The sequence below is a fragment of the Kitasatospora sp. NPDC058170 genome, from assembly GCF_042883905.1.
In the GTDB taxonomy this organism is placed as follows: Bacteria; Actinomycetota; Actinomycetes; order Streptomycetales; family Streptomycetaceae; genus Kitasatospora.
Genome location: NZ_JBHVUV010000015.1, coordinates 1 through 57671, shown reverse-complemented (window position 1 = coordinate 57671; position 57671 = coordinate 1). Strand labels below are relative to the sequence as shown.

General features: G+C 74.0%; 27 protein-coding genes and 1 pseudogene. 14 read left to right on the top strand and 14 right to left on the bottom strand.

Annotated elements, in window-relative coordinates:
• Positions 1-112: 112 nt before the first annotated feature.
• A complete protein-coding gene (locus ACFVVX_RS18290) occupies positions 113-820 on the top strand; it encodes a class I SAM-dependent DNA methyltransferase (RefSeq protein WP_387946633.1) in 708 nt (235 codons plus the stop codon).
• 80 nt (positions 821-900) lie between these two features.
• Entirely contained in the window at positions 901-1650 is a 750-nt protein-coding gene (locus ACFVVX_RS18285) for a Clp protease N-terminal domain-containing protein (protein ID WP_387946631.1), read from the top strand.
• A 63-nt stretch (positions 1651-1713) separates the two neighbouring features.
• Here the strand turns inward: ACFVVX_RS18285 and ACFVVX_RS18280 are convergent, their stop codons facing one another.
• Positions 1714-2205 (bottom strand): NUDIX domain-containing protein, encoded by a 492-nt coding sequence (locus ACFVVX_RS18280; protein ID WP_387946629.1) that lies wholly within the window; start codon positions 2203-2205, stop codon positions 1714-1716.
• Positions 2206-2424: 219 nt separating this feature from the next.
• Here ACFVVX_RS18280 and ACFVVX_RS18275 point away from each other — a divergent pair, with 219 nt between their 5' ends.
• The gene (locus ACFVVX_RS18275) at positions 2425-2730 is read left to right on the top strand and encodes an STAS domain-containing protein (RefSeq protein WP_387946627.1); all 306 of its coding nucleotides are present in this window, start codon (positions 2425-2427) and stop codon (positions 2728-2730) included.
• Here the strand turns inward: ACFVVX_RS18275 and ACFVVX_RS18270 are convergent.
• The 4 genes from ACFVVX_RS18270 to ACFVVX_RS18255 form a co-directional block, all read right to left on the bottom strand.
• Positions 2641-3615, bottom strand: a complete 975-nt coding sequence (locus ACFVVX_RS18270; protein ID WP_387946625.1) for a sigma-70 family RNA polymerase sigma factor — start codon at positions 3613-3615, stop codon at positions 2641-2643. The two genes, ACFVVX_RS18275 and ACFVVX_RS18270, sit on opposite strands and share 90 nt — an antisense overlap.
• 122 nt (positions 3616-3737) lie before the next feature.
• Positions 3738-4979, bottom strand: a complete 1242-nt coding sequence (locus ACFVVX_RS18265; protein ID WP_387946623.1) for a serine hydrolase domain-containing protein — start codon at positions 4977-4979, stop codon at positions 3738-3740.
• Between the two features lie 209 nt (positions 4980-5188).
• On the bottom strand, positions 5189-5461 hold the full coding sequence (locus ACFVVX_RS18260; protein WP_387946621.1) for a hypothetical protein: 273 nt from the start codon (positions 5459-5461) through the stop codon (positions 5189-5191).
• A 180-nt stretch (positions 5462-5641) separates the two neighbouring features.
• Positions 5642-5908, bottom strand: a complete 267-nt coding sequence (locus ACFVVX_RS18255; RefSeq protein WP_387946619.1) for a UBP-type zinc finger domain-containing protein — start codon at positions 5906-5908, stop codon at positions 5642-5644.
• A 373-nt stretch (positions 5909-6281) separates the two neighbouring features.
• Between ACFVVX_RS18255 and ACFVVX_RS18250 the strand changes: the two genes are divergently transcribed.
• Both ACFVVX_RS18250 and ACFVVX_RS18245 read left to right on the top strand, forming a co-directional pair.
• Positions 6282-7043, top strand: coding sequence for an SDR family oxidoreductase (locus ACFVVX_RS18250; RefSeq protein WP_387946617.1), 762 nt, complete (start codon positions 6282-6284; stop codon positions 7041-7043).
• Positions 7044-7086: 43 nt separating this feature from the next.
• On the top strand, positions 7087-9771 hold the full coding sequence (locus ACFVVX_RS18245) for a lysylphosphatidylglycerol synthase domain-containing protein (protein WP_387946615.1): 2685 nt from the start codon (positions 7087-7089) through the stop codon (positions 9769-9771).
• Between the two features lie 29 nt (positions 9772-9800).
• Here ACFVVX_RS18245 and ACFVVX_RS18240 read toward each other — a convergent pair whose 3' ends face one another.
• Positions 9801-9995, bottom strand: a complete 195-nt coding sequence (locus ACFVVX_RS18240; protein ID WP_387946613.1) for a hypothetical protein — start codon at positions 9993-9995, stop codon at positions 9801-9803.
• A 246-nt stretch (positions 9996-10241) separates the two neighbouring features.
• Here ACFVVX_RS18240 and ACFVVX_RS18235 point away from each other — a divergent pair, with 246 nt between their 5' ends.
• Both ACFVVX_RS18235 and ACFVVX_RS18230 read left to right on the top strand, forming a co-directional pair.
• Positions 10242-10883 carry a class I SAM-dependent methyltransferase gene (locus tag ACFVVX_RS18235; RefSeq protein WP_387946611.1) on the top strand — a complete coding sequence of 214 codons (642 nt, stop codon included), beginning with the start codon at positions 10242-10244 and terminating at the stop codon, positions 10881-10883.
• On the top strand, positions 10880-11464 hold the full coding sequence (locus tag ACFVVX_RS18230; protein ID WP_387946609.1) for a TrmH family RNA methyltransferase: 585 nt from the start codon (positions 10880-10882) through the stop codon (positions 11462-11464). The genes ACFVVX_RS18235 and ACFVVX_RS18230 overlap by 4 nt, the downstream gene beginning before the upstream one ends.
• 63 nt (positions 11465-11527) lie before the next feature.
• Here ACFVVX_RS18230 and ACFVVX_RS18225 read toward each other — a convergent pair whose 3' ends face one another.
• From ACFVVX_RS18225 to ACFVVX_RS18190, 8 genes are all read right to left on the bottom strand, one after another.
• Positions 11528-12586, bottom strand: coding sequence for an MDR family NADP-dependent oxidoreductase (locus ACFVVX_RS18225; protein ID WP_387946607.1), 1059 nt, complete (start codon positions 12584-12586; stop codon positions 11528-11530).
• Positions 12583-14328 carry a phytoene desaturase family protein gene (locus ACFVVX_RS18220; RefSeq protein ID WP_387946886.1) on the bottom strand — a complete coding sequence of 582 codons (1746 nt, stop codon included), beginning with the start codon at positions 14326-14328 and terminating at the stop codon, positions 12583-12585. The genes ACFVVX_RS18225 and ACFVVX_RS18220 overlap by 4 nt, the downstream gene beginning before the upstream one ends.
• An 86-nt stretch (positions 14329-14414) precedes the next feature.
• The gene (locus ACFVVX_RS18215; RefSeq protein ID WP_387946605.1) at positions 14415-15605 is read right to left on the bottom strand and encodes a cytochrome P450; all 1191 of its coding nucleotides are present in this window, start codon (positions 15603-15605) and stop codon (positions 14415-14417) included.
• 108 nt (positions 15606-15713) lie between these two features.
• On the bottom strand, positions 15714-25187 hold the full coding sequence (locus ACFVVX_RS18210; RefSeq protein WP_387946603.1) for an amino acid adenylation domain-containing protein: 9474 nt from the start codon (positions 25185-25187) through the stop codon (positions 15714-15716).
• 235 nt (positions 25188-25422) lie between these two features.
• Positions 25423-26292: a sterol desaturase family protein gene (locus ACFVVX_RS18205; RefSeq protein ID WP_387946601.1), complete on the bottom strand. Its 870-nt coding sequence runs from the start codon at positions 26290-26292 to the stop codon at positions 25423-25425.
• Between the two features lie 371 nt (positions 26293-26663).
• The gene (locus tag ACFVVX_RS18200; RefSeq protein WP_387946884.1) at positions 26664-27215 is read right to left on the bottom strand and encodes a TetR/AcrR family transcriptional regulator; all 552 of its coding nucleotides are present in this window, start codon (positions 27213-27215) and stop codon (positions 26664-26666) included.
• A gap of 89 nt (positions 27216-27304) precedes the next feature.
• Complete coding sequence (locus tag ACFVVX_RS18195; RefSeq protein WP_387946599.1) at positions 27305-28882, bottom strand: DHA2 family efflux MFS transporter permease subunit; 1578 nt, start codon at positions 28880-28882, stop codon at positions 27305-27307.
• Positions 28883-29125: 243 nt separating this feature from the next.
• Positions 29126-29908 carry a thioesterase II family protein gene (locus ACFVVX_RS18190; RefSeq protein WP_387946597.1) on the bottom strand — a complete coding sequence of 261 codons (783 nt, stop codon included), beginning with the start codon at positions 29906-29908 and terminating at the stop codon, positions 29126-29128.
• Between the two features lie 362 nt (positions 29909-30270).
• On the opposite strand from ACFVVX_RS18190, the pseudogene ACFVVX_RS18185 reads away from it, so the two are divergent.
• The 7 genes and pseudogenes from ACFVVX_RS18185 to ACFVVX_RS18155 all read left to right on the top strand — a co-directional run.
• Positions 30271-33495 (top strand): annotated as a pseudogene (locus ACFVVX_RS18185) (type I polyketide synthase); the annotation flags it as partial.
• A gap of 15 nt (positions 33496-33510) precedes the next feature.
• The gene (locus tag ACFVVX_RS18180) at positions 33511-41985 is read left to right on the top strand and encodes a type I polyketide synthase (RefSeq protein WP_387946595.1); all 8475 of its coding nucleotides are present in this window, start codon (positions 33511-33513) and stop codon (positions 41983-41985) included.
• A gap of 156 nt (positions 41986-42141) precedes the next feature.
• Positions 42142-43299: an acyl-CoA dehydrogenase family protein gene (locus ACFVVX_RS18175; protein ID WP_387946593.1), complete on the top strand. Its 1158-nt coding sequence runs from the start codon at positions 42142-42144 to the stop codon at positions 43297-43299.
• Positions 43300-43477: 178 nt separating this feature from the next.
• Complete coding sequence (locus ACFVVX_RS18170) at positions 43478-44308, top strand: hypothetical protein (RefSeq protein ID WP_387946591.1); 831 nt, start codon at positions 43478-43480, stop codon at positions 44306-44308.
• A gap of 29 nt (positions 44309-44337) precedes the next feature.
• Entirely contained in the window at positions 44338-47547 is a 3210-nt protein-coding gene (locus ACFVVX_RS18165; protein ID WP_387946589.1) for an amino acid adenylation domain-containing protein, read from the top strand.
• Between the two features lie 203 nt (positions 47548-47750).
• Complete coding sequence (locus ACFVVX_RS18160; RefSeq protein WP_387946587.1) at positions 47751-53162, top strand: SDR family NAD(P)-dependent oxidoreductase; 5412 nt, start codon at positions 47751-47753, stop codon at positions 53160-53162.
• Between the two features lie 36 nt (positions 53163-53198).
• On the top strand, positions 53199-57671 hold a 4473-nt coding region (locus tag ACFVVX_RS18155), incomplete at its 3' end, for an SDR family NAD(P)-dependent oxidoreductase (protein ID WP_387946585.1).

Sequence of the window (57671 nt, the reverse complement as noted above, 5' to 3'; positions counted from 1 at the left end):
GCCACCCCCGGCGCGCGGCCCGCGGCCCGCGGCCCGCGGCCCGCGGCCGAGACAGTCCGCACGCGAGGTAATTGACTCGCCCGCCGCGCAGCACCGTGGCAATACTTCAGCCATGGTGCACTTCTCCGACTTCGATTCCCGCAACTACCCCACCGTCGACGTCCGTTCCGGCTACGCGCAATGGGTCGACAGCTATGAGCAGACCGTCGAGGACACGATGGACCTCGCCGTCCTCGACCGCCTCGCCACTCCCGACTGGACCGAGGTCCGCCGGGCCGCCGACCTCGGCTGCGGCACCGGCCGCACGGGCGCCTGGCTGCGCGGACGGGCCGCCCCGGACCTGGTGCTGGACGGGGTCGACCTGACTCCGGAGATGCTGGCGGCGGCCAAGGCGAAGGGCGCGCACGACAGCCTCACCGAGGCGGACGTCGCGGACACCGGCCTGCCGGAGGGCCGCTACGACCTGGCCGTCTCCTCGCTGATCGACGAGCACCTGGCCGACCTCGGCCCGCTCTACCGCGAGGCCTGGCGGCTGGTCCGGCCGGGCGGGCGGTTCGTCCTGGTCGGCCTGCACCCGTACTTCATCATGGCGGCCGGCATGCCCACCCACTTCACCAGCGCCGCCGGGGAGGACGTCGCCATCACCACCCACATCCACCTGGTCAGCGACCACCTGGGCGCCGGACTGGCGGCCGGCTGGACGCTGACGGAGATGGCCGAGGCGGTCGTGGACGACACGTGGATCGCGCTGAAGCCCAAGTGGGAGAAGTACCGCAGCCACCCGGTCTCGGCGGCGTACGTCTGGCGCAAGCAGGTCTGAGCGGGCCCGCGAACGACTCAACTCACATAATCGTCAACCAGCAGTTGACGATCCGGGATCGACAACCTACGGTTGACGGCATGGAGAATCCTGTCGTTCCCACGACCAGTCCGCTGCGCCTCGACGACCTGATCGACGCGATCAAGAAGGTCCACAGCGACGCGCTCGACCAGCTCTCCGGCGCGGTCATCGCCGCCGACTACCTCGACGACCTGGCCGACCACCTGATCGGCCACTTCGTCGACCAGGCCCGCCGTTCCGGCGCCTCCTGGACGGACATCGGCCGCAGCATGGGCGTCAGCAAGCAGGCCGCCCAGAAGCGCTTCGTCCCCAAGGATCCGGGCGCCCCCTCGGACCTCGACCCCAGCCAGGGCTTCAGCCGGTTCACCGACCGGGCCCGGCACGTGGTGATGGCCTCGCAGGAGGAGGCCCGCCAGGCCGGCAACGCCGAGATCGGGCCCGAGCACATCCTGCTCGGCCTGCTCGTCGAGCCCGAGGGCCTCGGCGTGAAGGCGCTCGCAGCCCAGGGCGTCGCCCCGGACGCGGTCCGCACGGCCGCGACCGCGGCGCTCCCGGCCCCCGCGGCCGAGGTGCCCGGACTGATCCCGTACGACGCCCAGGGCAAGAAGGCGCTGGAGCTGACCTTCCGGGAGGCCCTGAAGCTGGGGCACAACTACGTCGGCACCGAGCACATCCTGCTGGCGCTGCTGGAGCTGGAGAACGGCGAGGGCGTGCTCAACGACCTCGGTGTGGACCAGACCGAGGCCGAAACCTTCACCAGCGAGGCCGTCGCGGCCTTCATCGCGGCCCGGGCCACCGAGCAGGGGTGACCCGCACGCTCCGGCTTCGGTCGGCGCGCTTCCGAGCGGGCTCCGGCTCCGGCCGGAGCCCGCTCAGAAGCCCGACACGTGCGTGGTGATGATCCGCACCCGGCCGTCGGCGGCCGCCTCGATCGCCGCGCGCAGCCGCAACGACCGGGCCGGGCCGAGCAGTTCGAGCGCCTCCTGGTCGGTCACCCAGCGGTGGTCGTCCAGTTCGCCGGCCGGGACGGTCACGGGGGTGCCGTCCGGGACGGTGCCGAAGTCGAAGAGGAAGTGCTCGGCGGGGTGGTCGAGTTCGTCCGAGGCGTGGGTCCACGAGATCGCCAGCAGATCACCGGTCGGCCGGACGATGCCGGTCTCCTCCAGCAGCTCCCGCGCGGCGCACTCGGCCGGCCCCTCCCCCAGGTCGATCGTCCCGCCCGGGAACTGCCAGTGCTCCCGGTACCCGGCCTTCACGATCAGCAGCCGCCCCGAGGCGTCCCGCAGCACACCTCCCGCGGCCGCGTAGACCCGCGGCAGCGAGGCCAGCCACTCTTCCCGGGACTTCAACGGCTCGGTCGCCATGGTGCTGCTCCTGGACTCGGGGAACCACAGGGGGGCTCGGGCAAACGCGGGGACCCTGCGCGGGGACACCGCGCGGCCTACTCTGCCAGGTCGGCGGGCGGTCGGCACGGGTGGTGACGGCGCGTACCGCGTCCGGGAAGCACCGCCTCCGGGGGAGGATTTTTCGGGAACTGCGCCCCGGGCCGATGAGCCGGGGCCGCCGGACCGGTCCACCCCTGTGTGAACACCGACCGGAAGACCCCGACCGAACCCGTACTGACCTGCGATGTCGGCGCCCTCACCCGCCCCGACCTGGCCGTTCTCGACGCCCTCGCCCGGCTGCAACTGGCCGCCGGACGCCAGGGCGTCCGGCTCGTCCTGACGAACGCGGGCGGGCCCCTGCGGGAGCTGCTCGCGCTGACCGGGCTGTCCGCCGCCCTTCCGGTGGAGGGGCGGCTACCCGCCCAGCCGGGCCGGGAGGCCGAACAGCGGGAAGAGGCTGTCGGTGTCGAGGAAGTTGGTGAGGCCCGAGATCCGGCCCGCTGACACCTCCAGCACGATCAGCGCCCAGGGCTCGAACCCGCCCGCCGGGCTCGGCCGGTACTGGCCGAAGGCCGGGCTGCCGTTGGCCTCCACCGGGACGAGCCGCGAACCCCGGCAGCCGTGGCCCGGGCCGAGCATCCACGCGCGGATGTCGCCGTGGCCGCACAGCCACAGCTCGTACGGCGGCATGTTCAGCGTGACGTCCTCGTGCAGCAGCACGGCCAGCCCGTCCATGTCGTACGCCTCGAAGGCGCTGACGTAGCGGGCGAGCAGCGCACGGTGGTCCTCGTCCAGCACGGGCGCCGGGCGGGCCGCCGCGGGGTCCGTCGCGAGCACCGAACGGGCGCGCTGGAGGGCGCTGTTGACGGAGGCCACGGTGACGCCGAGCAGCTCGGCGACCTCGGCGGCCCGCCAGCCCAGCACCTCGCGCAGGATCAGCACCGCCCGCTGCCGGGGCGCCAGCCGCTGCAGCACGGCGACGAAGGCCAGCCGCACCGACTCGCGCTGGGCGGCCACCTCGGCCGGGTCGCCCGTCTCCGGGACGACCCGGCCGTCCGGGGCGGGCCCGATCCACGTCACCTCGGGCAGCTGCGCCTCCGTCGCGGTGGCCACGGTGGACGGGCCGGCCAGGTCCATCGGCCGGGCGCGGTTCTTGCGGCCGTTCAGCGCGTCCAGGCAGACGTTGGTGGCGATCCGGTAGAGCCAGGAGCGCAGCGCGGCCCGGCCCTCGAAGCCGTGGTGGCCGCGCCAGGCGCGGACCATCGTCTCCTGCACCGCGTCCTCGGCCTCGAAGACCGAGCCGAGCATGCGGTAGCAGTAGCCGGTCAGCTCCGTACGGAACCGCTCCAGCTGGAGCTCGACCGGCTCCTCCGTCATCTGCCCCGTCATCGCCCTGCCCCTTGCCTGCCGTCGGTCACCGCGCACGGCCGGTCACCGCGCCCCGCTGGTCACCGCGGACGCCCGACCCGTCGCCGAACGGCCCGAACGTACCGCAGGCCACTGACAACCGGTCAGCCCGCCTGCCCGTACACCTGGCCGGAGCCGAAGGAGGTGGTCACGATCTGCCACAGCTTGGGGAACTCGCCGCCGGAGATGTCCGTCGGGTTGAGCGAGAGCACCACCCTGCGGCTGAGGTCCCGGGTGGCGAAGACGGCGCTGGAGTAGCCGGGCCGGGAGCCGGTCTTGCCCCAGACCACGGTGCCGTTGGGCAGGGTGGCGCTCATCAGGCCCTTGCTGAAGCAGGCGTGGCCGGCCGTCGGGCCGATCTCGCAGTTCTTGTTGTGCAGGTTGGGCACGTCCGGGACGTCGAACAGCTCGGCCTGCTGCGCGGGCGGCAGCAGCCGGCCCCGGAACAGCGCGGTCACGAAGCGGTCCAGGTCGGCGGCGGAGGAGATCATGCCGCCCTCGGCCCACGGCCAGGGGCTCTGCTCGGTCACGTCGACCAGCTGCCGGACGCCGTCCGGGCCGGTGACGTCCACCCGGCCCGACGTGTGCGGGCCGGGCAGCGCGAGGTCGTCGCGGTCGGGGACGAAGGTGTCGCGCAGGCCCAGCGGGCGGGCGATCCTGGACTGCACCTCCTGGGCGAAGGTGCGGCCGGTGACCTTCTCGACCACCAGGCCGGCCACGAAGGTGTTGATGCCGTTGTACTGCTGGGCCGTCCCGGGCGCGAAGCCCATCGGCCGGGCGACCGACGCGGCGACCACCTGGGCGGGCGTCCAGGAGTCGGCCCTGTGCTCGGCGAACCACCGCTCGCTTCCGTCGCCGGAGGTCAGGCCCCCGCCGCCCGGCAGGCCGCTGGTGTGGTCGAGCAGCTGGCCGACGGTGACCGGCGGGTAGTCCGCCGGCAGCAGGCCGGGCAGGTAGTGCTGGACGGTGCCGTCCAGGTCGAGCCGCCGCTCGGCGGCGAGCTGCAGGACGACGGTGGCGGTGAACACCTTGGAGATGCTGCCGATCCGGAACCGCGCGTCCGCCGGGACGCCCTCCCCCGCCGTGCCGGACCAGCCGCCGCCCCGGCCGTCGACCCGGACCAGCGCCCCGGTGATCCGCTCGCTCGGCAGGTCGGCCAGCGTCCTCGCCAGCGCCGCGCGGTCCACCGGCCCGGCCAGCCGGAGGGCGGCCGCGGCGGCACCCGCCCCGCCCGGCGTCCGGTCGGCCGCGAGTGCCGGGGTGGCGACACCGGCGGCGACGGCGGCCAGCAGCGCTCCGGAGACGGCGACGGTGCTCCAACGGCGTTCGCGCTTGGGCGTGTTCATGGACTGCGTCTCCAACAGGGGCTCGACCGGCGGCATCCGGTCGCTCCGGTGCCGGGTTCGAGTCTGTCGGCGCGCGGTGCGCGGGCCATCCGGGGCGGACCCCGATCATGCCCCGAGAGTCCCCCGAGAGGCCCCGGGGACCGCCCCTGAGGACACGTCAGGGGCGGGGGCCTCCGATGACGGGCCCCCGCCCCTGCCGGACCGGCCGTTCAGTGCGCGGAGTGCTTCTCCGCGCCACGGTGGCGGTGGCCCTTGAGCTCGGCGTGCATCGCGGGGGCGGAGTGCATGGCCGCCGCTCCCACCTCGCGCCCGCCGTGCCGGAAGGCATCGCCTCCGGGGGACATGCCGCCGCCGGCGGGTGGCGCATCGGCGTGCAGCTGCGGGGCGAGCGGTCTGGGGCTCGTCGCCATGCCGCGGCGCTCCAGCAGTTCCTGGGTGCCCCGGCGGAGCTTGTTCGTACTGCTCGGCGTTCGCTTGGTCATCGTCGGCTCCCTTCGGCGGTCACCGGCCGCGCGGACGCGGGCCGGGAGGGCCGCACGGGCGTTATGTCCGGATTTTAGCCGATGTACACCTGCCCGCCCCCGGAGAGGGCGACAGCGGGCGGCGAGCAGGGCGGCGAGGACGGCAGCAGGCGGACGGCAGCGGGCGGACGGCGCCGGGCCTCAGCCCATGACCTCGTGGACGAAGCACCAGCGCCAGTCCTCCCCCGGCTCGTAGGAGCGGATCACCGGATGGGAGCTGTTGTGGAAGTGCGCGGTGGCGTGCCGCTGCGGCGAGAAGTCGCAGCAGCCGATGTGCCCGCAGTCCAGGCAGAGCCGCAGGTGCACCCAGTCCCGACGGCCCTCGGCGAGGCAGTCGGCGCACCCGTCCGCGGGCGGGATCGGCGCGATGTCCCGGGGGGTCGCCGTGAGGTCTTCGCAGGCGCTCATGGACGCAGGGTAGTGACGACCGGCCCGGGCCGCGCCCCAAGACACGCCCCGCCGCCCACTCCACCGCGGTCCGCGCCGCGGAGGCCGACCGGCCCGCGCGCCGGGCGAGCCGCCGAGCGGCGGCCGGTCCGCCCCGGAGTCGGCGGAACTCCTCGCCGGGCAGGGGGAGTTCACGGACCGCGGCATCCCCGGCGGCGTTCTCCGTCCGCCGCAGGGCCCCGGGGCCCCCGGGCCTGGGTGGTCCTGCCGCACCCAGGATGCGCGGACCGGGGGAGGGGCCGTCCCAGGTGCACCAGGGCCCTGGGTACCACCGCCCGCCGCCCGCAGAGTGGTCCCGTCAGCCCGCCCCGAAGGACCACGAAGGTTGGACCCCATGAGCTACCCCGCCCTCGCCGCCCGTACCGCCGTCGTCACCGGAGCCGCCAGCGGCATGGGGGCGGCCACCGCCCGGCTGCTCGCCGCGAACGGCGCCCGGGTCGCCCTGCTGGCCCGCCGGACCGAGCGGCTGGACGCACTGGCCGCCGAGATCGCCGCCGCGGGTGGCCGGGCCCTCGCCGTCACCTCCGACATCACCGACCAGGCCTCGGTGGACGCCGCCGCCAAGGCCGTCCGGGACGCCTACGGCCGGGTCGACCTGGTGGTCAACAACGCCGGTGTGATGCTGCCCAACCCGCTCACGGAGGGCCGCCTCGACGAGTGGACCCGGATGATCGACACCAACCTCACCGGCGCCCTGCGGATCATCCGCGCCTTCGCCGACGACCTCACCGCGGCCGCCGCCGACGGCGGCACCGCCGACCTGGTCAACGTCTCCTCGATCGCCTCGCACGTCTCCTTCCCCGACTACGCCGTGTACGGCGCCACCAAGGCCGCCCTCACCCAGCTCTCCACCGCGCTGCGCACCGAGTTCGGCCCGCGCGACGTCCGGATCAGCGCCGTCGAGCCCGGCCTGACCGACACCGAGCTGGCCGGGCACGTCGACAACCCGGTGCTGCGCGAGCAGCTCGACGGGATGTTCACCGCGATCCCGGCCCTCACCTCCGAGGACATCGCCGACCTGGTCGGCTACACCGTCAGCCGCCCCCGGCACGTCAACCTGCGCCGGATCGTCGCCCTGCCCACCCGCCAGGCCTGACGTTCCCGGGCGACCGCGGCGACCGCCGTGGGAGCATGCCCCCGTGGCCATCGTGACGCGGAGATCGGACAGCGGTACCGGCGGTACCAGTGAGGCCGGCATACCCGGCGGACCTCCCGCCGACCCGGCCGGACCGGGGAGCGGGCGGATCCGGCAGCCGGTGGCACTGATCCGGCTGTTCGTCGGGGTCGCCGCGATCGCCCTGACCCTGCTGCTCGCCGACTACGCCCGGGCCACCACCGGCGGCATCGCCGCCGACGTCGCCCAACTGGCCCGGCTGGTACCGCGCCCGCTGGCCAAGGCCGTCGGGGTGCTGTCCACCGCGGCCCTGCTGCTGGTACCGGCCTGCTCGGCGGTCCGGCGCCTGCTCGCCGCCGACCGGCGGCGCGGGCTCCAGCAGGTCGCCGACGGCCTGCTGGCCGCCGTCCTCGGCTACGGCGTCTCACTGGCCTTCGGCCTGTGGGCCGACGGCCTCGCCCCCGTCTCGGTGCTCGCCGCACTCACCCAGTCGCTGCCCGACGGCGGGCTCGGCCACACCGAGCCGGTGTACGGCTACCTCGCCCCGGTGCTCGCCTTCATGACGGCCTCCGGTGCCCGGGAGCGCCGGGTGCCGCGGGCGGTCCTCGGGGTGTCCTGCCTGGCCGGGCTGGCCGGCGGGTACGCCACCCCGACCGCCCTGCTGCTCGGGCTGCTGATCGGCTGGACCACCGCCCACGGCACCCTCTACGCCGTCGGCACCCCGGACCCCCGGCCGCAGCCCGAGCAGCTGCTGCAGAGCCTGCGCGAGGCGGGCCTGCGCCCGAGCTCCGCCCACCCGGCCGGCCCGGACCGCTACCGCGTCCGGCAGCAGGGCGGGCGCCCCGACCTCGACGTCCAGCTGCTCGACCGGCAGGCGGTGACGGCCGCCCTCGTCCAGCGCGCCTGGCGCCGGCTGCGGCTGCGCACCGCCCCGCACCCCCGGGCGCTGCGCTCGCTGCGCACCGGGCTGGAGCACGAGGCCCTGGTCTCCTACGCCGCCGTCGCGGCCGGCGTCCGCACCCGCCGGATCGCCGCCACCGCCGAGCTCGGCCCGGACACCGCCCTGGTCGCGTACGAGTACCTGCCCGGCCGCACCCTGGACCGGCTCGCCGACGAGGAGCTGACCGACGCGCTGCTCGCCGACGCCTGGACCCAGCTCTCGCTGCTCCAGCGGCGGGAGATCTCGCACCGGGCGCTGGTGCCCTCCTCGGTGCTGGTCGACGAGGCCGGCGCGGTGCACCTGGTGGACCTCGCGGACGGCGACATCGCGGCCGGCGAGCTGGTGCTGTGCAGCGACATCGCCCAACTGCTCGCCACCCTGGCACTGCGGGTCGGCGCCGAGCGCGCGGTGCGCAGCGCGGTGGCGGTGCTGGGCCCGGACGCGGTCGGCGCGGCGCTGCCGCTGCTGCAGCCGATCGCCCTGGCCCGCGGCACCCGCGCCGCCCTGAAACAGGCCGCCGCCGCCCAGCGGGCCGCCCTGCGCCAGGCCACCGAGCGCCAGGCCACCGGAAGCCCGGCCACCGAGCGCCCCGGCCCGGAGAAGCCTGCCGTGCAGACCCTGACCGCGGAGGGCCGGACCGCGACCGACCCGGCCGGCGCCCCGCGGGTACCCCCGCAGCGCACCGCCACCGGTGGTCCCGACGCTTCCGGCGACCCTGCGCCCGCCGACACCGCTGCGCCCGCCGCCCCCGGCCAGCCGGTGGAGCTGCTGGACGCGATCCGCGCCGAGGTGCTGCGCACCCAGCCGCAGGCGCCGGTGCGGCCGGTGAAACTGGAGCGGCTCCGGCCGCGCACCCTGCTCGCCGTGGCCGGCGGGGTGGTGGCCGGCTGGCTGCTGCTGCCGCAGCTGTTCGCGAGCGAGCAGAACCCCGTCGCCACCATCGCCGACGCCGACCCGACCTGGCTGGCGCTGGCCCTGCTGGCGGCGGCCGCCAGCCACGTCACGGCGGCGATGGGGTTCGTCGGCTTCGTGCCGGAACGGCTCGACTTCCGCAACGCCGTGTTCGCCCAGGTCGCCGGGGCCTTCGTGAAGCTGGTCTCGCCCGGCGGCGTCGGCGGGGTCGCGCTGAACACCCGCTTCCTCCAGCGGGCCGGGATCCCGACCGCCCAGGCGCTCTCCAGCGTCGGCGTCGGGCAGCTCTTCGGCCTGGTGCTGCACCTGCTGCAGCTGGGCGCCTTCGTCTACCTGCTGGGCCTGGAACCGGGCGGCTCCGAGCTGGACGCGCTGCCGGCCGTGGTCGGCGGGGTCGCGGGCGCCGCCGTGCTGCTGGGGCTGGTCTCCGCCGTGCCGCCGGCCCGCCGCTGGCTGGCCGCCCGGTTGCGGCCGCTCACCTCCGAGGTGCTGCCCCGGCTGCTGGAGCTGCTGCGCAACCCCGGACGGCTGGCGGTCGGCCTCACCGGCCAGCTGCTGGTCTCGATCTGCCTGGTCGCCTGCCTGTACTGCTGTGCCCGGGCGGTCGGGCGGGAGCCGGCCTTCGCCTCGGTCGCGGTGGTGTTCCTGATCGGCAACGCCGTCGGCAACGCGGCGCCGACCCCGGGTGGGGCCGGCGCCGTGGACAGCGCGCTGGTGACGCTGCTGGAGCACACCGCCTCGATGGAGGAGGGCGGTGCGCTGGCCGCGGTGGCGCTCTACCGCCTGCTGACGCTGGTGCTGCCGGTGCTGCCGGGCTGGGCGGCGTTCACCTGGCTCCAGCGGCGCGGGGCGCTCTAGCGGGGCGCTCCAGGGGTCCTGTCCCGGAGCTACTCCCGGTACTCGTCCTCGTCGAGCTGGACGATCCGGCTCTGCTCCGCGACGTCCGCGACCTCGGTGGCCGGGTCGGCGCCGAGGGCGCGGCGCTCGGCCAGCTCGTCGTACTCGTCGCCCTCCTCCGCCTCCCCGTCCGGCTCCACGGCCTCGGCGACCTCGTCCAGATAGTCCTCGGGATCTTGCGGCATGGCGTCCGTCCTCGCTGCTCGGAGCCTCCCACGGGCCCTGGTGGGGGTACTGGAAGTATCCGCCGCCGAGGGCCCGGACGCGATGTGCCACCCGGCGACCGGCGTGTTGCCGGGCCCGGCCGCACCGCTTCCCACCTGCGCGGATGCCGGGGCCGAGGCCACCGGGGGTACCATCAGTGCCGTACCAGCAGGGCTTACCCGCACCCATCCGGTGGCCCCGAGGCCCAGACGAACGACGGGGAAAGCATGTCCGGCTCGCACTACTTCACCGGTGCACCCGAGGTCGCCAGCGAGCGCCGGCCGATCACGGTCTCCCTGCCGGACCTCACCCTGGAACTGACCACCGACACCGGTGTGTTCTCCCGCACCCGGCTGGACCCGGGCACCCGGGTCCTGCTGGAGCACGCCCCGCTGCCCCGGGTCCGCGGCCCGATCCTGGACGTCGGCTGCGGCTACGGCCCGATCGCGCTGACCTGGGCGAGCCGGCGCAAGCGGCTACCGGTGTGGGCCGTGGACGTCAACACCCGCGCCCTGGAACTGGTGGAGCTCAACGCGCAGGCCCTCGGCCTGGGCAACGTGCACGCGGCACTGCCGGAGGACGTCCCCGAGGACCTGCGGTTCGCGGCGATCTACTCCAACCCGCCGATCCGCGTCGGCAAGGCCGCCCTGCGCGCGCTGCTGCACCAGTGGCTCGGCCGGCTCACCCCGGACGGCTCGGCCTTCCTGGTCGTCCAGCGCAACCTCGGTTCGGACTCGCTGCAGAAGTGGCTGAACGAGCAGGGCTACCCGACCACCCGCGCCACGTCGGTCAACGGGTTCCGGATTCTGGAAGCGCGGCCCCGCCCGGAGGGCGCGGGCCCCGAGAGTGGACGAGGTACGACGTCGTGAAGCAGCTCCGCGGGACCGAACTGAAGCGCCTGCACCGCCAGTGGCGGCGCAGCAACGAGTTCCGGCTCGCGATGATCCTGGAGAACCTGCAGTCGCCGTTCAACGTCGGCTCGGTCGTCCGGACGGCGGCCGCGATGGGCGCCGAGAAGCTGTACCTGACGGGTGACACCCCGTCGGTGCGCTCGTCGGGTGCGCAGAAGGCCGCGATGGGCACCGACAAGTACCTGAAGGTCGAGCACTTCCCCACCGTCGCCGAGGCGGTGGCCTCCGCCAAGGCCGACGGCTTCAAGGTGGTCGGCCTGGAGCTGGCCGACGAGGCGGCGCCGCTGTTCGGCACCGAGCTGACCCCGGCGGTCGCCTTCGTGCTCGGCCACGAGGACCGGGGGATCACCCCCGACGCGCTGGCGCTCTGCGACGCGGTGGCGTTCGTCCCGCAGCTGGGCCGGGTCGGCTCGCTGAACGTCTCGGCGGCCGCGACGGTGGCCTGCTACGAGGCGCGCCGCCAGGGGTACGCGATCAGCGGCACCCCGGACGGCAGCGACCCGGGCGGCCTGGACGGTCTGGACGGCGACGACGACTGACCGTCGGAAGTTGACGGCGAGAACGGGAGGGGGGCGGGCCGACGGCCCGCCCCCCTCCCGTTCTCACACCTCGACCAGCACCTTGCCGCGGTTGGCGTCCCGGTCCAGGAAGAGGCTGCGGTAGGCCTGCGGGATCTCGTCGAAGCCCTTGTGGACGGTCTGGTGGTAGCGGATCGCACCGCTGCGGACCAGCCCGCCGAGGTCCTCGTGCATCTCGGCCAACTTCGGCTCGGTGAACCACTCCTGGGCGAAGATGCCGCGGATGGTGGTGCGCGGGAACATGATGTAGGGCAGCAGCCTGGGCCCGGTCAGCTCGCCGTTGACCGTGGTCGCCCACTGCCAGCAGACGGCGACCCGGCTGTCCACGTTGAGCATGGTGAACACGGCGTCGGTGACGCTCCCGCCGAGGTTGTCGAAGTAGCGGTCGACGCCGTCGGGGGCGGCCGCGAGCAGCGCCTCGCGGACCTTCTCGGCGTCGTCCGCCTGGTCGTACAGGACCACCTCGTCGAAGCCGAGCTCCCGCAGGTACGCGGCCTTGCCGGGCGAGGCGGTGGTGCCGACCACCCGGCCGGCGCCGGCCCGCCGGGCCAACTGGCCCACCAGGGTGCCGATCGAGCCGGAGGCTCCGCTGATCACCACGGTGTCGCCGGGGCGGACGGCCAGGAAGGTGGTGAGGGTGCCCCAGGCCGTCATCCCGGGGGCGCCCATGACGCCGAGCGCGGTGGAGAGCGGCAGCCGCTCGTCGTAGTGGGCCGGGTCGAGCCGGCGGTAGGCCGGGAAGACCATCGGGAAGGTGCCGGTCCTCCACAGCTCCTCGGCGCCGTTGTGGACGACGTGGCTGCGCCAGCCGCCGAAGCCCTGCACCAGGTCCCCGACCCGGAAGGCGGCCTCGGGCCCGGCCTCCAGCACCTCCATGACGGAGTCGGCGCCCATGTGGTCGCCGATCGGCGTCTCCAGCGCGAGGCCGTTCTGGTACGGGTCGACGGAGACGTACCTGGTCCGGAACAGCATCTCGTCCGGGCGCAGGCGGATCTCGACCTCCTCCGTCACCTTCCGGTAGATCCGGTTGACGTCGGGCACTCCGTCGAGGTGCTCGCGGACCACCCACTTCTCGATCTTCATGCCAGGGCCCCTGTCGAAACGGTAGTGGTGGACGGGATCTCCTCGACCGGGGCGGCCTGCTTCGGCGGCCGCCCGACGGGGAGGATCAGATGGGTCGGCGGCGGCGCGCTCTCGTCGATCTCGGCGTGGAACTCCCGCCCGTCGTCGCGGCAGACGAACTGCATCACGTGCCGTCCGGCGGCGGCGGCCCGGATCAGGCCGCCGATGGTGGCCCAGACCCCGGAGAGGTAGAAGTCGGAGAGCCCGGGCAGCACCGGACCGTTCTTCTTGATCTCCTCCTCCACCGTCTCGCTGCCCTCGACGAAGGGGTTCCAGCCGGGGAAGGTGCCGTCGTAGACGCCGGTGTAGCGGACCTGGGTGAGCGGGGTGGAGACGTCCGCGACGGCGACGGCGTCCCTGAAGCCGGGGAAGCGCTCGTCCAGGAAGGAGACGATGCCGCTGCGGACCCTGCGCTTGGCCGCGGTGTACTCCCGGCCGTGCTTGACCGGCAGGGTGTGCAGCTCCTCGCCGCGGCGCACCCGGGAGGACTGCTCCGGGCCCTCGTGCAGCGCCCGCCAGGGCTCGATGTCGGAGAAGTACGTCGCGAACACCACGGTGGACCCGCGGGGGGCCAGCTCCGGGTAGTGCCGGGTGCGGAACTGCACGTTCATGCTCGGGCAGCGGATGCCGGTGAGCCCGGCGGCCTCCCGCTCGTCCAGCAGGTAGGTGGTGCACGGGTCGCCCTCCGGGAAGGGCCGGCGCAGGCCCAGGAAGAGGGCGACGTAGCCGGGCGACAGCTGGCCCGGTTCGTCGATCAGCGAGGTGTACAGCCGGCGGTAGGTGTCGTTGAGGTAGCGGCCCTTGAGCAGCTTCATCACCGTGGTGTGGCCGTCGGCGGCGGAGACCACGATGTCGGCGCGGAACTCCCGCCCGTCGCTCAGCCGCACGCCCACCGCGCGGTCGTCCTCGACCAGGATCTCCTCGACCTTGGCGTTGTAGGTGATCTCGCCGCCGAGCTTGCGGTAGCGCTCCTCGATCGAGCGGGCCAGGCCGAGCGAGCCGCCCTCGGGCACCCCCGCGGCCTGGTTGGCGTGCGAGGCCAGCTGGAAGTAGAACGGCAGCACCGGGAAGGCCGGGTGCTTCTCGTAGAGGATGAAGTTGAAGGCCTCGCGCAGCAGCGGCTCGCGGAAGCGCTGCGCGTAGTCCGTCATCAGCACCGTGATGGACCTGCGGATGGTGGTGAAGTACGGGAGGAACGAGGCCAGCATCCGCCAGCGCTCGACCCGGCCCATCAGGCCGACCGGCTTGAGGAACGGGTACACCGCCAGCGCCTTGCGGAAGGTCCGGATGCCGTCGCAGAACTCCCGGATCGGGGCCGCGTCGGCCGGCGAGATGCCCAGCAGGTGGGCCTCCAGCCGGTCCGGGTCGGAGTAGAAGTACACCGCCCGGCCGTCCCGGCCGCGGACGATGTTGAACGCGTCGAAGTGCCGCATCTCCTTGCCCTGGAGGGCGCCCAGCTCCAGCCAGATCTGGTACATCTCGTTGCCCGGGCCGTTGCCGAGCAGCCAGCTGATGCACCAGTCGAAGGTGAAGTCGCTGCGGTCCCAGCCGGTGCAGGAGCCGCCGGGGATCTCGTGCATCTCGAAGATCCGGGTGCGGTACCCGTTCATCCGGGCGTAGCAGCCGGTGGAGAGGCCGCCGAGGCCGCCACCGACGATGATCATCGTCTCTCGCCGCCGTCTGTCAGCGGTGTCCCGCGCCATGTCTCTGGCCTTCCTCGTGGTCCTCGGGGTGGTCGGGCCGGTCACCGGGCGCTCCCGGTCACGGGCGGTGGTGGTCGCGGTGGCGGTCACCAGGCGATCGGGAGCGCCTGCAGCCCGTTCACCATCGCGTCGGCCTTCCACCGCAGTTCGTCCTCGGGCACGGCCAGCCGCAGGCCCGGCATCCGGCGCAGCACGGTCTCGATCGCCACCTGGAGCTCCAGCCGGGCCAGATGGGCGCCGATGCAGTAGTGCACGCCGTGGCCGAAGCCGATGTGCGGGTTGCCGGGGCGGTCCAGCACCAGCCGCTCCGGGTCCTCGAAGACCTCCGGGTCCCGGTTGGCGGCGGCGGTGGCGATCATCACCGCGTCACCGGCCCGGATCGTCACCCCGCCCAGCTCGACGTCGGCCGTCGCGTACCGGGGCAGGCTGAAGCCGGTGAGCAGCGGCACGTACCGCATCAGCTCCTCGACGGCCTTCGGGATCAGCTCGGGCCGCTCCCGCAGGCGCCGCAGCTCGCCGGGGTTGACGAGGAGCTGGTGGAAGAAGTTGCCGATCTGGTTGGTGGTGCTGACGAAGCCGGCGATCAGCAGGTCGCAGGCGATGGACAGCAGCTCGTCCTCGCTGATCAGGCCCTGTTCGCGGCAGGCGGCCACCAGGACGGTCAGCAGGTCCTCGCCGGGCTCGCGGCCGCGCAGGTCGAGGACGCCGGCCATGTACTCGATGAAGGCCTGGCCCTGGACGGCGAGCACCTCGCCGGGGGTGACGGCGGAGAGCACCGTCTCGGCCCAGCCCCAGAGCATCCGGTGGTCCTCGGCGGGGATGCCGAGCACCTCGCAGATGATGGTGGTCGGCATCGGGATGGCGAAGTCCTCGACCAGCTCGGCCGGCGCTCCGGCGGCCAGCATGCCGTCGACCAGTTCCTCGGCCAGCTCGCGGACCCGCAGGCGCAGCCGTTCGACCCGGCGGGCGCTGAACTCCCGGGCCACCAGGGAGCGCAGCCGGGTGTGCTCGGGCGGCTCGGTGGAGAACAGGCCGGCGCCGGTCCGGGACACCGGGCGCATCCGGGGCTGGTCCTGGCCCATCGCCTCGGCGAGGCTGAACCGCGGGTCGGCCAGGACGGTCCGGACGTCCTCGTAGCGGGTGACCAGCCAGGCGCCGTCGCCGTAGGGCATCCGGATCCGGGGCAGCGGCTGCTCGCGCAACTCGGCGTACCTGGGGTGGAGTTCGAGCCCGAGTGGCTCGAAGGGATAGGACAGCGGCTGGTGCTGCCTCAGCATGAGGCGGTCCACCTCTCGTGTGGGACTGCTGGAACCACCCGGATCGCCGGGGGTGTCGGGGCGGCGGGAACGCCGGGGCGGCCGGCCGGGGCCCGCGGAGTGCCGGTCTCAGGACGCATGGGCGGCGGCTCCGGTGAGGATGTCCCGGGCCAGCCCGGCGTTGCGGCCGATGTACTCGCGGTCGAGCATCTCGGCGTGGGTGCCGAAGCCCCGGAACACCGCCGTCCGGGTGGCCGAACTGCCGTGCCAGGCGCCGTGCTCGCCGACCGCGTAGAGCGCCACCTTCTCGTCGTCCGAGATCACGCTGACCGGGGCGGCGATCACCCCGAGGTTGGGCGTGCGGCTGCAGAACTGCAGGTAGTCCCGGGCCTGTTCGCGGGTCTCCTGAGCGACGACCTCCGAGCCGGTGTGGCGGTGCAGGTGCTCGGCGAGCTCGCGCTCGAAGGCCTCGACGTGGTCCTCGCCGAGGGTGAAGGACTCCGGGATGCGGTGCGAGTCCATGATCACCACATTGGGCACCGCCCGGCCGCGCCGCTCCAGCTCCTTGGCCACCTCGAAGGCGAGGTTCCCGCCGAGCGAGTAGCCGAGCAGGGCGCAGGGCCCCTCCGGCTGGAGGGTGTCGATCAGGTCGGCGTAGCGGGCGACCTTGTCGTCCCCCGCGACGTAGTTGAAGGCGACCATCCGGTACTCGGGCAGGTGGGCGGCGAACTGGCGGTAGACCAGGCCGTGGCCGCCCGCCGGCGGGAAGCAGAAGACGGTCTGCTGCTGCTCCTGGTTGAACCAGAGGTAGGGCTGGGCGCCCTCGATCCGGCCGGTGACGATGTGCTCCAGCGTCCTGGCCATCCCGTGCAGGGTGGTGACCTTGAACAGCAGGCTGACCGGGATGCCGATGTTGAACTCGGCCTGGAGGCCGTGGATCAGCTCGATCAGCTTGATCGAGCTGCCGCCGGCCTCGAAGAAGTCGTGCTGGAGGCCGACCTCCCCGATCCCGAGCAGGGCCTGCCAGTGCTCGGCCATCCGGACCTCGTAGAGGGTCACCGGCGGTTCGACGGCCTGCTCGCCGGCGTCCGGCCGGGGGGCGGGCAGCGCCGCGACGTCCACCTTGCCGTTGGCGGTGAGCGGCAGTTCGGCCAGTTCGGTGAAGTGGTTGGGGATCATGAAGGTGGGCAGGTAGCCGGCCAGGTGGCGGCGGAGCTCGCGGCGGTCCAGGGTGCGCCCGGGGGCCGGGACGCAGTAGGCGCAGAGCACCTCCTCGCCGCTCGCGTCGGGGCGGACGGTGACCACCGCCTGGGCGAGCTCGGGCCACTCGGCGAGCTGGGTCTCGATCTCGCCGAGCTCGATCCGGTGGCCGCGCACCTTGATCTGGGAGTCGGCCCGGCCGAGCAGGTGCACCCCGCCCGCGGCGTCCCAGCGGGCGAGGTCCCCGGTGCGGTAGAGCCGGACCGGTTCGGTGCCGTCGGGGCCGCCGAGCGGCCGGGTGACGAAGCGGCTGGCGGTCTGCTCCTCGTCGCCGGCGTAGCCGAGGGCCACGCCGGAGCCGCCGATCCACAGCTCCCCCGGGACCCCGGGCGGGACCGGGCGGCCGTACTCGTCCAGGAGGTGGAAGGCGCTGTTCGGGAACGGCCGCCCGATCGGCACCATCCGGCTGGGCTCCAGGCCGTCGACCGGGCCCTCGAAGTACGCGCTGTCGATGGTGGCCTCGGTCAGCCCGTAGGAGTTGACCAGCCTGGTCCGCGGGCCGCACAGGGCGCCCAGCCGCTGGTACTCCTCGACCTTCCAGACGTCGGAGCCGACCACCAGCAGCCGCATGAAGTCCAGCCGGGCGCCGGCGCGCTCGCAGTGGTTCATCAGGGTGCGGACCACGGCCGGGACGAACTCGGCGGCGTCCACCCGCTCGGCCCGCATCACCTCGTACAGCCGGGCGGTGTCGAACAGCAGCTCCCGGCCGACCAGCACCAGGGCGGCGCCGGAGCAGAGCGCCCGGACGACGTCCCCGGTGAAGACGTCGAAGGAGGGGCCGGCCATCTGGAGGTGGACCCGGACGTCGGTGTCCAGCCGGTACTCGGTGCGCCAGGCCTGGTAGGCGGAGGCCAGGTTGCGGTGGGCGACCCGGACGGCCTTGGGCCGGCCGGTGGAGCCGGAGGTGTAGACGACGTAGGCGGGGGCGTCGGGGTCGACCGGCCCGTCGACCGGTTCGGCGGACGCGGCGGGTTCGGCGGGTTCGGCCGGATCGGCCGCGGCGAACAGCTCGGCCGGGGTGACCGGCCGGGCCGGCAGCCCGGACAGCCGCTCGTCCTCGGTGACCAGCAGCCGCGCACCGGCGTGCCCGACCATGTACGCCAGCCGGTCGGCCGGGTGTCCCGGGTCGAGCGGCAGGTAGGCGGCGCCGGTGCGCAGCACCGCCAGCAGGGCGACGATCAGCCCGGGGGACTTGTCCAGGCAGAGCGCCACCACCGTGCCGGGGCCGGCGCCGAGGGCCCGCAGCCGCCCGGCGGCCCGGCGGGAGCGCTCCGCCAGCTCGCCGTAGGTCAGCCGCAGGGTCTCGCCGGACTCCGCGGGGGCGGCGACCGCGAGGGCGGTCGGGTCCGCCGCGGCCGCCCGCAGCACCAGTTCGTGGACCGGCTCCTGGTGGGCCACCGTGCGGTCGGCCCCGCTCCACCGGCCGAGCACCAGGGCGCGCTCCGCCGGGCCGAGCAACTCCAGCCCGGTGGCGGGCTGTTCGGCGCCGGCCGTGGTCAGCCCGGACAGCAGGTTGACGTAGTGGCCGGCCAGCCGCCGCATGGTCTCCGGCAGGAAGAGGTCGGTGTTGTACTTGAAGACGCAGTGGAACCGGCGCTCCGCCTCGTCCTCGTAGGCGGACAGCGTGATGTCGAACTGCCCCTCCTCCTCCGGGAGTTCGATGTACTCCAGGTGGTAGCCGTACTTCTCGGTGGCCACCTTGTGGTGGAGCAGGATGAACATCGCCTGGAAGACCGCCGAGCGGCTCGGGTCGTGCTGCAGCCCGAGCTTCTCCACCAGCAGGACGAACGGGTACTCCTGGTTGTCCAGCCCGCCCAGCACGGTGGTGCGCACCTGGGCCAGCAGCTCGGCCACGGTCGGTTCCCCGGCCAGCGAGGCGTGCAGCGGCAGCGGGTTGACGAAGTAGCCGTAGACGGAGGCGAACTCCTCGTCGGTGCGGCCCGTCACCGGGCTGCCGACGATGATGTCCTCCTGGCCCGAATAGGCGTGCAGCAGAAGGTAGTAGGCGCTGAGCAGCACCATGAAGACGGTGACGTTGTGCTCCCGGGCCAGCGCGTGCACCCGGGCGCTGAGCTCCTCGTCCAGGACGAAGAACTCGGAGGCGCCGTTGTGCGTCTGCACCGCCGGACGCGGCCGGTCGGTGGGCAGGTTGAGGACCGGCACCTCGGCGGGCAGGTGCGAGCGCCAGTAGTCGAGCATCCTCGGCGCCTCGCGGCCGGCCAGGAAGGCGTTCTGCCGGTTGAGGAAGTCGAGGTAGCGGGCGGTGACCGGGGGGAGCTGCGGGGCCCGGCCCTGGCGCAGGCCCTCGTAGACGGCGAGCAGCTCCTCGATGAAGGTGAAGGTGGAGATCGCGTCCGAGATGATGTGGTGGACGGCCTTCATGATCACCCAGCGCTCCGGCCCGCGCCGGAACAGCCGGAACCGCACCAGCGGGTCGTGCTCCAGGTCGTACGGCCTGCGGTACTCGCGGACGATCAGGTCGTGGACCTCGGCCCACTCCAGGCCCTCGACGTCGAACACCCGGAAGTCCGGCTCGGCCTCGGCGCGCACCCGCTGGACGGCCCGGCCGCCGTCCAGCAGGAAGTTGGCCCGCAGGCTGGGGTGGCGCTCGACCATCGCCCGGAAGGCGGCGGCCATCAGCTCGGGCTCCAGCTCCACCCGGACCTCGACCGCGCCGCCGATGTTGTAGGCGAAGCCGTCCGGGTTGAGCTGCTTGAGGAACCAGAGCGCCTTCTGGTTCTGGGTCAGCGGGAAGTGCGTCTCGTCCTCGTGGCGCTCGGCCTCGGCGCCGCCGGAGCCCGCGCCCTCGTCCGCGATCAGCTCGGCCACGCCCTCGTACAGCCGGGCGACCAGCTCGCCCACCGGCGCGTTGCCGAGCAGCGCCACCACCGGCAGGGCGACGCCGAGCTCGGTGTTGAGCCGGGCGCGCAGCTCCATCGCGAGCAGCGAGTCCAGGCCGAGGCCGCTCAGTCCGGTGGCGGGCCCGATCTGCTCGACCGGCACCCGCAGCACGGTGGCGGCGAGCCCGGTGAACCGCTCGGTGAGCAGTGCCCGGCGCTCCTCCTCGCCGGCCGCCCGCAGTGCCTCCAGCAGGCTGCTGCGCTCCGGTGCGGGGGCGGTGGCCCGGGCGGCGGCGGCCAGCTCGGCGACCAGCGGCGGCGGCGCCGGGTACCAGGAGAGGAAGACCGGCCAGTCGACCACGGTGGCGACCAGCAGCTGGGCGCGGTCCTGGCCGAGCACCCGCTCCAGCACGGCCATGCCGGCCTCCGGCGCGAGCGAGCTCATGCCGCGGCTGTTGCGGTAGTGGTCGATCAGGCCGAGCTCCTCGATCATGCCGGTGGCCCAGGGCCCCCAGTCGAGCGAGAGGGCGGGCAGGCCGAGGGCCCGGCGGTGGTGCGCCAGCGCGTCCAGGAAGGCGTTCCCGGCGGCGTAGTTGGTCTGGCCGGCCGTGGTCAGCAGGGAGGCGATCGAGGCGAACAGCACGAAGTGGTCGAGCGGTTCGCCGGCCAGCTGCCGGTGCAGCGCGAACGCGCCGAGCACCTTGGGGTCGTGGACGGCGTCGAACACCCCGCGGTCCAGCTCGGGGACGAGGGTGTCGCGGACCTGCCCGGCCAGGTGGAAGACGCCCCGGATCGGCGGCGAGTCGAGCGCGCGGTACTCGGCCAGCCAGCCGGCCAGCGCCCGCTCGTCGGTGATGTCCAGCGGCGCCGGGATCGGCTGCGCGCCGAGCGCCTCCAGCTCGCGCAGGAAGGCGGCGTTGCGTCCGGCCGGGCTCTGCGGGTCGAGGCCGCGCCACTGCTCGCGCGGGGGCAGCGGGCTGCGGCCGACCAGGATCAGCCGGCGGGCGCCGCGCCGGACCAGCGTCCGGCAGAGCAGTCGGCCGAGCGCACCGAAGGCGCCCGTCACCAGGTAGCTGCCGTCCGGGCGCAGCCGGGGCGGCAGCGGCCCGGTGAGGCCCTCGGCGGTGCGCAGCCGGGCGGTCAGCCGGCGGCCGGCGCGCAGCGCGATCTCGTCCTCGTCGGCGAGCGCGAACTCGCGCAGCAGCGCGGCCGCCTCCGCACCGGGGTCGGCGGCCGGGCCGAGGTCGACCAGCTTGCCGGGGTGGCCGGGCAGCTCCTGGTGGCGCAGCACCCGGCCGATGCCCCAGGCCGGGGCGCCGAGCGGTTCGACCGGTTCGCCGGGGGCGGTGGCCTGGGCGGCGCGGGTGACGACGTGCAGCCTGGCCTCGGGCAGTTCGCCGGGCAGCAGGGCGGCGAGCGCGATCAGGCTGTACGCACCGGCCGCGGTGTGGCCGGCCACGGTGGCGTGGTCGGCGTCCGCCAGGGCGGGCCGGTCGAGGTTCCAGAGGTGGACGACGGCCGCCGGGTCGGGGGCGCCGGCGGCGCGCCGCGCGGCCAGCACCCGGTGGAGGTCCTCGGCCGAGCCGGGCTCGACGGTGGACTCCCGCCCGTCGTCGGCCGGCCGGTAGCCCGCGCCCGGGCGGAGCAGGTGGCAGCTGCCGCCGCGCGCGGTGATCCGGGCCGCCAACTCCTCGGCGACTCCCCCGGCGTCGGCGAACAGCAGCCAGTGGTCGGGGTGTTCGGCGAGCAGGTCGGGGGTGTCGGGCTCGTCCGGGAGCTGCTGCCAGACGGGTTGGGCGAGCCAGCCGTCGATGGTGGCGAGGCCGACGGCGGTGGCGGCCTTCTCGACGTCGGCGGCCCGGAAGCCGCCGATCCCGCCGAGCGGCGCTCCGCCCTCGTCGTACACGGCGATGTCGCCGACCAGCTCGTCCCCGCCGTCGCGGGTGACGGTGGCGTGCACCCAGAGCGGGCGCTCGCCGACCGCGTCCAGGCGGACCTCCCCGATGGCCAGCGGCAGCTTGATGCCGGTACCGGCCGGGCCGTCCGCGGTGAGCAGCTGGGGGGTCAGCAGGGTCTGGAAGCAGGCGTCCATCAGCACCGGGTGGACGTGGTGGCCGGCCGCCGTGCCGGCGATCGCCGCCGTCGGACGGATCCGGGCCAGTGCCTCGCCGGGGCCGATCCAGACCTCCTCGATGCCCTGGAAGGCCGGGCCGTAGTGGTAGCCGAGGGCGGCCAGGGCGGTGTAGCAGTCGGGGCCGGACAGCCGGCGGGTGCTGCGCCCGCGGATCCGCTCGGCGTCCAGCCGGTGGCCGCCGCGGCGGCGCTGGCCGGGGCGGACGGTGCCCGCGGCGTGCACGGTGCGCTCCCGGCCGCCCTCGCCGAGGGTGCTGACGGTGAAGCCGCCGTCCTCGGCACTGAGCGAGAGCTGGACGGCCCGGCTCCCGTCGTCGGGCAGGAACAGCGCCTTGCGCAGCTCGATCCCGGCCAGCGCGGCATCGGTGCCGCCGGTCAGCGCGCGCACCGCCTGGACGGCCATCTCCAGGTACCCGGCCGCCGGGAAGAGCACGTTGCCCTGGATCCGGTGGTCCTCCAGGTAGGGCAGCGCCTCGGCGTCCAGCCGGGCCTCCCAGAGCGGCTCGGCGCTCGGCAGCCGGCGGCCGAGCAGCGGGTGGTCGAGCCGGCCGAGCCGGACCTGCTCGACCGCGCCGGGCTCGACCCAGTGCCGGTCGCGTTTGAAGGGGTAGCGCGGCAGCGGCACCGGCCGGCCGGACGGCTGGAGGACGGACCAGTCGACGGCCGCGCCGAGGTTGTGCAGGGCGGCCAGCGAGGCGGTGAAGCAGGCCTGCTCGTCCTCCTGGCGGCGGATCGAGGGAAGGGTCCGCACCTCGGGGAGGTCGTCGCCGCCGGGCCGGGCCTCCACCGTCTCCTGGATCGCCCGGCCCAGCACGGGGTGCGGGCCGATCTCCAGGAAGAGCCGGCAGCCGTCGTCGGCGAGGCGCTCCACGGCCTGCTGGAAGCGCACGCTGTCGCGGACGTTGCGCCACCAGTAGGCGGCGTCCAGCTCGGTGCCGTGGGCGGTGCCCTCCTGGCCGGTGAGGTAGAGCGGCACCTGGGCGGGGCGGGCCTTGAGGTCGGCGAGCGAGTCGAGCAGCTCCTCCTTGATCAGCTCCATGCGGGCGCTGTGGTAGGGCACTTCGACGGTCAGCGGGCGGGCGAAGACCTGCTCGGCGGTCAGCTCGGCGGCCAGCCCGGCCAGTACCGCGGCGTCCCCGGCGAGGGTGAGCGAGGTCGGGCTGTTGATCGCGGCGACCGAGACGGCGTCGCCGTGCGGGCGCAGCCGGCGCAGCGCCTCGGCCTCGGAGAGCGCGACGGCGAGCATGCCGCCGGTGCCGGCCAGCCGCTGCTGGAGCCGGCTGCGGTGGACCACGACCTTGACGGCGTCGGCCAGGTCGTAGACCCCGGCCTCGTGGAAGGCGGCGACCTCGCCGGTGCTGTGGCCGACGATGGCGTCGGGATGGACGCCGCGGCTGCGCCAGAGGGCGGCCAGGCCGATCTGCACGGCGAAGTTGGCGGGCTGGGCGAGCCAGGTCTCGGCCATCCGGGAGGAGGACTCGTCGGCGGCCAGCTCCTCGGTGAGCGACCAGCCGGTGAGCTCTGCGAGGTGCTCGGCGCAGCGCTCGACGGCCTCGCGGTAGACCGGCTCGGCGGCGAACAGCTGCCGGCCCATCGCCCACCACTGCGGGCCCATGCCGGTGAACACCCAGGCCAGCCGGCGGTGCCCGGCCGCGCGGCGCCGGTCGGTCAGCACCCGGGGGTGCGGCTCGCCTCGGAGGTAGGCGCCGAGCGCCTCGTCCAGTGCCTCCCGGGTGTCGTAGACCACCGAGAGCCGGGAGTCCAGGTGCTGGCGGCGGTGGGCGAGGGTGTGGCCGAGGTCGGCGAGGGCCGCGGGGGTGCCGCCGCGGACGCCGGCCAGCTCGGCCTGGACGCCGGCGGCCAGCTCGGGCAGTGCGGCGGCGTCGCGCGCGGTGAGCGGCAGGACGGTGTACCGGGGCGGCGGTACCTCCGCGGGCCCGGCGGCCGGTGCGGGGGCGGCCTCCAGCAGGACGTGGGCGTTGGTGCCGCCGAAGCCGAAGGAGTTGACGCCGGCCCGGGCGGGGCCCCGGTGGGCCGGCCAGGGGGTGGCCTCGGTGGGGATCTCGAACGGCAGGGTGGCCGGGTCGATCGCCGGGTTGAGCCGCTCCAGGTTGATGTGCGGCGGGATCAGGCGGTGCTCGATCGCCAGCGCGGACTTGATCAGCCCGGCCAGGCCGGAGGCCGACTCGGTGTGCCCGATGTTGGTCTTGACCGAGCCGACGTAGCACCGGTCGCCGGGGCGGCGGCCGACCGCCAGGGCGCGGGCCAGGGCGCCCGCCTCGATCGGGTCGCCCACCGGGGTGGAGGTGCCGTGCGCCTCGACGTACTGGAGGCTGCCGGGGGTGATGCCGGCCTCGGCGCAGACCCGCTCGATCAGGGCGACCTGGGCGTCCGGGTTGGGCACGGTGATGCCGTTGGTGCGGCCGTCCTGGTTGACGCCGCTGCCGATGATCACGGCGTGGATCGGGTCGCCGTCGCGCTGGGCGTCGGAGAGCCGCTTCAGCGCGACCACGGCGACGCCCTCGGCGCGGACGTAGCCGTCGGCCGCCGCGTCGAAGGTGCGGGAGCGGCCCTGCGGGGAGAGGAAGCCGCCCTTGGTCTCGGCGATGGTGTACTGCGGCGCGATGTGCAGCAGGGTGCCGCCGGCCAGCGCGAGGTCGGTCTCGCCGCGCTGCAGGCTCTGCGCGGCGAGGTGGACGGCGACCAGGGAGGAGCTGCACGCGGTGTCGAGGGAGACGCTGGGGCCGCGGAAGTCGAAGCAGTGCGAGATGCGGTTCGACACCATCGTCATCATCGTGCCGGTGGCGGTGTGCGCGGCCAGGGTCTCGAAGGAGAGGTCCGAGAACTGGACGATCTTGTAGTCCAGGGTGAACGCGCCGACGTAGACCCCGACTTCGCGGCCGGCCAGCTCGCCCGGCTTCTGGCCGCCGTCCTCCAGGGCCTCCCAGGCGACCTCCAGGAGCTTGCGCTGCTGCGGGTCCATGTGGTCGGCCTCGCGGCCGCTGATGCCGAAGAACGCCGGGTCGAACTCGTCGAAGCCGTCGATGTAGCCGCCGCGGCCGCCCACCAGGCGGCCGGGCTTGGCCTTGTCCCGGCTGCCGAGGGTGGCCACGTCGTAGCGGCTGCGCGGGGTCGGCGTGATGCAGTCCCTGCCCTCCACCAGGTTCTGCCAGAACGTCCGGTGGTCGTTGGCACCGCCCGGCAGCCGGCAGCCGATGCCGATGATCGCGATCTTCTCCGGGACCCTCCCCCGAGCCCTCTCCTGAGCCCTTTCCCGGGCCTCGGAGGGACGGTCGGCGCGGCGCGGGTCCGCGGGGCGGTCGGGGGAATCAGAGGGGTCCGGGGGTGCGGCGGGGCATGAGTCCGTCATGGTCGAGTCCTTGTGTCGCTGCGTTCGCGCGCGTGGCACGGGCGTGGGAGGGCCGCGCGGGCATGGGGACGGCGGCCGCGGCCCCGCTCCGGGCGCACCGGAGCAGGGTCGGCCGGGGCGAGCCGGGGAGGAGGCGGGCGGAGAAGGGGGACGGGCCCTGGGGAACGGGCCGAAGAAGGGCTGGCCGGGGGCGGACGGGTGGAGCACGGGCGGGTGGAGGGGTGCGCGGGAGCGGTCAGGCCGGGGCGTCCTCGGCCCGCACCGGGCGGCGCAGGGCCTGGAGGTGACTGGCGATCACCTCACCCGTGCCGGGGAAGTCGGACGGGCGCCGCAGCCCCACCGCGGCCGGTCTACGGCCCGGCTGCCAGGTGAAGCTGCCGAAGAGGTGGTCCCAGACCGAGAGGTCCGAGCCGTAGTGCCCGGCCTCGGCCAGGTCGACGCTGTGGTGCAGCCGGTGCTGCTCCGGGCCGGCGAGGACGTGGTTGAGCGGGCCGATCCGGACGTCGATGTTGGCGTGCACGAAGTAGCCCTGGGCGACCACGAACAGGCCCACCACGAACACCGACTCCTGCGAGAAGCCCGCCAGCGCGAGGGAGAGCTGGACGGCGCCCTGGGTGACCAGCACGTCGAGGACGTGGTTGACGCCGTTGTTGGCGACGTTGACCTTCCGCGGGACGTGGTGCACGCCGTGCAGCCGCCAGAGCCACGGGTTGTGGTGGCTCCACCGGTGCACCAGGTAGTTGGCCAGCGAGCCGAGCAGCAGCGCCGCCGGGATCTCGACCCAGAGCGGCAGTGCCGGACGCGGCGGCGCCGCCCAGCCGACGGCGACCGACACCGGCAGCTGCGAGAGGCTCCCGCCGATCATGGTGAGCACGAAGTACACGCCGTACCAGCCCCACTCACCGAAGGCCGGACGCCATTGCACTTCGTAGGGGATCAACCATTCGAGAGCCGTCAGATAGCCGACCGTTCCGAACAGGAAGAACAGGCTCACCCGGCCGAAGTCCCAGCGCCAGCGCAGGGCCGCGACCGATATCGACACGAGCGTGAGCAGCAGGATCGGGTATGCGACATGACGGAGCACAGCTCGTGGCTGTACGCCCATGGCGGCCCCCTTCGCGATCCAACACCGAGCGATCACCGAACGCATTCGTTCTGATACTAACGGTGGCCGGAAGGGGATGCGAGGGATTTCGAAGAAGAATCACAAGCGGCCAAATTTGTCGGACAATACGCAGACAAACATGGCGTCAGATGTGCTCGGTGATGAATGGCTTCTGCTATTTCATCTCATCATCAGCCCGGCCCTTTTCACGCGGCGGACCGCCGGGGCCGCCTCCCGCCCGACGGCAGCCGCGCCCGGGGCCGGACGATCCGTCACCACCGCCGCCCCGCAGGGTCGTTGACCGACGGAAACGACTCAGGCCCGATGGTCTCCCATCGGGCCTGAGTCGTGGATCCCCCGTTCCCGGAGGATCACCGGGGCGCCAGCCCGTCCAGAACCGCGTTCACCAGTTCCTCGGGGTCCAGATCGCTGAAGCTGGTGTCGGTCGGATCCGCTCCCGAGGACCGGAACGAGCGGATCAGGACCGGGCCGAGCAGCAGGTCCATCGCGAGGTTCAGGTTCGCCCCCGGGCGGATCACCCCCTCCGCGACCCCCTTCTGGAGGATTCGCATGACGATGTCCCGACGCGGGCGGATCGCCTGGTCGACGTACTCCCGGTAGAGCTCCGGGTGGGTGTCGGCCACACCGAACAGCCTGGGCACCAGCTGGATGTACCGCGGGTCGTCGTGCATCCGCTGCATGCCCCGGACGCATTCGATCAGCGCCTGCCGCAGGTCCTTCGCGGCCGGGGCCTCCGGCATCTCGCCCCGCAGGGAGCAGATCGCGGCCACCAGGAGCTCGTCCTTGGTCTTCCACCGCCGGTAGATGGTGGTCTTGGCGACGGAGGCCCGGGCCGCGACGGTCTCCACGGAGAGCCCGTCCGGGCCGACCTCGGCGAGGAGGGCGAGCGAGGCGTCGAGGATCGCCCGCTCCGCCTCCTCACTCCGAGGCCGTCCGGACCGGACCGGCGTTCTTTTGGCCGGCGCACTTGTCTTTTGGATGGTGGGGCCTCCTACTCGGTGCGGGGGTTACGGCTGGGCATCGCCAGGACCACCGCCGCGGCGCCGAGGAGCGCGAACCCTCCAGCAGCGATCGATGTCACGTGCATCGCCGAGACGAAGGCGTCCTGTGCCTTCTCGAACAGCATCTGCAGGTCGGCGAGCGCGGACCGTGGAACGGTACCCGACTGTACCTGGGCCACCAGCTTCTCGGCCTCGGTACCCGTACCAACGATCGACTCGGCGGCGTTGTGCCGGGCGGCCTCCGGGAAGACCGTGTCCACCGTGTCGGAGATCTTGCCACGGTAGGCCGCGGCGAGCACCGATCCGAGCACCGCGATACCGAGCGCACCGGCCATCTGGCGGACGGTGTTGGTGACCGCCGAGCCGGCACCCGCCTTGGTCACCGGCACCGCCGACATGGCGAGCGCGGTGGCCGGGGCGAAGACGCCACCCATGCCGAAGCCGAACAGGAGGCTGATCACCAGCAGGTACCAGACCGCGGTGTCCTTGTCGACGATCGCCCAGCCCAGCAGGGACAGGCCCATGATGGCGAGGCCGCCGGCGACCGGGCCGCGGTGGCCGAACTTGGCGGTCAGGCCGGAGCTCTTGGCGGCGCTGATCATCATGCCGACCGCGACGGGCAGGGCGAACAGGCCGGCCTTCAGCGCGTCGTAGCCGCGCGCCGCCTGCCAGTAGTAGGCCATGAAGACCAGGCCGCCCATCAGCGCGAACGAGGTCACCGAGAGGGCGAAGGTACCGCTGGAGAAGAGCCGGTTGCGGAACAGGTTGACGTCCAGCGTGGGCGAGGCACTGCGCTTCTGCAGCCAGACGAAGAGCGCCAGGACGGCCACGCCGCCGAGGGAGGGGAGCAGGACGGCCGCGGAGATCCAGTCGTTGGTCTCGCCGCCCTTGATGATCCCGTAGACCAGGCCGATGACACCGACGGTGCTGAGCACCACGCCGAGCGGGTCGAGCCGGCTGGGCTTGGGGTCACGGGACTCGGGCACGACCATCATCACCGCGATGGAGCCGACGATCACGACCGGGATGTTGACCAGGAAGAGCGAGCCCCACCAGAAGTACTTGAGCAGCAGACCACCGGTGATCGGACCGACCGCGATGGCGATGCCGGAGAAGGAGGACCAGAGGCCGATGGCCTTCCCGCGCTCGTTCGGCGGGAAGACGTTCTGGATGATCGAGAGGGTCTGCGGCTGGACCATCGCGGCACCGAGGCCCATCCCGGCACGGGCCAGGATCAGCGGGACCGGCTCGGTCACCAGCGCCGCGACCACCGAGGTGATGCCGAACAGCACGAGGCCGATCACCAGGAGGAGCTTGCGGCCGACCCGGTCGCCCAGGACGCCGAAGGTGAACATCAGGCCGGCGAAGATCAGGATGTAGGAGTCGAGCACCCACTCCATCTCGCTCTGCGTGGCGTTCAGGTCGTGCTGGATCGTGCGGAGGCCGACGTTGAGGATCGTGTTGTCGATCAGGATCACCAGCAGGCTGCTGACGAGCACGCCGAGGATCAGCCAACGGCGCGGATGTCCTGCCTGGGGCTGGACTTGGGGAATCGTGGTCTGTGTCATGGCCCAGAACTCTAGGGGATTTCGATACGCAACGGGAGCGTATCGCTATGGTCAGGGAATGTGACTCTCGTCACACCGTTCGGTACTGACCGCGGCGCGGTGCGACCGTCCGGGTCCAGGCAGCCGGACACCGCCCGCCACCGGTCCGAGGACCGGCAGACGGGCGGTGCGGAAGCGGTCGTCGGGGAGCCCCCGGCCGCGGTCTCGCGGCCGCGGGGAATCCACGGCCGACTGCTCTTGAATTCACGCGATGTTCGCCATGGAGCGGTGGCCGGAGATGAATGCGTTGATCGCCGGGATGACCGACAGCGCGTGGTCGTTGAGGAAGAAATGGCCACCGGCGAAGGTGCGCAGCGAGAAATCACCGGTGGTGTGGTCGGCCCAGGCCTCCGCCTCCGCGGTGGTGACATGCGGATCGGCATCGCCGGTCAGCAGCAGAATGGGCCGGTCAATGGAATCCGCACCGGGCCGGCAGCGGTACGTCTCGGCTGCCTTGTAGTCGCTGCGGACGTACGGGAGAATCATTTCCAGAATTTCCGGGTCGCGCAGCATCCGGGGGTCGGTGCCGCTCAGCCGCTCCATGTCCCGGATCAGCGCGCGGTCGTCCAGCAGGTGGACGTACTCGTCGCGGGGGCGGGACGGCGCGCGCCGCCCGGAGGCGATCACGCCCTGCAGCTCGATCCCCTCGCGCTCCAGCCGGACGGCCACCTCGAAGGCCAGTGAGGCGCCGAGGCTGTGGCCGAACAGCGTGAGCGGCCGGTCCGACCAGGGGCGCAGCTCCCGCACCACCAGGTCGGCGAGTTCGTGCAGATCCTCGACGCAGGGTTCGGCGGCGCGGTCCTGGCGCCCGGGGTACTGGACGGCGAGCACGTCCACCGAGGTGTTCATCGCCCGGGCGACCGGCAGGAAGTACCCGGCCGAGCCGCCCGCGTGCGGGAGGCAGACCAGCTGCGCGGGCGCGGCCGGGGACGGCTGGAAACGCCGTATCCAGAGACTGCTCCGTTCCGGCGCTGCTGACTTGTACATTCGGATTCCCCATCCCGTCGCGCTTCCCGAGAAGCGGTCCGCCGCTCAGTTCCGCCTTGTGCGACGGGCCGCCGGTCTGCATAACATTCAAGCCGGGGCGATACTCGCGGGGCCAGACGTCAACCCCCCTCAAGCGCCCCCGGGCACCCCTATCGGGCAATAGGGGGTTCCCCCTGCCCGGAACTGCGGGTATGCCGCCCGGTGGTCGGCCCCGGGCGGGTAGGGGGACACCAGGGGTTGAGCCCGGAATGAGCGGGTGGATATGGTCGGCGCCATATAACCCGTGATTCGTCGCATTCTGCCGCGCGGTCCGTTCTTCAGTCGAGGAGATAGACGTTCGCATGACAACGAACGAGGAAAAACTCCGGGAATACCTCAGGCGGACCACCACGGCCCTGCATCAGGCGCAGCAGCGGCTGAACGACATCGCCGACCGCGAGCAGGAGCCGATCGCCATCGTCGCGATGGGCTGCCGCTACCCCGGCGGGGTGCGCTCGCCCGAGGACCTGTGGCGGATGGTGTCCGAAGGAGTGGACGCCATCGGTGAGTTCCCCGAGGACCGCGGCTGGGCCGAGGACCTCTTCGACCCGGACCCGCGGACCGCCGGAAAGACCTACTCGACGCGCGGTGGATTCCTGTACGACGCGGCGGAGTTCGACGCCGGCTTCTTCGGTCTGCCGCCGCGCGAGGCGGTCGCGATCGACCCGCAGCAGCGGCTGCTGCTGGAGACCTCCTGGGAGGCCCTGGAGCAGGCCGGGATCGTGCCGGACTCGCTGCGCGGCGAGCAGGTCGGCGTCTTCACCGGGGTGATGTACCAGGACTACGCCTGGCGCTGCCGGCCCACGCCGAAGGAGGTCGAGGGCCTGGTCGGCATCGGCAGCGCGGCCAGCGTGGCCTCCGGCCGGATCGCCTACACCTACGGCTTCGAGGGCCCGGCGATCACCGTCGACACCGCCTGCTCCTCCTCGCTGGTCACCCTCCACCTGGCCGTGCAGTCGCTGCGCCGCGGCGAGTGCACGCTGGCCCTGGCCGGCGGGGCGACCGTGATGGCCACCCCGGGCGTCTTCGTCGAGTTCAGCCGCCAGCGCGGACTGGCCCCGGACGGCCGCTCCAAGGCCTTCGCGCAGGCCGCCGACGGTACGGGCTGGTCCGAGGGCGTCGGCCTGCTGGTGCTGGAGCGGCTCTCCGACGCCCGCGCCAACGGCCACCCGGTCCTGGCCCTGATCCGCGGCTCGGCCGTCAACCAGGACGGCGCCAGCAACGGGCTCACCGCCCCCAACGGCCCCGCCCAGGAGCGGGTCATCCGCCAGGCGCTCGCCCAGGCCGGACTGGCCCCCTCGGACGTGGACGCGGTCGAGGCGCACGGCACCGGCACCGCCCTCGGCGACCCGATCGAGGCCCAGGCGCTGCTCGCCGTCTACGGCCAGAACCGCGAGGAGCCGCTCTGGCTCGGCTCGCTGAAGTCCAACCTGGGCCACACCCAGGCGGCGGCCGGGGTCGGCGGCGTCATCAAGACGGTGCTGGCGATGCGCCACGGCCTGCTGCCGCAGACCCTGCACGTCGACGAGCCGACCCGGCACGTGGACTGGTCCTCCGGCGCCGTCGAACTGCTCACCGAGCAGCGCGCCTGGCCCGAGACCGGCCGTCCGCGCCGGGCCGGGGTGTCCTCCTTCGGCATCAGCGGGACCAACGCGCACCTGATCCTGGAGCAGGCCGAGGCCGTGGATGCGGGCGAATCCGCCTCCAGCGAGGGCCTGTTGACCCCGTGGGCGCTGTCCGCGCGCAGCCCGAAGGCGCTGCGCGGGCAGGCCGAGCGGCTGCACGCCCTGCTCACCGAGCGGCCCGCCGCCGACCCCGGCGCCGTCGCCGCCGCACTGCTCTCCACCCGCACCGGCTTCGACCACCGGGCCGTCGTCCTCGCCGCCGGACGGGACGAACTGCTCGCCGGGCTGGCGGCGCTGGCCGCCGGCACCGCCAACCCCTCGGTGGTCCAGGGCCGTTCGCACGCCGGGCCGCTCGCCGTGCTGTTCACCGGCCAGGGCGCCCAGCGCACCGGCATGGGCCGCGAGCTGTACGAGCGCTTCCCCGCCTTCGCCGAGGCCTTCGACGCCGCCTGCGCCGCCCTGGACCCGCACCTCGGACGCTCCCTCAAGGAGCTGGTGTTCGACCCGGAGCACGCCGAGGAGCTGGACCGGACCGGGTTCACCCAGCCCGCGCTGTTCGCCCACGAGGTGGCGCTGTACCGGCTGCTGGAGTCCTTCGGCGTCCGCCCCGACCACCTGATCGGCCACTCCGTCGGCGAGCTGGCCGCCGCCCACGTCGCCGGGGTGTTCGACCTCGCCGACGCGGCCAAGCTGGTCGCCGCCCGCGGCCGGCTGATGCAGAGCCTCCCGGCCGGCGGCGCCATGGCCGCCGTCCAGGCCACCGAGGCCGAGGTGCTGGCCGCCCTGGACGGGTACGGCGACCGGGTCTGCGTCGCCGCCGTCAACGGCCCCGCGGCCACCGTGGTCTCGGGCGACGAGGACGCCGTCACCGCGGTCGCCGACGCGCTCGCCGCGGGCGGCCGCAAGACCAAGCGGCTGCGCGTCAGCCACGCCTTCCACTCCGCCCACATGGACCCGATCCTCGACGAGTTCGCCGCCGTCGCCCAGGAGTTGACCTACCGCGAGCCGCAGATCCCGGTCATCTCCAACCTGCTCGGCGCCATCGCCGGGCCGGGCACCCTCACCGACCCCAAGTACTGGGTGCGGCACATCCGCGAGGCGGTCCGCTTCGCCGACGGCGTCGCCGCCCTGCGCGACGCCGGCGTCACCGGCTACCTGGAGGCCGGACCGGACGCCGTGCTCGCGGCGATGGCCCGCGAGACCCTGACCGGCACCGACGCCACCGTCCTGCCGGCCCTGCGCCGCGACCGCCCCGAGGTCACCGCGCTGCTCACCGCGCTCGCCGGGCTGCACACCGCCGGCCACCCGGTGGACCTCTCCCCCGCCGTGCCGGCCCGCACCGGCCGGCCCGCCGAGCTGCCGACCTACGCCTTCCAGCGCGAGCGCTACTGGCTGGACGAGGAGCCGGGGCTGCCCGGCGCGGCCGCCCCCGGCTCCGCCGAGGGCCGCTTCTGGCAGGCCGTCGGCGAGGGCGACTCCACCGCGCTGCTCGGGCTGCTGGACGGCGCCGAGGAGCACCAGGAGGCCCTGGACCGGCTGCTCCCGCTGCTCACCGGCTGGTGGCAGCGCCGGCAGCCGCAGGTGCCCGCGGGCGAGGCCGAGGCCGAGCCCGAGGCGCTCACCCTGCTCGACCGGCTGCGCGCCCTGGACGAGCCTGCGCGGTTCGACGAGCTCTGCCTGTTCGTGCGGCACGAGTGCGCGATCGCCCTCGGCCACGCCTCCGGCGAGGCGATCGACCCCGACGGCGACTTCCTCGACCTCGGGTTCACCTCGCTCTCCGCCGTCGACTTCGGCAACCGGCTGCGCGAGGAGACCGGTCTGGAGCTGTCGCTCAGCGCCGTCTACGAGTACCCGACGCCACTGGCTCTGGCCGAGTTCCTCTCCGCCGAGCTGATCGCCACCTTCCCTGAACTGCTCTCCTGAAGCTGGATTGGGTGTATGTCCAAGCAACTCGCACACACTGTGAACGAGCCGGTGGCGGTCATCGGCCTCTCCTGCCGGCTGCCGCAGGCACCGGATCCCGCCTCCTTCTGGCAGCTGCTGCGCGCGGGCCGGGACGCCGTCACCGACGCCCCGGCCGGCCGCTGGTCGGATGACGAGGGCCTGCGGACCTCCTACGGACGCGGCGGCTTCCTGGACTCGGTCGACGGGTTCGACGCCGGGTTCTTCGGCATCTCGCCGCGCGAGGCGACGGCGATGGACCCGCACCAGCGGCTCGTCCTGGAGCTCGGCTGGCAGGCCCTGGAGGACGCGGGCATCGCCCCGGACCGCCTGGCCGGCAGCCGCTCCGGCGTCTTCGTCGGCGTCATCACCGACGACTACGCGAGCCTGACCGGGCAGCTCGGGGCGGCCGCCGTCACCCCGCACACCATGACCGGCCTGCACCGCAGCATCATCGCCAACCGGCTCTCCTACGTGCTCGGCCTGCGCGGCCCCAGCCTGACCGTGGACACCGGCCAGTCCTCCTCGCTGGTCTCCGTCCACCTGGCCTGCGAGAGCCTGCGCTCCGGTGAGTCCACCGTGGCCCTGGCCGGCGGCGTCAACCTCAACCTGATCCCGGAGACCACCGAGCGGATCGGCACCTTCGGCGCCCTGTCCCCGGACGGCCGCTGCTACACCTTCGACGCCCGGGCCAACGGCTACGTCCGCGGCGAGGGCGGCGCGGTCGTCGTCCTCAAGCTGCTCTCGCAGGCGATCGCGGACGGCGACCCGATCCGCTGCGTGCTGCTCGGCAGCGCGGTCAACAACGACGGCGGCGGCGCCACCCTCACCGCGCCCCACCAGCAGGCCCAGGAGCAGGTCGTCCGGCTCGCCCACGAGCACGCCGGGATCGCGGCCGGCGACGTCCAGTACGTGGAGCTGCACGGCACCGGCACCCCGGTCGGCGACCCGATCGAGGCGGCCGCCCTCGGCCGCACCGTCGGCGCCGCCGAGGGCCGCGAACTGCCGCTCGTGGTCGGTTCGGTGAAGACCAACGTCGGCCACCTGGAGGGCGCGGCGGGCATCACCGGGCTGCTCAAGGTGCTGCTGAGCGTCCAGCACCGGGAGCTGCCGGGCACCCTCAACCACGAGACGCCCAACCCGGACATCCCGCTCGACGAGCTCAACCTGGAGGTCCGCACCGCCCTCGGCCCGTGGCCGCAGGCCGACCGCCCGCTGCTGGCCGGCGTCTCCGCGTTCGGCATGGGCGGCACCAACTGCCACGTGGTGGTGGGCGAGTGGGCGGGCGCCGAGGCTCCCGTCGAGACCGCCGAAGCCGCCGGGCCGACCGGTCCGGCGCTGCTCACCGAGGCCTCCGGCGCCCCCGTGCCGTGGGTGCTGTCCGGCAGCGGCCGCGCCGGGCTGCGCGCCCAGGCGGAGCAGCTGGCGGCCTTCGCCGCCGAGCACCCCGCGGCCGACCGGGCCGACCTCGGCCGCTCGCTGGCGCTCACCCGCACCGCCCTCGACCAGCGGGCCGTCGTCCTCGCCGCCGACCGCGCCGACGGCCTCGCCGGGCTGACCGCCCTGGCCGAGCGGCTGCCGGGCGCCAACGTCGTCACCGGCCAGGCCGACATCCCCGGCAAGGTCGCCTTCGTCTTCCCCGGCCAGGGCGCGCAGTGGCAGGGCATGGCCGCCGCGCTGCTGGAGACCTCCCCCGCCTTCGCCGAGCGGCTCGCCGAGTGCGACGCCGCGCTGCGCGCGCACGTCGAGTGGTCCGTGCTCGACGTGGTCCGCGGCGGCGAGGACGCCGAGTCGCTGGAGGACGTGGTCGTCGTCCAGTGCGCGCTGTGGGCCGTGATGGTCTCGCTCGCCGCGATGTGGCGGGCGGCCGGCGTGGAGCCGGCCGCCGTGGTCGGCCACAGCCAGGGCGAGATCGCCGCCGCGACCGTGGCCGGCGCGCTCACCGTCCAGGACGGCGCCCGGGTCGTCGCGCTGCGCGCCCGCGCCATCAAGGAGCGGCTCTCCGGCCTCGGCGGCATGGTCTCGCTGGCGCTGCCCGCCGAGCAGGCCGTCGAGCGGCTCGCCCGCTGGGGCGAGCGGATCTCGCTCGCCTCCGTCAACGGCACCTCCTCCAGTGTCGTCTCCGGCGAGCCCGAGGCCCTGGACGAGCTGATCGCCTCCTGCGAGGCCGACGGCGTCCGGGCCCGCAAGGTCGCCGTCGACTACGCCTCGCACGGCGCCCAGGTCGAGATCATCCGCGAGCAGGTCGTCGAGGCGCTGACCGGCATCGAGCCGCGCAGCGCCGAGATCCCGTTCTACTCCTCCGTCACCGGCGAACTGATCGACACCGCCGGCCTGGACGCCGAGTACTGGTACACCAACCTGCGCCAGACCGTCCGCTTCGCCGACACCGTCCGGGCCCTGCTCGCCGACGGCTTCGGCTTCTTCATCGAGTCCAGCGCCCACCCGGTGCTGACCGTCGCCGTGCAGGAGAGCCTGGAGGCCTCCGGGGCCACCGCCGTCGCGCTGGGCACGCTGCGCCGCGGCGAGGGCGGGCCGGACCGCTTCCTCGCCTCGCTGGCCGAGGGCTTCGTACGCGGCCTGCCGGTGGACTGGGAGGCGGTGTTCGCCCCGCTCGGCGGAGCGCGCGTCGCGCTGCCCGGGTACGCCTTCCAGCGCCAGCGGTACTGGCTGGACACCACCGGCCTGGCCACCCGCCCGGCCGCGCTCCGCACGGCCGCCGCCGCGGACACCGGCGAGGAGCCGGCCGCCGCCTCGGCGCTGCGCCAGGAGCTGGAGCCGCTGGGCGCCGCCGAGCGCGAGGCGGCCTGCCTGCGCCTGGTGCTCGCGCACACCGCCGCCGCGCTCGGCCACCCGTCGCCGGACGCCGTCGAGGCCGACCGGACCTTCAAGGACCTGGGCGTCGACTCGCACCTGTCGGTGCAGATCCGCAACGCGCTCGGCGCCGAGTGCGAACTCCCGCTGCCCACCACCGTCCTGTTCGAGCACCCGACGCCGACGGCCCTGGCGCACCACCTGCACGCGGCCGTGTTCGGCGCGCAGGACGGCGCCGCCCGCGTCGACGGCCCGCTGGCCGCCCCGGACGACGACCCGATCGCGATCGTCGGCATGGCCTGCCGCTTCCCCGGCGGGGTCTCCTCCCCCGCCGAGCTGTGGCGGCTGGTCGCCGAGGGCCGGGACGGGATCTCCGGGTTCCCGGAGGACCGCGGCTGGGACCTCGAGGGCCTCTACCACCCCGACCCGGAGCACTCCGGCACCAGCTACGTCACCAAGGGCGGCTTCCTGCACGACGCCGGCCGGTTCGACGCGGGCTTCTTCGGCATCTCGCCGCGCGAGGCCACCGCGACCGACCCGCAGCAGCGCCTGCTCCTGGAGACCTCCTGGGAGGCCTTCGAGCAGGCCGGGATCGACCCGGCGGCGCTGCGCGGCTCGCGGACCGGTGTCTTCGCCGGTGTGATGGCGCCGGACTACGGCCCGCGCCTGCACGAGGCGCCCGAGGGCGCCGAGGGCTACCTGCTGACCGGGATGGCCGGCAGCGTGGTCTCGGGCCGGATCGCCTACTCCTTCGGCTTCGAGGGCCCGGCGGTCACCATCGACACCGCCTGCTCCTCCTCGCTGGTCGCGATGCACCTGGCCGGACAGGCCCTGCGGCTCGGCGAGTGCGACCTCGCACTGGCCGGCGGTGTGACCGTGATGGCCACCCCGGGCATGTTCCTGGAGTTCAGCCGCCAGCGCGGCCTGGCCGCCGACGGGCTCTGCAAGTCCTTCTCCTCCTCGGCGGACGGCACCTCCTGGGGCGAGGGCGTCGGCGTGCTGGTCCTGGAGCGGCTGTCCAAGGCCAAGGCCAACGGGCACCGCGTGCTGGCCGTACTGCGCGGCTCGGCCGTCAACCAGGACGGCGCCAGCAACGGGCTCACCGCCCCCAACGGCCTCTCCCAGGAGCGGGTGATCCGCCAGGCGCTCGCCCAGGCCGGACTGGCCGCCGCCGAGGTGGACGCCGTCGAGGCGCACGGCACCGGCACCTCGCTCGGCGACCCGATCGAGGCCCGCGCGATCCTGGCGACCTACGGCCAGGACCGCGAGGAGCCGCTCTGGCTGGGTTCGCTGAAGTCCAACATCGGCCACGCCCAGGCGGCGGCGGGTGTCGGCGGCGTGATCAAGATGGTCATGGCGATGCGCCACGGCGTGCTGCCGAAGACCCTGAACGTGACCGACCCGACCCCGCACGTGGACTGGACGGCGGGCGCCGTCGAGCTGCTCACCGAGGAGCGCGCGTGGCCGCAGGACGGCCGTCCGCGCCGGGCCGGCATCTCCTCCTTCGGGATCAGCGGCACCAACGCGCACGTCATCATCGAGCAGGCCGAACCGGCGGCCGAGGAGGCGGCACCCGCCGAGGCGGCCGGTCCGCTGCCGTGGGTGGTGTCCGCCCGTACCGCGGACGGGCTGCGCGCCCAGGCCGCCCGGCTCGCCGGGTTCGCGGCCGAGCACCCCGAGGCCTCGCCCGCCGCGATCGCCTCGGCCCTGGTGGACTCGCGGGCGCGGTTCGACCAGCGCGCGGTGGTGGTCGGCTCCGACCGTGACGAACTCCTCGCCGGACTGGCCGCGTTGGCCGAGGACGGCGCGGCGTCGGGGCTGGTCCAGGGCACCGCGGCGAACGCCCCGAAGGTGGGTGCGCTGTTCACCGGCCAGGGTGCCCAGCGCACCGGTATGGGCCGGGAGTTGTACGAGCGCTTCCCGGTCTTCGCCGAGGCCTTCGACGCGGCCTGCGCGGAGCTGGACCGGCACCTCGGCCGCTCGCTGCGCGAACTGTGCTTCGAGTCGGAGGAGTTGGACCAGACGGGCTACACCCAGCCCGCCCTGTTCGCCTTCGAGGTCGCCGCCTACCGCCTGCTGGAGTCCTTCGGCGTCCGCCCGGAGATCCTGGTCGGCCACTCGATCGGCGAGATCGCCGCCGCCCACGTCGCCGGGGTGTTCGACCTCGCCGACGCGGCGAAGCTGGTCGCCGCCCGCGGCCGGCTGATGCAGGCGCTGCCGACCGGCGGCGCCATGATCGCCGTCCAGGCCGCCGAGGCCGACGTCCTGCCGCTGCTGATCGGCTACGAGGACACGGCGTCGATCGCCGCCCTCAACGGCCCGACCGCCACCGTGGTCTCGGGTGACGACGAGGCCGTGACGGCGATCGCCGAACAGCTCGCCGCCGACGGCCGCAAGACCCAGCGCCTGCGGGTCAGCCACGCCTTCCACTCCCCGCTGATGGACCCGATGCTCGCCGACTTCCGCAAGGTCGCCGAGCAGATCACCTACAACGAGCCGACCGTCACCGTCGTCTCCAACGTCACCGGCACCCTGGCCGAGGCCGGGCAGCTGACCGACCCCGAGTACTGGGTCCAGCACGTCCGCGAGGCCGTCCGCTTCACCGACGGCATCACCGCCGCCGTCGGGGCCGGTGCCCGTCTGCTGGTCGAGACCGGCCCGGACGGCGTGCTCGCCGCGATGTCCCGGCAGATCCTGGCCGACGAGCAGCCCGAGGTCACCGCCGTCCCGCTGGCCCGCAAGGGCCGTGCCGAGACCCGGACCGCCACCGAGGCCCTGGCCGGCCTGTGGACGCACGGCGTCCGGGTCGACTGGGCGCCGCTCCTCCCCGCCGGGAGCGGTCCGGTGGAGCTGCCGACCTACGCCTTCGACCGCCAGCAGTACTGGCTGACCGCCCCCGCGGCCACCACGGCCGACGTCGGCACGGCCGGACTGGCCGCCGTCGAGCACCCGCTGCTCGGCGCCGTCACCGAGCTCGCCGGCACCGAGCAGTTCGTCCTCTCCGGGCGGCTCTCGCTCGCCACCCACGCCTGGCTGGCCGACCACCAGGTGCACGGCAACGTCATCGTGCCCGGCACCGCCTTCGTCGAGATGGCGCTGCAGGCCGCCCACCGGGCCGGCTGCAGCCGGGTCGAGGAGCTCACCCTGCAGGCGCCGCTGGTGCTCACCGAGCAGGGCGCCCGGCAAATCCAGCTGGTCGTCGCCGAGCCGGGTGAGGACGGCCTGCGGGACGTCAAGGTGTACTCGCGGCCCGAGGACGCCGCGCTCGGCGCCTGGACCCTGCACGCCGCGGGCCGGCTGTCCGACACCGGCGCCACCCCCGCACCGGACGACCGGGCCTGGCCGCCGCAGGGCGCCCGGCCGGCCGCGCTGGACGAGGCCTACCCGCTGCTCGCCGACCGGGGCTACGGCTACGGCCCGGTGTTCCAGGGCCTGCGGGCCGCCTGGCGCGCGGGCGACACCGTGTACGCCGAGGTCGAGCTGCCCGAGCAGGCGCACTCCGAGGCCGCGCGCTTCGGCCTGCACCCGGCGCTGTTCGACGCCGCGCTGCACATGGTCCTCCGGCCGGACGAGGCCGACAGCGCGGACCAGCCGGCCCTGCTGCCGTTCTCCTGGTCGGGGGTCGAGCTGCACGCCGCGGCCGCCACCGCGGTACGGGTGCGGATCACCGCCAGGAGCGCCCAGGACGTCTCCCTGCACCTCACGGACGCCTCGGGCGCCCCGGTGCTCTCGGTGGACGCCCTCGACCTGCGGCCCGTCTCGGTGGAGCAGCTGACCGCCGCCGTGACCGGCGCCTCGGCGGGCTCGCTGCTCGCCCTGGACTGGACCGAGGTGCCCGTCCCGGCCGCCGACGACCGGCTGCGGCTCGCCGCGCTGGGCTCGGACGGTCTGCCGTCCGGGCTCGACACCCACGCCGACCTCGCCGCGCTGCGGTCGGCCGCCGCCGTCCCGGACGTCGTGTTCACCCGGCTCCAGGCCGCTCCCGGCACCGACACCGCCGAGAGCGCCCGGCTGACCGCGCACCGCACCCTGGAGCTGGTCCAGCAGTGGCTGGCCGAGGAGAAGTGGGCGAACGGCCGCCTGGTGCTCGTCACCCGGGGCGCCGCGGCCACCGACACCCCGGACCTGGCGCTCGCGCCGGCCCGGGGCCTGGTCCGCGCCGCCCAGGCCGAGCACCCGGGCCGGTTCGTCCTGGCCGACCTGGACGACACCCCCGAGAGCCTGCGGGCCCTGACCGCGGCCGTCGCCGCCGACGAGCCGGAACTCGCCGTCCGCGCGGGCCGGCTGCTCGCACCGCGGCTCGCCCCGGCGACCGCCACCGGCGGCCCGGCACCGGTCTGGGACCCGGCGGGCACGGTCCTGGTCACCGGCGGCACCGGCGGGCTCGGCGCACTCGTCGCCCGCCGGCTGGTGACCCTGCACGGCGTCCGGCACCTGCTGCTGGTCAGCCGCCGGGGCGCCGAGGCGCAGGGGGCCGAGAAGCTGGCCGCCGAGCTGGCCGAGCTCGGCGCCGACGCCACCCTCGCCGCCTGCGACGTCGCCGACCGCGGGGCGCTGGCCGCACTGCTGGCCACCGTCCCCGCCGAGCACCCGCTCACCGCCGTCGTCCACCTGGCCGGCGTCCTGGAGGACGGGCCGGTCACCGCGATGACCACCGCCCAGCTCGACCGGGTCTTCCGGCCGAAGGCGGACGCCGCCTGGCACCTGCACGAGCTCACCCGCGAGCTGCCGCTCACCGCGTTCGTCACCTACTCGTCGATCGCCGGCACCATGGGCACCGCGGGCCAGGCCAACTACGCGGCGGCCAACGTCTTCCTGGACGCGCTGGCGGAGCACCGCCGGGCCGAGGGCCGGCCGGCCGTCTCACTGGCCTGGGGCCTGTGGGAGCTGGACCACGGCATGGGCGGCACGCTCGGCCAGGCCGACCTGGCCCGGTTCCGCCGGATCGGCATCGCCCCGCTGACCGAGGCCGAGGGGATGCCGCTGTTCGACCTGGCGCTCGGTCTCGACCGGGCCGTGGTGGTGCCCGCCCGGCTCGACCTGACCGCACTGCAGCGGCAGGACGAGGTTCCCGCGCTGTTCCGCCGCATGGTGCGGACCCGCCCGCGGCAGGTGGCGCAGAGCGCGGCCCCCGCGCAGCCCGCGCTGTCCTCCTTCGCGGTGAAGCTCAGCGTGCTCCCGGTCGAGGAGCAGGAGAGCCGGCTGCTGGAGATCATCCGCGACACCATCGCGGTGGTGCTCGACTACCCGTCCGCCGACGACGTCGACACCGACTACACCTTCAAGGAGCTCGGCTTCGACTCGCTGAGCGGCGTGGAGTTCCGCAACCAGCTCAACAAGGCCGTCGGCGTGCAGGTCCCGACCACCGTGGTGTTCGACTACCCGACGCCCGGCGCGCTCTCCGGCCACGTGCGGAACCTGCTCCTCCCCGAGGACGAGGAGGCGGCGGAGCCCGAGCAGACCGACGAGGACGTGCGCCGGATGCTGGCCGCCATCCCCGTCCAGGAACTCCGCGACTCCGGCCTGCTGGAGGGCCTGCTGCGGCTCGCCGACGGCGGGGCGGCGGCGGAGGCCGAGGACGCCCCCTCGGACCAGGACATCGACAGCATGCTGGTCGACGACCTCATCCAGCTGGCGCTGCAGGCGGACGGGCAGTGACCCGGACGGGCAGGACACCGGCCGGCGGGGTGCCGACAGGCCCCGCACCGGTGCGTACGGCGGCGACCCGCGCGGTCGTGACCCTCGCGGCAGTGACCCGCGCGGCAGTGACCGGCACGGCAGTGACCGGCTCCGAAGAGAAGGAGAAGTGAATTGGTGGCGCCCGAAATCCAGAAGGCCGTCCGCGGCTTTGTCGCCCAGGAGCTGAAGGGCCGGCACGCCGAGCTCGATTCCCTGGCCGAGGCCCCGCTTCCGCTGTACGACCGGTTCCGGGAGACCGGGCTCACCAACTGGTGGCTGCCGAAAGAGAGCGGCGGGCAGGGGCTGACCCTGTCCGACAGCGTCGATATCGTCAACGAACTCGCCTACGGCGACGCGGGTGCGGCGTTCACGCTGTTCATTTCGATCCTCGGCACGAGCATGGTCTCGCTGTACGGGTCGGAGGAGCTGAAGGAGCGCTATCTCGCGTCGATGGCCGAGCGCGGCTCGTACTGCGCGACGCTCGGCAGCGAGCGCAATGCGGGCAGCGAACTCGGCCGCATCGAGACGGTCGCCGCCCGCAGCGGAGATGAACTCGTGCTGAACGGCGAGAAGTACTTCTCCACCAACGCGGGATTCGCCGATTTCCTGCTGGTCGTCGCCGTCTCCGCCGAGGACCCGGGCGACCACCTGGCCGTCCTGGTGCCCCGGGACACCCCCGGGGTGAGCATCGTCCGTCGCTGGGACGTCATCGGGCTGCGCTCCTCCGCCACCTACGAGGTGCACTTCGAGGACTGCCGCGTCCCGGCCGGGAACCGGCTGAACGGCAACGGCCTGCGGCTGCTGGAGATCGGCCTCAACGCCAGCCGCACGCTGATCGCCACCACCGCGCTCGGCACCGCCCGGCGGATCCGCGACCTGTGCATGGACTACGCCAAGACCAAGCGCTTCCGTGACTCCACCCTGGTCGACAGCCCGGTGTTCGCCGCCAAGCTGGGCCAGATGGAGATGCAGATCGACGTCATGAAGAGCCAGTGCCGGCAGGCGGCGCGGGACTACGACGCGATCATGGAGAGCCCGGACCCGGCCACCGCGTTCGCCAAGCAGGGCACGCTGAAGTCGGCGCTGACCGCCAAGATGTTCTGCGGCCAGACCGGCTGGGACGTCGCGACCGTCGGCTCGGAGATGTTCGGCGGGCTCGGCTACACGAACGACCACCCGATCGGCAAGCTGCTCCGGGACATGCGCTACGTCTCGATCGTCGAGGGCGGCGACGACGTCCTGCGCGACCTCGTGTTCAGCCGCTATGTGATCCCGATTCCGCGCCGTTCGTAACGCACGTCACGACCCCAGGGGGCCCCGGGACACCGGGGCCCCCTTTTCGCCGTGCCCGGGCCTCCCCCGGACCCCCCACCTCCGCGTTTAGGGGGCCTTAGGGGGTGTGGCCGGATAACCGGGGTGACTAACTTCGCTAGCGACCGCCTGATCGTGGGATTACATCCAAGGGGAATCAATGAGCGACCCGACGACCAGCTGGACGAAAATCACCGAGGGGGAGACCGGCCAGGTCATTCTCACGGTCGACTTTCCGGCCACCGGCCGCCTTCAGGCGGATTTCTCCGAACTCGCCGCGCGGCTGACCGGCGGCCACGCCTTCTGGCGCACCGTCGTCGCCCCCACTCCGCTGACCGGGGTGGACAGCCAGGAGTACATCCGGCCGTGGCTGGACGAGGTGAAGGCCAGCGGCCTGACCGTCCGCGCCGTGATGGGCTTCTGCGTCGGCAGCGTGCACGCCGCCCTGCTCGCCGAGCGGATCGCCGAGTGGCAGGACCCGGCGCCCGAGGTCGTCCTGTTCGACCCCGAGCTGGTCAACACCGGCACCGTGTACTGGCAGTTCGCGATGGTCGTGGAGAGCCTGAGCCAGGTCCTCAACACCGAGGAGGCCGAGGACCTGCGCGAGGCCGGCAAGCTGGCCTTCGAGGAGATCCAGGACCCGACCGAGCTGGCCCGCGCCCTGGTCGAGCGGTTCCGCGACGCGATCGCCATCGCCTGCGAGCGCACCGGGCTCGGCGAGGAGTTCGTCGAGGAGCTGGTCGAGATGTTCGGCGCCTTCATGGCCTACCTGGCGATCGCCGACCAGGCCGAGCCGCTGCCGCTCTGGGCCGCGGCCACCGCCGTCTCCTCCTCCAGCGCGGAGAACGGCCTCAGCCGGGTCCGCAACGAGATCCTGCGGCGCGAGGGCAAGTACGTCGCCGAGGAGCTGGTCTTCCCCGGCATCGTCCACGCCGACCTGCTGCGCAACGACGACGTCGCCAAGGCCGTCGACGAACTGCTCGCCAAGTAGGGGCACCCGAGAGGATCGGAAGCACGGAGATGCAGCACACCCACGGGGCAGCCGCCGACACCCTGCCCGCCACGAGCAAAGAACGGTCCCTCTGGCTGCTGGAGGACCTCGTCCCCGGCGCCGGGGTGAACAACCTGACCTTCACGTTCCAGGCCGAAGGCCCGCTCAACGGCGAGGCACTGCGGCAGGCGCTGGACTCCCTGGTCCGCCGCCACGAGGTGCTCCGTACCGTCTTCCGCGCCGAAGGGGCGGACGGCTCCGGCCTCCAGCGGTGGACCGTGCCGGCCGACCGGGCCGAGGTGCCGCTGGAGACCGTCCGGCCCGCGCCCGAGGCCGACGTGCTCGCCGAGCTGACCGCCTTCACCGGCACCCCGTTCCGGGCCGACGGCAGCCCGCTGCTGCGCGCCCGGCACGTCGAACTGCCCGGCGGCGGACGCCCGGTGGGCGACCAGTCGGAGGGTGAGCCGGCCACCGGCGACGTCTTCTGCCTGGTGCTGCACCACAGCGTCTACGACGGCATGTCCACCGGCATCGTGGTGGAGGAGTTCTGCGCCCTCTACGACGCCTTCGACGCCGGCACCCCGGTGCCCGACGCGCTGACCGCCGAGGTGCCGCGCTGGACGGAGCCCCAGCCGTCCGAGCGCAGCCGGGAGTTCTGGCAGAAGCAGGTCGACGGCCTGGACGTCTCCGGGCTGAACCTGGGCAACGACAAGCCGCTGCCCGCCAAGACCACCCTGGTCGGCGACTGGGTCACCCGGAAGCTCTCCCCGCAGGCCGCGGCCGTCGCCAAGCGGCTCCAGCGCGAGCTGCGCGCCCCCGAGGTGGTCATCCTGCTCGCCGCCTACTACGCGCTGCTCGCCGCGCACGGCGCCGGGCCGGACATCACGGTCGGCTCCCCGATCAGCGTCCGCGGCCGGGAGCAGCAGAAGGCCGTCGGCTACCACATCAACGTGCTGACGCTGCGTCAGCAGGTCGAGCCGGAGAAGACCTTCCGCGAGCTGGTGACCGGTCTGCGGCGCACCTTCCTGGACTCCGTCGGGCACGCCGGCTTCCCGGTGGACGAGCTGCTGGAGATCGTGCCGCGGGTCGACGCCTCCTGGCGCAACTCGCTGTTCCGGCACGTCTTCAACTTCGTGCCGCAGAGCGACCCGCGCTTCGGCATCGGCGGCGGCAAGGCCCGGCTGCTGACCGTCGAGAACGGCTACAGCAAGTTCGACCTGGAGTTCTTCGTCACCGAGCTGGGCGACTCGCTCCAGATCCGGGCGGCGTTCTACCAGGACGCATACGACCGCGACGACGTCGCGCTGATGATCGAGCGCTACGAGGCGCTGCTGCTCGCGGTGGGCGAGGACGCCGACCGCGCGGTGGGCGAGCTGTCCGCCTGGTCGGCCCGCGACCACGAGGTGATCGACGGCGCCAACGCCACCGAGCGCCCGCTGGCGTACGGGTCGGTGCTGCAGGCCGTCGCCGAGCGGGCCCAGGCCGACCCCGGCGCGGTGGCGATCGAGGAGGCCGGCCGCGAGGTCGGCTACGGCGAGCTGTGGCGGGCCGCGCAGGCCGTCGCCGCGCGGCTGCGCGAGGCGGGCACCGAGCCCGGCGCGGTGGTCGCACTGCTCTCCCGGCGCAGCGCGGCGCTCGCCTCGGCGGTGCTCGGCGTCTGGCTGGCCGAGGGCGTCTACCTGCCGCTCGACCCGGACCACCCGAGCCAGCGCATCGTCTACCAGCTGGACGACGCCCGGGCCCGGTTCGTCCTCGCGGACCCGGACGTCGAGGTCCCCGAGGGCGACCGCACGGTTCTGCGCCTCACCGCCCCCGAGGCGCCGGAAGCCGAGGGCTCGGAGACCGAGGGCTCGGAGACCGGGAGCGCGGCGGCCGACGGCTCGGCGGCCGACGGCTTCGCGGTGCCCGCGGTGGACCCGCAGTCCTGCGCCTACCTGATCTACACCTCCGGTTCCACCGGCCGTCCCAAGGGCACGAAGATCAGCCACCGGAACCTGGTCAACCTGGTCGCCCACTTCGTCGACGAGCTGGACTGCTCGGCGCGGACGGCGGCGCTCTGGATGACCACCTTCAGCTTCGACATCTCCGCCCTGGAGCTGCTCGTCCCGCTGGCCTGCGGCGGCCGCGTGGTCGTCGCCCCGGACGACGCGCGGGTCGACGGCGGACGCCTGCTGGAGGTGCTGGAGAAGCACGCCATCGACATCGTCCAGGCCACCCCGACCACCTGGCGGCTGGTCGTCCAGGAGGCCGGCGCCCGGCTGGAGGGCCGCCGGGTGCTGTCCGGCGGCGAGCCGCTGCCGCCCGCCCTGGCCCGGCAGCTGCTCGCCACCGGCGGGGAGCTGCGCAACGTCTACGGCCCGACGGAGACGACCATCTGGTCGGCCTCCGGCCGGATCGCGGACCTGGACGAGGGCCGGCTGCACGTCGGCGGCCCGATCGCCAACACCCAGATCTTCGTGGCCGACCCCCGTGGCCGCGAAGTCCCCGTCGGCCTCCGCGGCGAGTTGTGCATCGCGGGGGCCGGCGTGGGGATCGGCTACCACGACCGCCCGGAGCTGACCGCCGAGCGGTTCGCCGACCACCCCCGGTACGGCACCCACTACCGCACCGGCGACGTCGCCCGCTGGCTGCCCGACGGCACGCTGGAGGTGCTCGGCCGGATGGACCGCCAGGTCAAGCTGCGCGGCAACCGGATCGAGCTCAGCGAGGTCGAGTCGGTGCTGCTGGAGCACGCCGAGGTCGGCGCGGCCGCCGTCGTCCTGGTCGGCGACCCGACCACCGACGGCGCCCTGGTCGCCTTCGTGGTGGCGCCCGAGGACCCGCGCGTGGTCGAGGAGCTGTGGAGCCACAGCCGCGCCCTGCTGCAGGGCGCCGCCGTCCCGCAGGACTTCGTCGTGGTCGACGCCTTCCCGATGACGGGCAACGACAAGGTGAACTACCCCGAGCTGACCAGGACGGCCGAGGAGCGCCGCGCCCAGCAGGAGGGCGGCGCCGCGGTCGTGGCCACCACCGGCGACCCGGTGGTCGACGAGCTGACCGGCATGTGGCGCGAACTGCTCGACGTGCCCGGCCTCAACGCCGACTCGCACTTCTTCACCAGCGGCGGCCACTCGCTGCTGGGAGCCCAGCTCATCCAGAAGATCAGCCGGCAGATCGGCGTCCGGCTGAAGCTGGCGGACCTCTTCGCCAACCCGACCCCACGCGCGCTGGCGGAGCAGGTCAAGGCGCGGCAGGGCTGACCGGCCGCTGCCGTGGACGCTGTCCAGCCCGCCGTGACCCCATGGACGGCGGGCTGGACAGCCCCGCTTCTTTTGTCCTCCGCCTTTTGTCTTCCGTGTTTTGTCTTTCGTTCTTCCGGTTTTCCGGCTTTCCGTCCGCCCTTCCCGGCGGACTCTTCCCGACCTTTCCCCGATCTCGGTGACGCGAGGAGCGTGTAGCAGAGATGGCTGCCAACGACACCAAGCTGATCGATGCGTTGCGCGCGTCGTTGAAGGAGACCGAACGGCTGCGTGAGCAGAACCGGCAGTTGGCCTCGGCCACCCGGGAGCCGATCGCGATCGTGGGAATGGCCTGCCGCTTCCCCGGCGGGGTGAAGTCCCCCGAGGACCTGTGGCGGCTGGTCGCCGACGGTCGGGACGTCATCGGGGAGTTCCCGCAGGACCGCGGCTGGGACCTGGACAACCTCTTCCACGACGACCCGGACCACTACGGCACCAGCTACAGCCGCAGTGGCGGGTTCTTCTACGAGGCCGGGCAGTTCGACGCGGGCTTCTTCGGCATCTCGCCGCGCGAGGCGGTCGTGGTCGACCCCCAGCAGCGGCTGCTGCTGGAGGTGTCCTGGGAGGCCCTGGAGCGGGCCGGGCTCGACCCGTCGGGGCTGCGCGGCAGCCGGACGGGCGTGTTCACCGGCCTGATGACCCACAACTACGCCACGCCGCTGAGCGCCGTCCCCGGCGACCTGGAGGGCATGGCGAGCACCGGCAAGGCGGCCAGTGTGGCCTCCGGCCGGGTCTCCTACGAGCTCGGCCTGGAGGGCCCGGCGGTCACCGTGGACACCGCCTGCTCCTCCTCGCTGGTCGCCATGCACCAGGCCGCGCAGGCACTGCGGCTCGGCGAGTGCGAGCTCGCCCTGGTCGGCGGCGCGGCCGTGATGGCCAACCCGGCGATGTTCGTGGAGTTCAGCCGGCAGCGCGGGCTGGCGCCCGACGGCCGCTGCAAGTCCTTCTCCTCCACCGCGGACGGCACCTCCTGGGGCGAGGGCGCCGGCGTGCTGGTGCTGGAGCGCCTCTCGGTGGCCCGGGCCAACGGCCACCGGGTGCTGGCCGTGCTGCGCGGCTCGGCGATCAACCAGGACGGCGCCAGCAACGGCCTGACCGCCCCCAACGGCCCCTCGCAGGAGCGGGTGATCCGCCAGGCGCTGGAGCAGGCCGGGCTGTCCGCCGCCGACGTCGACGCGGTGGACGCGCACGGCACCGGCACCTCGCTCGGCGACCCGATCGAGGCGCAGGCCCTGATCGCCGCCTACGGCCGCCAGCGCGAGGCCGACAAGCCGCTCTGGCTGGGCTCGCTGAAGTCCAACATCGGGCACACCCAGGCGGCGGCCGGGGTCGCCAGCGTGATCAAGATGATCATGGCCATGCAGGAGGGCGTCCTGCCGCAGACCCTGCACGTGGCCGAGCCGACCCCCTACGTCGACTGGTCGGCGGGCTCGGTGCGGCTGATCACCGAGAACCGCGAGTGGCCGGCCGAGGCCGAGCGTCCGCGCCGGGCGGGCGTGTCCTCCTTCGGGATCAGCGGCACCAACGCGCACGTCATCATCGAGCAGGCGCCGGCCGAGGAGACGGCCACGGTCGAGGTGGCCGGTCCGGTGCCGTGGCTGGTGTCCGCGGCGACCGCGACGGCGCTGCGCGCCCAGGCCGCCCGACTGGGCGAACTGCTCTCCTCCTCCGAGGGCCTGAGCCTCGGCGGGGCCGCGAAGACGCTGCACTCGCGGGCCGGCCTCGAACACCGGGCCGTGGTCGTCGGCGCCGACCGCGACGAACTCCTCGCCGGACTCTCCGCGTTGGCCGAGGAGGGCGCAGCCGCCGGGCTGGCGCAGGGCGTCGCCGTCGGGTCGTCCAAGGTGGGCGTGCTGTTCACCGGTCAGGGTGCCCAGCGCACCGGCATGGGCCGGGAGTTGCACGAGCGCTTCCCGGTCTTCGCCGAGGCCTTCGACGCGGCCTGCGCCGAGCTGGACCGGCACCTCGGCCGCTCGCTGCGCGAACTGTGCTTCGAGTCGGAGGAGTTGGACCAGACGGGCTACACCCAGCCCGCCCTGTTCGCCTTCGAGGTCGCCGCCTACCGCCTGCTGGAGTCCTTCGGCGTCCGCCCGGACGTCCTGGTCGGCCACTCGATCGGCGAGATCGCCGCCGCCCACGTCGCCGGTGTCTTCAGCCTCGCCGACGCCGCCGAGCTCGTGGTGGCCCGCGGCCGGCTGATGCAGGCCCTGCCGACCGGCGGTGCCATGATCGCCGTCCAGGCCACCGAGGCCGAGGTCCTCCCGCTGCTCGCGGGGCACGAGGACAAGGCCTCCATCGCGGCGCTCAACGGCCCCGACGCCACCGTGGTCTCGGGCGACGACGAGGCCGTCACGGTGATCGCCGAGAAGCTCGCCGCCGAAGGCCGCAAGACCCAGCGCCTGCGGGTCAGCCACGCGTTCCACTCGCCGCTGATGGACCCGATGCTCGCCGACTTCCGCAAGGTCGCCGAGCAGCTCTCCTACGCCGAGCCCACGATCCCGGTGGTCTCCAACGTCACCGGCACCCTCGCCGAGGCCGGACAGCTCACCGACCCCGAGTACTGGGTCCAGCACGTCCGCGAGGCCGTCCGCTTCACCGACGGCATCACCGCCGCCGTCGCCGCCGGCGCCCGGGTGCTGGTCGAGACCGGCCCCGACGCCGTCCTCACCGCGATGGCCCGGCAGATCCTGGCCGACGACGAGCGCATCAGCGCGTTCGCCGCCGCCCGACGCAAGCAGGCCGAGCCGGGCACCCTGGTGACCGCCCTCGGCGGCCTCTGGGCCCGCGGCGTCAAGATCGACTGGAGCCCGCTGCTGCCCGAGCAGGCCGCACTGGTCGACCTCCCCACCTACGCCTTCGAGCACCGGCACTACTGGATCCAGGGCCAGGCCCCCGCCGGCGACCTCACCACCGTCGGCCTCGGCATCGTCGAGCACCCGCTGCTCGGCGCCGCCACCGAGGTCGCCACCGCGGACCAGCTGGTGCTCTCCGGCCGGCTGTCGCTCGCCACCCACGCCTGGCTCGCCGACCACACCGTGCACGGCACGACCATCCTGCCCGGCACCGCCTTCATCGAGCTGGCCCTCCAGGCCGCCCACCGCACCACCACCCCGCACCTGCGCGAGCTCACCCTGCGGGCGCCGCTGGCACTCACCGAGGACGAGGCCGTCCGGCTCCAGGTCGTGGTGGAGGAGCCCGCCGAGGACGGCACCAGGGCCGTCAGCGTGTTCTCCCGCCCGGAGGACGGCGGCTGGACCCTGCACGCCACCGGCCAGCTCGCCGAGGACGCCGCAGCGCCCGCCCCCGCCCCGCAGGCCTGGCCGCCGCACGGCGCCGAGCCCGTCGAGCTGGGCGACGCGTACGGCACGCTCGCCGACCGCGGCTACGACTACGGCCCGGCGTTCCAGGGCCTGCGGGCCCTGTGGCGCGCGGGCGACGAGGTCTACGCCGAGGTCGGGCTGCCCGAGGAGTACCGCGGCGACGCCGAGCGGTTCGGCGTCCACCCGGCCCTGCTCGACGCCGCGCTGCACTCGATCCTGCTGAGCCGGCCGGCCGACGCCACCGAGACCCTGCTGCCGTTCAGCTGGTCCGAGGTGGCCCTGCACGCCTCCGCCGCCACCGCCCTGCGGGTGCGGATCACCACCAAGGGCGCCCAGGAGGTCGCCCTGCACCTCGCGGACGCCACCGGCGCCCCCGTCCTCACCGTGGACTCCCTCGGCCTGCGGCCGGTCTCGGCCGAGCAGCTCGCGGCCGCCGGCCGGGCCTCCGACGTGCTGTTCGGCGTCGAGTGGTCGGGCGTCACCGTCGCGGAGGACGCGGCCGGCGACCTGGCGGTGTTCGGCACGGGCCTGGACGCCCTGCCCCACGCGGAGCGTTACACCGACTGGGACGAGCTCTCCGACGGCTTCCCGGCGTACGTGCTGGCCGAGGTCACCGCGGACGCCGGGGCCGACGCCCCCGCCCGGATGCGCGACGCCTCCTACCGGGCGCTGGCGCTGGTCCAGGGCTTCCTGGCCCAGGAGAAGCTCGCCGACTCCCGGCTGGTGATCGCCACCCGGGGCGCCGCGGCCACCGACACCCCCGACCTGGCGCTCGCGCCGGTCTGGGGCCTGGTCCGCGCCGCCCAGGCCGAGCACCCCGGCCGCCTCGTCCTCGCCGACCTCGACGACACCCCCGAGAGCCTCACCGCCCTGACCCGCGCGATCGCCGGGGACGAGCCCGAACTCGCCTTCCGCACCGGTGCGGTGAGCGTTCCGCGACTCGTCCGGACCGCGGCCGCGCCGGACACCGCCCCGGCGCTCGACGCCGAGGGCACCGTCCTGATCACCGGCGGCACCGGGGGCCTGGGCGCAGTCGTCGCCCGCCACCTGATCGCCGCCCACGGCGTCCGCCACCTGCTGCTGGTCAGCCGCCGCGGCGCCGAGGCCCCCGGCGCGGCCGAACTGCGCGCCGAACTCGCCGAGTCGGGCGCCGAGGTGACCATCGCCGGGTGCGACGTCGCCGACCGCGAGGCGCTGGCCGCCCTGCTGGCCGCCGTCCCCGCCGAACACCCGCTCACCGCCGTCGTGCACGCCGCCGGCGTCCTGAACGACGGCCTGGTGGAGAGCATCTCCACCGACAGCCTGGACGGCGTCTACCGCCCGAAGTCCGACGCGGCCTGGCACCTGCACGAGCTCACCCGCGAACTCCCGCTCACCGCGTTCGTGGTCTTCTCCTCGCTGGCCGGCTCCTGGGGCAACGCGGGACAGGCCAACTACGGCGCCGCCAACGCCTTCCTGGACGCCCTCGCCGCCCACCGCCGGGCGGCCGGCCTGCCCGCCACCGCCCTCGCCTACGGGCTGTGGACGGCCGGCGGCATGGCCGAGGAGCTCGGCGCCGCCAACCTGCGGCGCCTCGGCAGCACCGGCGTCCTGCCGCTCTCCGACCCCCAGGGCCTGAACGCCTTCGACACCGCGCTCGGCACCGACCGCCACCACCTCGTCCCCGCCCGCCTCGACCTGAAGGCCCTCGGCCAGCAGGACACCGTCCGCCCGCTGCTGCGCCGCCTGGTCACCACCCAGACCCGCCGGGCCGCCGCCGCACAGCCCGCCGGCGGCGGACTCGCCGAGCGCCTGACCGGGCTGGACGCCACCGCCCAGCAGGAACTCCTGCTGGACGTGGTGCGCCGGCAGGCCGCCACCGTCCTGGGTTTCACCGGCCCCGAGGCGGTCAACCCCGACCGGCTCTTCCAGGACCTCGGCTTCGACTCCCTGACCGCCCTCGAACTGCGCAACCAGCTCAACCGCGCGACCGGGCTCCGGCTGCCGGCCACGCTCGTCTTCGACTACCCCACCCCCCACGCCCTGACCGACCACCTCCGGACCGAACTGGCCCCGGCGGAGGCTCCCAACCCGCTGCTGGCGGACCTCGACCGCTTCGAGGCGGCACTGGCCCAGCTGGACCCGGACGACGAACTGCGCCAGGAAGTCGTCGGCCGACTGCGCGAGTTGGCGCGGTCGACAGCGGACTCCGAGCTGACCGAGGCGTCCGAGGACGACCTCCTCGCGGCGCTCGAAAACGAACTCAAGACCTTCTGACCTCCGGACAACTGAGCAAGGGCTAGGGGACTGGCGATGTCGAACAACGAGAGCGGTCTGCGGGAGTACCTCCGCCGGGCGACGGCGGAGCTGCGGGACGTCAACCGTCGGGTACGGGAGATGGAGGAGCGCCAGCAGGAGCCGATCGCGATCGTGGGCATGGCCTGCCGGTTCCCCGGCGGGGTCTCCTCGCCGGAGGAGCTCTGGCGGCTGGTCGCCGAGGGCCGGGAGGGCATCTCCTCCTTCCCGCTGGACCGCGGCTGGGACCTCGACGGCCTGTTCGACGACGACCCCGAGCAGCTCGGGACCTCGTACTGCCGGGAGGCCGGCTTCCTACACGAGGCCGGGCTGTTCGACGCCGGGTTCTTCGGGATCTCACCGCGTGAGGCGCTGGCGATCGACCCCCAGCAGCGGCTGCTGCTGGAGACCTCCTGGGAGGCGGTCGAGCGCGCCGGGGTCGACCCGCGCTCGCTGCGCGGCTCCCGGACCGGCGTCTTCGCCGGACTCATGTTCCACGACTACCTGCCGCCGCTCGCCGCCGTCCCCGGCGAGCTGGAGGGCATGGTCGGCATCGGCAGCACCGGCAGCGTCGCCTCCGGCCGGATCTCCTACACCCTCGGGCTGGAGGGGCCGGCCGTCACCATCGACACCGCCTGCTCCTCCTCCCTGGTCGCCATGCACCTCGCCGGGCAGGCGCTGCGGCAGGGCGAGTGCGACCTCGCGCTGGCCGGCGGCGTGACCGTGATGTCGACGCCCTCGTCGTTCGTGGAGTTCAGCCGGCAGCGCGGGCTGGCGCCCGACGGCCGCTGCAAGCCGTTCTCCACCAGCGCGGACGGCACCTCCTGGGCCGAGGGCGTCGGCATCCTGGTCCTGGAGCGGCTTTCCGTGGCCCAGGCCAACGGGCACCGGATCCTCGCCGTCATGCGCGGCTCCGCCGTCAACCAGGACGGCGCCAGCAACGGCCTGACCGCCCCCAACGGCCCCTCGCAGGAGCGGGTGATCCGCCAGGCGCTGGCCCAGGCGGGGCTCACCACCGCCGACGTCGACGCCGTCGAGGCGCACGGCACCGGCACCTCCCTCGGGGACCCGATCGAGGCGCGGGCACTGCTCGCCACCTACGGCAAGGACCGCCAGGAACCGCTCTGGCTGGGCTCGTTGAAGTCCAACATCGGCCACGCCCAGGCGGCGGCGGGTGTCGGCGGCGTCATCAAGATGGTCATGGCGATGCAGCACGGCGTCCTGCCACAGAGCCTGAACGTCGAGGAGCCCACCCACCACGTCGACTGGTCCTCCGGCGCGGTGCGCCTGCTGACCGAGCAGCGCGACTGGCCGCAGGCGGAGGACCGCCCGCGCCGGGCCGGCGTCTCCTCCTTCGGGATCAGCGGCACCAACGCCCACGTCATCATCGAGCAGGGCGAGAGCGCGGCCGCCGAGGCCGCCCCGGCGGAGGCCGCGGGCCCGACCGCCTGGGTCCTCTCCGCCGCGAGCCAGGAGGCGCTGCGCGGACAGGCCGAGCGCCTCGCCGAGTACACCGACCAGCAGGACGAACTCGGCCTCGCCGCCGTCGCGAAGGCCCTCACCGGCCGGGCGCTCTTCGAGCACCGCGCCGTCGTCGTCGGTGCGGACCGCGAGGAACTGCTCGCCGGGCTGCTGGGGCTGGCCGAGAGCGAGGTCCCGACCGGGGTCGCGCAGAGCGCGCCGAGGGTGGCTGCGCTGTTCACCGGTCAGGGTGCCCAGCGCACCGGCATGGGCCGGGAGTTGTACGAGCGCTTCCCGGTCTTCGCGGAGGCCTTCGACGCGGCCTGCGCGGAGCTGGACCGGCACCTCGGCCGCTCGCTGCGCGAACTGTGCTTCGAGTCGGAGGAGTTGGACCAGACGGGCTACACCCAGCCCGCCCTGTTCGCCTTCGAGGTCGCCGCCTACCGCCTGCTGGAGTCCTTCGGCGTCCGCCCGGAGATCCTGGTCGGCCACTCGATCGGCGAGATCGCCGCCGCCCACGTCGCCGGGGTGTTCGACCTCGCCGACGCGGCGAAGCTGGTCGCCGCCCGCGGCCGGCTGATGCAGGCGCTTCCGACCGGCGGCGCCATGATCGCCGTCCAGGCCGCCGAGGCCGACGTCCTGCCGCTCCTCGCCGGGCACAGGGAGAAGGCGTCGATCGCGGCGCTCAACGGGCCGAACGCCACGGTCATCTCGGGTGACGACGACACCGTCACCGCCATCGCCGAGCAGCTCGCCGCCGACGGCCACAAGACCCAGCGCCTGCGCGTCAGCCACGCCTTCCACTCCCCGCTGATGGACCCGATGCTCGCCGAGTTCCGCGAGATCGCCCAGCAGATCGGCTACAGCGAGCCGACCATTCCGATGGTCTCCAACGTCACCGGCACCCTCGCCCAAGCCGGACAGCTCACCGACCCCGAGTACTGGGTCCAGCACGTCCGCGACGCGGTGCGCTTCACCGACGGCATCACCGCCGCCGCCGCAACCGGCATCACCGCCTTCGTCGAGGTCGGCCCCGACGCCGTCCTCACCGCCATGACCCGCCAGACCCTCACCGAGGACACCAACCTCACCGCCGTCGCCCTCACCCGCCGCACCCGCCCCGAGGTCGCCTCCCTGCTCACCGCCGTCGGCGGTCTGTGGGCGAGCGGCGCCCCGGTGGACTGGAGCACCCTGCTCCCCGAGCAGGCCGGCCAGGTCGAGCTGCCGACCTACGCGTTCGACCACCAGCACTACTGGATCCAGACCCAGGCGCCCGGCGCCAACCTGGCCACCGCGGGCCTGAGCACTGTGGAGCACCCGCTGCTCGGCGCCGTCACCGAACTGGCCAGCACCGACCAACTGGTCCTGTCCGGCCGCCTCTCGCTCGCCACCCACGCCTGGCTGGCCGACCACGCCGTACACGGCACGGTGATCCTGCCCGGCACCGCCTTCATCGAGCTCTCGCTCCAGGCCGCCCTCCGCACCACCACGCCCCACCTGCACGAACTCACCCTCCAGGCACCGCTCCTGCTCCCCCAGGACGAGGCGGTCCAACTGCAGGTCGCCGTCGGCGCCCCCGACGAGGCCGGGTTGCGGCCGGTCACCATCCACTCCCGTCCGGAGGACAGCGACCAGCCCTGGACCCTGCACGCCGAGGGCCTGCTGGCCCCGGCGGCCGCGCTGGGCACCGAGCTGACCGTGTGGCCGCCCGCCGGTGCCGCGCCCGTCCCGGTCGAGGGCATGTACGACCACCTCGCCGCGCTGGGCCTGGACTACGGCCCCACCTTCCAGGGCGTGCGCGCCGCCTGGCGTTCGGGCGACACCGTCCACGCCGAGGTCGAACTGCCCGAGCACGCCCACACCGACGCGAGCCGCTTCGGCCTCCACCCCGCCCTGCTGGACGCCGTCCTGCACACCATCAGCCTGGGACGCGACGGCGGACTCCAGGAGACCCTGCTGCCGTTCTCCTGGAACGGCGTCGCCCTGCACTCCGCGGGCGCCACCACCCTGCGGGTCCGCGTCACCGGCACCACCGGCACCACCGTCGCCCTCCACGTCGCCGACGCCACCGGCTTCCCCGTCCTGACCGTCGACGCCCTCGACCTGCGACCCGTCTCCCCCGAACAGCTCACCGCCACCACCACCAGCGCCGCCGGCTCACTGCTCACCGTCGACTGGACCGAACTCGCCCTGCCCGCCGCCGACCCGAACCTCACGGTCGGTGACCTCGACGCCTGGGCCGCTCTGGACACCACCGGGGCGCTGCCGGACGTGGTCCTCGCCCGGATCCAGGCCGCTCCCGGCGACCTGCCCCAGGCCGTGCGCGCCACCGCCCACCACACCCTGGACCTCCTCCAGCGCTGGCTCGCCGACGAGCGGACCGCCAACACCCGCCTGGTCCTCACCACCCGGAGCGCCGTCGCCACCGACACCCCCGACCTCGCACTCGCCCCCGTCTGGGGACTCGTCCGCGCCGCCCAGGCCGAACAGCCCGGCCGCCTCGTCCTCGCCGACCTCGACGACACCCCCGAAAGCCACACCGCCCTCCACCAGGCCCTCACCACCGACGAACCCGAACTCGCCCTCCACCACGGAACCGTGACCGCACCCCGACTGGTGGCGTCGACCGCGACGGGTGAGCCCGTTCCGGCGCCGGACCCGGCCGGAACGGTCCTGGTGACCGGCGGCACGGGCGGTCTCGGGGCCGTCGCCGCCCGCCACCTAGTCACCGCCCACGGCGTTCGCCACCTGCTGCTGGTCAGCCGCAGCGGCCCCGACGCCCCGGGAGCACAGAGCCTCACCGAGGAACTGACCGCGCTCGGAGCCCAGGTGACGGTGGCCGCCGCCGACGTGTCCGATCGTGCGGCGCTGGCCGCGCTGCTCGCCACCGTCCCCGCCGAGCACCCCCTCACCGCCGTCCTCCACTTCGCCGGCATCCTCGACGACGGCCCCCTCACCACCATGACCACCGACCGCCTCGACCGCGTCCTCGCCCCCAAAGCCGACGCCGCCTGGCACCTGCACGACCTC

What these genes read in the sequence shown, in the direction of transcription:
- ACFVVX_RS18290 (WP_387946633.1), top strand. Translation starts at nt 113, where the DNA reads ATGGTGCACTTCTCCGACTTCGATTCCCGCAACTACCCCACCGTCGAC.
- ACFVVX_RS18285 (WP_387946631.1), top strand. Translation starts at nt 901, where the DNA reads ATGGAGAATCCTGTCGTTCCCACGACCAGTCCGCTGCGCCTCGACGAC.
- ACFVVX_RS18280 (WP_387946629.1), bottom strand. Translation starts at nt 2,205, where the DNA reads ATGGCGACCGAGCCGTTGAAGTCCCGGGAAGAGTGGCTGGCCTCGCTG.
- ACFVVX_RS18270 (WP_387946625.1), bottom strand. Translation starts at nt 3,615, where the DNA reads ATGACGGGGCAGATGACGGAGGAGCCGGTCGAGCTCCAGCTGGAGCGG.
- ACFVVX_RS18265 (WP_387946623.1), bottom strand. Translation starts at nt 4,979, where the DNA reads ATGAACACGCCCAAGCGCGAACGCCGTTGGAGCACCGTCGCCGTCTCC.
- ACFVVX_RS18260 (WP_387946621.1), bottom strand. Translation starts at nt 5,461, where the DNA reads ATGACCAAGCGAACGCCGAGCAGTACGAACAAGCTCCGCCGGGGCACC.
- ACFVVX_RS18255 (WP_387946619.1), bottom strand. Translation starts at nt 5,908, where the DNA reads ATGAGCGCCTGCGAAGACCTCACGGCGACCCCCCGGGACATCGCGCCG.
- ACFVVX_RS18250 (WP_387946617.1), top strand. Translation starts at nt 6,282, where the DNA reads ATGAGCTACCCCGCCCTCGCCGCCCGTACCGCCGTCGTCACCGGAGCC.
- ACFVVX_RS18240 (WP_387946613.1), bottom strand. Translation starts at nt 9,995, where the DNA reads ATGCCGCAAGATCCCGAGGACTATCTGGACGAGGTCGCCGAGGCCGTG.
- ACFVVX_RS18235 (WP_387946611.1), top strand. Translation starts at nt 10,242, where the DNA reads ATGTCCGGCTCGCACTACTTCACCGGTGCACCCGAGGTCGCCAGCGAG.
- ACFVVX_RS18225 (WP_387946607.1), bottom strand. Translation starts at nt 12,586, where the DNA reads ATGAAGATCGAGAAGTGGGTGGTCCGCGAGCACCTCGACGGAGTGCCC.
- ACFVVX_RS18220 (WP_387946886.1), bottom strand. Translation starts at nt 14,328, where the DNA reads ATGGCGCGGGACACCGCTGACAGACGGCGGCGAGAGACGATGATCATC.
- ACFVVX_RS18215 (WP_387946605.1), bottom strand. Translation starts at nt 15,605, where the DNA reads ATGCTGAGGCAGCACCAGCCGCTGTCCTATCCCTTCGAGCCACTCGGG.
- ACFVVX_RS18210 (WP_387946603.1), bottom strand. Translation starts at nt 25,187, where the DNA reads ATGACGGACTCATGCCCCGCCGCACCCCCGGACCCCTCTGATTCCCCC.
- ACFVVX_RS18205 (WP_387946601.1), bottom strand. Translation starts at nt 26,292, where the DNA reads ATGGGCGTACAGCCACGAGCTGTGCTCCGTCATGTCGCATACCCGATC.
- ACFVVX_RS18195 (WP_387946599.1), bottom strand. Translation starts at nt 28,882, where the DNA reads ATGACACAGACCACGATTCCCCAAGTCCAGCCCCAGGCAGGACATCCG.
- ACFVVX_RS18190 (WP_387946597.1), bottom strand. Translation starts at nt 29,908, where the DNA reads ATGTACAAGTCAGCAGCGCCGGAACGGAGCAGTCTCTGGATACGGCGT.
- ACFVVX_RS18180 (WP_387946595.1), top strand. Translation starts at nt 33,511, where the DNA reads ATGTCCAAGCAACTCGCACACACTGTGAACGAGCCGGTGGCGGTCATC.
- ACFVVX_RS18170 (WP_387946591.1), top strand. Translation starts at nt 43,478, where the DNA reads ATGAGCGACCCGACGACCAGCTGGACGAAAATCACCGAGGGGGAGACC.
- ACFVVX_RS18165 (WP_387946589.1), top strand. Translation starts at nt 44,338, where the DNA reads ATGCAGCACACCCACGGGGCAGCCGCCGACACCCTGCCCGCCACGAGC.
- ACFVVX_RS18160 (WP_387946587.1), top strand. Translation starts at nt 47,751, where the DNA reads ATGGCTGCCAACGACACCAAGCTGATCGATGCGTTGCGCGCGTCGTTG.